Here is a 57671-nt window from a genome sequence, read left to right as displayed (position 1 = left end):
CGTCAGTATGGCCCCCATGTAGAACACGATTGCTGCGGGTGCAATGGTTTGGCGCATCTGCGTGACCGCGCGGATTGCCGCGGCAGGGGGGAGGGGCGCTGCCCCGCAGGTTCGAAAAGAAAAGGGGCGCTGCCCCTCATTGGGCCGCTGGCCCAATTCACCCCGGAGTATTTTGGGAAAGATGAAAGCGGGAGAAGGTTACTCGCGCAGCTCGTCGGGCGCGACGCCCCAAAGCTTTTTCTTCGGTGCCCAGCCGCTGTAGCCTCCGGCCGAGATTTCGCACCAGCTGGTTTCGCAGTCGCCGAGCCGCGCCACCACGCCCAGCTCAAAGGCGGCGGTGACTGGCGCGCGGGTGTCGGGGCGGGCGTGCACAGTCAGCATGTCTTCTTCCACCAGAACCGTGCGCACGCCGGACAAGAGCGCGTAATGCACCCAGCCGCCGGCGCCGTCGCGGTCCTGCACCCGGCGCCAGTGGCCGTATTCGGCGGTGATCTCCAGCGGCATGCCGCGGCGCTTGAAAACCCAGTCGATTTTGTGGCTGAGCGATGGGCCGCGGCGCACGTTGCCGGTGGCGGCCTTCATCGAGACATAGCGCGGCAGGGGCAGGTTGGTGACGGGGCCGCGGGACTCGGCCGCACAGACTGTGCCGGTCAGCACCGCAATCGCTGCCGCCGCTGCCAGATGGCGCATCGCCATTGCCGCTTTTCTCACTGCCTGCTCGCCTCTTCTTGTCCAGCCGGTTTGCGCCCAGCCTTTTGTTCCGGTCTGTCGCCCGTCTTGTTATGCCCCGCTGCACCGGGAAAATCTCCGGCCTGCGGGCAAGGGAATGCGGTTGGGTTCTTGTGCCTGTGCGCATCCTGCGCCACGATGCCATGGACGCGTAGGACATGAAAAGCCCAAGGGAGAGCACAAGTGCCAAGAGACCGATTGAGTGTTGTCGTTACGCGACGGTTGCCGGAACCTGTGGAAACCCGGCTGAGCGAGCTGTTCGATGTGCGCCTGCGCGAGGATGACACGCCGATGACCCGGAGCGAGCTGGCCGCGGCGCTGAAGGATGCCGACGTGCTGGTGCCGACGGTGACCGATACCATCGACGCAGGGCTGCTGGGCCAGGCCGGCGGCCGGCTGAAGCTGATCGCCAACTACGGTGCAGGCGTCGACCACATCGACGTGGCGACTGCCCGCCAGCGCGGCATCCTGGTTTCCAATACCCCCGGCGTGCTGACCGATGACACCGCTGACATGGCCATGGCGCTGATTATGGCAGTGGTGCGCCGGATGCCTGAAGGGCTGGCGGTGATGCAGAAAGGCGACTGGCAGGGCTGGGCACCCACTGCCTTCCTGGGCGGGCGGATTGCCGGGCGGCGGCTCGGCATTCTCGGCATGGGCCGGATCGGCCAGGCCGTGGCCAAGCGCGCCGCGGCCTTTGGCATGCAAATCCACTACCACAACCGCCGCCGCCTGCGCCCGGAGGTGGAGGAGAATCTGGAGGCCACCTACTGGGAGAGCCTCGATCAGATGGTGGCGCGGATGGATGTGATTTCGGTGAACTGCCCCTCAACGCCCTCCACCTTTCACCTGATGAACGCGCGGCGGCTGAAACTGATGAAACCCTCAGCGGTGATCGTCAACACGTCGCGCGGCGAGGTGATCGACGAGCATGCGCTGACCCGGATGCTGCGGTCGGATGAAATCGCGGGCGCCGGCCTCGATGTTTATGAGCACGGCACCGACATCAACCCGCGTCTGCGCGAGCTGCCCAATGTGGTTCTGCTGCCGCATATGGGGTCCGCCACGATCGAGGGCCGGATCGAGATGGGCGAAAAGGTGCTATTGAACATAAAAACGTTTGAAGACGGCCACCGCCCGCCGGATCAGGTGGTGCCGTCGATGCTGTAAGCGCGGCAGCCCGGCTGGAATTCTGAGGGAGGGATTTTCATGAAGTATCTGTTTCTGGCTGCTGCTGTCGCCGCGGCACCTGCCGCCGCACAGGAGGCCGCAGATGCGGTTGCCCCCGAGGCTGCAACCGCTGGCACCTTTGAGGCGATTTCCCCCGAAGTGGCCGCCGCGCTGGAGGCCAAGGCCAACGGCGAAGCGGTCGAATCTGATAACTGGATGGTGGCCGCGGCCAACCCCCATGCGGTCGAAGCGGGCGCGGCGGTGCTGCGCGCGGGCGGCACGGCGGCGGATGCAATGGTCGCAGTGCAGACCGTGCTGGGACTGGTGGAGCCGCAATCCTCCGGCCTTGGCGGCGGCGCCTTTCTGGTCTGGTATGACGCCGCGACGGGTGAGCTGACAACGCTGGACGGGCGCGAGACCGCGCCGCTGGCGGCCACACCGACCCTTTTTCAGGATGAAAACGGCGAGCCGCTGAAGTTCTTTGATGCGGTGGTTGGCGGGCGCTCTGTCGGCACCCCCGGCACGCCTGCGCTGCTGGAGGCGGCCCACCGCCGCTGGGGCCGCGCCAACTGGGTGTCGCTGTTTGAACCCGCGATCCGGCTGGCGGAGGAAGGCTTTGCTGTCTCGCCGCGGCTGGCCGCGCTGGTGGCGGGGGATGCTGAGCGGCTGGCCCGCGCCCCGGCAACAGCCGCCTATTTCCTGCCGGAGGGTGAGCCCATAGCCGAGGGTGCAACGCTTCTGAATCCCGACTATGCCGCCACCCTGCGGGCGCTGGCAGAGGATGGGGCGGGGGCGTTTTATTCCGGCACTATCGCGGCAGAGCTCGTGCGTGCCGTGACCACAGCCGAGGGCAATCCCGGGGTGCTGTCCGCCACCGATCTGGCGCTGTATCAGGTTAAGGAACGCCCGGCGGTCTGCGTGTCCTACCGCAATTTCGAGGCTTGCGGCATGGGGCCGCCATCCTCTGGCGCGCTGACCTTGGGGCAGATCCTGGGGATGCTGGGCAACTACGATCTGGCGGAACTGGGGGCTGACAGCGCGGAGGCCTGGCGGCTCATTGGCGATGCCTCGCGCCTCGCCTTTGCCGACCGGGGCCGCTACATGGCCGACAGCGATTATGTGCCGGTGCCGAGCAGCGGGCTGGTGGCGGCGGACTATCTTGCCAGCCGCGCCGAACTGCTGCAGAGCGGCGATGCGCTGCCCGAGGCGGCGCCGGGTTCGCCGGAGTTCGACCACGCCCTGATGCTGGCGGATGATGAATCGATTGAGCTGCCCTCGACCTCGCATATCTCCATCGCCGACCAGTATGGCAATGTCTTGTCGATGACCACGACGATCGAGAACGCCTTTGGCTCCCGGCTGATGGCGGGCGGGTTCCTGTTGAATAACGAACTCACGGATTTCTCCTTCCGCACCCACGCGGACGGCGTGCCCATTGCCAACCGGCTGGAGCCGGGCAAGCGGCCGCGGTCTTCAATGGCGCCGACGGTTGTGCTGAAAGACGGCAAACCGGTGCTGGCCATCGGCTCCCCCGGCGGCAGCCGCATCATCGGCTATGTGGCGAAGTCGATCATCGCCTGGGCCGACTGGGGCATGGACATCCAGGCGGCACTGGCACTGCCGCATCTGGTGAACCGCTTTGGCACCTATGACGTGGAGGCCGGCACCAGTGCAGAAGGTCTGGCGGAGGCACTGATGGAACTGGGGTATGAGGTTAACGCCCGCGATCTGACCTCCGGCCTGCATGCGATTGAGATCGGTGACGGGCTGAAAGGCGCGGCGGATCCGCGCCGCGAAGGCATTGCGCTGGGCGGTTGAAGCCTTTTCGCCCATCCGTCCCCTCGGACGGGCGTTGCCCTTGGCGTATGGAGATACCCCTACGGGGTTCTGGGTATTGCTTCCCCGTGAGACAGAGGCGTAGGTTAACAGGTGAATTGTTCCGGGGCGCCCCGCCCCGCTGCCAGGGGAGGCTGTCATGGTCCAAGCCGCATCATTGCCGCGCAACGAGGCCGGGATCGCCGCCGCCATTGATGCGCTGAGCCAGCAGTTCGGCGACCGGCTGCAGACCGGCCAGGCGATCTGCGAACAGCATGGCCACACCACCACCTGGATAACCAACCAGGCGCCCGACGCCGTGGTTTTCCCCTCTTCAACCCGGGAAGTCTCGGAAATCGTCGCGGTTTGCGCCGAATACGGCGTGCCGGTCATTCCCTTTGGGACCGGCACCTCGCTGGAGGGGCATGTGAACGCGCCCGCGGGCGGTATTTGCGTGGACATGATGCGGATGGACCAGATCCTGGCGGTGCACGCCGAAGATCTCGACGTAGTGGTGCAGCCGGGCGTCACCCGCGAGCAGCTGAACACCTATTTGCGCGATCAGGGCCTGTTCTTCCCCATAGACCCTGGTGCCAATGCCTCGCTCGGCGGCATGGCGGCGACGCGGGCCTCCGGCACCAACGCGGTGCGCTATGGCACGATGAAGGACAACGTGCTGGCGTTGGAGACGGTGATGGCCGACGGCAGCGTGATCCGCACCGCGCAGCGGGCCAAGAAATCCTCTGCCGGCTACGACCTTACCCGCCTTTTGGTGGGCAGCGAGGGCACTTTGGGCCTGATCACCGAACTCACCCTTAAACTGCAGGGCATCCCGGAGGCGATCCGCTCCGCCCGCTGTTCTTTCCGCAGTGTGGATGAGGCCTGCCGCGCGGTGATGATGACCATCCAGTACGGCATTCCCGTTGCCCGCATTGAACTGCTGGACGAGATGAGCGTGCGCGCTGCCAACGCCTATTCAGGCCTCGACCTGCCGGAAACACCGCTGCTCCTTTTGGAATTCCATGGTTCCGAGGCAGGCGTGGTGGAGCAATCCGATATGTTCGCCTCCATCGCCGAAGAATTCGGCGGCATTGACATCACCGCCACCTCGACCCCGGAGGAGCGCAGCAAGCTGTGGCAGGCGCGCCACGACATGTACTGGGCCAGCCTGCAGCTGCGCCCCGGCGCCAAAGGGCTGTCCACCGACGTCTGCGTGCCGATCTCGCGGCTGGCGGAATGCGTCAGTGCAGCACGCAAAAAAGCCGAGGGCATGGGTCTTCTGGCGCCAATGGTCGGCCATGTGGGCGACGGCAACTTCCACGCGCTGCTGCTGATCGACATGGACAGCGATGCAGAGCGGCAGAAGGCGGATGAGTACATCGGCTGGCTCAATGAAATGGCGATCGAAATGGACGGCACCTGCACCGGCGAGCACGGCATCGGCCAAGGCAAACGCCCCTATCTGCAGCAGGAGCTTGGCGAGGCGACCCGCTACATGGCAGCCATCAAGGCAGCGCTGGACCCGGAGAACATCCTGAACCCCGGGAAGATCGTGGAGATGTGAGCTGCAGGCGGTCCCGTGCAGGGATGGCGTGGGAAATTGAGCATTTATTCCAAAGAAGAAGCACAGTCCGTCTCTTCATCTTTCTAAAAATACTCACTGCGCGGCAGCTGCGGCAACGCGAAAGGCCTAAGGTGTTGCGCAGCCTGCGTACGCCCCTGTCACCGCATCTTAAACCGCTTATGCCAAACTCTCCGGTGATCGCGGTCACCCGCCGGGCCTGACACCCCCGGCACCAAGGAACAGGGCCCATTGGCACGGGCACGCACAGACGACGTTTCGCGTGCGGGAGGAACCCTCCCGTCCCGCCTCCGCCCCTTGGCGGCGCCGCCACTCCTTAACGCCGATCCGCAGCACCCAGGAAACAGGCAGACAATATCACCGGAACGGACGGCAGTCTGGCCAGGTTCAACCTGACCGGGTTCGGGCTGCGTTTTTTCGCGTCAGTGCCGCAATGCCGCCGGAATTGGCCATTACCCGGATATCAACAATTATTAACCTTTCGATGAGGACCTTATGAGCGTCAAGCAATTGGCAGGGTTTGCAGCTGTTTGCGGGCTGGTTTTCCTGGGCGTTGACTATGAACAGCAAACCCGCCGGGCAGGGTTGGGATTCGGAGAACTGGGCGTGTCAGGCTACGCCGCCACATTCGAAGACCGCTATCTGGGCTTTCAGGCAGACCGCCGTGCGGCGGAACTGGAAGAGGACCGCCGCCGCCGCTGGCAGCAGGGCGGCAAACCCTATCTGCCGGAGGCACCCGCCGGCATGGAGCGCTTTAGCCTGCCGGAGCGGCCGGATATGTTCACGGCGGACATGGCAGCGCCCGAAGACGGGGCAGATCCGCTGGCAGAGCTGAACCAGGCGCTGGACGGCGCCCGCCAGCAGAACTGGGCCAACGATCTTCATCCTTACAGCTGGGGCTACAGCAAGGACGGCGAAGTGGTCGTTGTCAGCGTCCGGCTGCGCGGCAAGCTGAACCCGAACACCTTGCAGGGGATGGTCGCCTCCTCGATGAGCAGCATGATCCTGCCCGAAGATCCCTATGCGGTGATCGGCGGCGTTGCCTTTGGCCGCGACGGGGGCTTTCGCAGGGGCAGCCGCAAGCTGCGTGACTTCAAGGGGATCGTCGGTCTGGGCGAACGGGCCACGATTCAGGTCTGGGCCGATGCCTCGGATCAGACTGTCCGGTCGGTATTGTCAGCGATTGATTATGACGGGCTGAACAGCCTGCTGCTGCAGCCGGTGCCCACGGTCGGCAATGACGTGACGGTGCCGCCTGCCGCCGAACCCGAACTGGCCGAAGCAATCACCCGGCTGCGCGGTGAGATGCGCAGAATTGAATCCCGGGCGGCGCAGCTCAAGATGGAGAACATCGACCCCGGCAAACTGGTGGCCGGGGCGCTGACAGGCACCATGGGGTCCCTGGATGTGACCAGCGGCGGCGTGCCGGATGTTGCAGGAACGCTCGAAACCGTCTTCCGCGCCCGCCTGACACAGCTCATGGCTGAGGCCGGGGCGGCCAAGGGCGGTGCTGTCTTCCAGCAGGCAGAGCAAGCGTCCGCGCAGGATGCTGCAGAAGATGCAGAGCGCACAGGCGGCCTGGGCAAACTGGCAGGCCTGACCAGCACTCTGCTCGGCGTCTTCAAGGGCAGCGGCAATCAGGCAGGCAGCCCGGATCCGGCGGCGCAGGATACCGGCGGCACGCAGCAGGTTAAGGTCAGCAAAGGGCTGGCGGGCGACACCAGCCAGGGCAGCGGCTGCATCCGGCGCGGCACCACTCTGACCTGCGATTGATCCTTGCAGAGAGGCCAGGAAGGCAGCCTTGCACCCGCCTGCGCCTCTCTTCGTTTTTATGCCGGAAAAACGCCGCAATCCTATGCCTGACTGAACCCAAGCCGAAACCAGCGGACCGCAAGCGGAGATCGGAAATGGTACTGAAGAAAGCGATGGGCATTCTGGTGTTCAGCATCCAGGGGGTGGTCGGATATGACTACTACATGCAGACACGCGATGCAGGGCTGAACTGGGGCGACCTCAGCGCCACCGATTATGGCACCATCGTTCAAAACCGCATCGCCCGCGCCCAGGCAGCCAGGGAACGCACCAGCCGCGGCGGGCTGGAAGGCGGGCAACCCGTTCTGAGCGCGGCGGCCGGCGGTGGCGTGACCGGGCCCGCCAGCGGCGAGCAAGTGGCCCAGGCCAAGACCGGCCAGGCTGCCGCGGAGCCGCAGCCCGTCTGCGTCCGCCGCGGCAATGTCGTGGAGTGTTAGACAGGGCAGGAACAGCATCCAATCAGAGCGACAGGGGGCCTCGGCCCCCTTTTGCTTGCGCAGAAAAACGCCATTTCCGGCACTGCTGCCCGTAGAATCCGGTATGCTGTGGCGCGCAAGGTCGGTTTTGGATGTTTTTGCGTCGGCCTGATTTTGCGCGGATTTGCCTGCGCGGGCATAACCACTCCCAAGAATCTCATAAAGCTGGAGAGCGGGAGAATGAAAACCCAAGTCAAAGCACTTGTTGTTGGCGGCGGCGCCGTCGGCACCTCGATTGCCTATCACCTGGCCAAAGCCGGCTGGGAAGACGTCATGCTGATCGAGCGTGACGAGCTGACCTCCGGCTCCACCTGGCACGCAGCCGGCCTGCTGCCGCTGTTCAACATGTCCTATGCGACCACCCACATCCACAAGTACTCGGTCGATTTCTACAAGACCCTGGAAGAGGAAACCGGCCTGAACGCCGGCTTCGCCGTGGTGGGCAACCTGCGCATGGCGCAGACCCAGGAGCGCATGGACGAATACATGCTCTATGCCTCCACCGCAGAAACCTGCGATGTGGACTATGAATGGCTGACTCCGGATCAGATCAAGGAGCGCTGGCCGCTGATCGAAACCGGCGACCTGAAGGGCGCGATCTACCACACCGAGGACGGCTACATTAACCCGGCCGACGTGACCCAGGCGATGGCCAAGGGCGCCCGTCAGCGCGGTGTCGAAATCCACCGCAAGCTGCAGGCCGACGCCTTCCACTGGACCGGCACCCACTGGGAGGTCACCTGCACCAAGATGGTCGAGAAGGGCGGCAACCTGGTCCCCTCCGACGAACAGGTCGTGATCACTGCCGAGCACGTCGTGACCGCATCCGGCAACCACGCGCAGCGCACCGCCAAGATGCTGGGCATCAAGATGCCGGCGATCCCGGTTGAGCACACCTTCATCGTCATGGACAAAGACCCCGAGCTGGTCAAATGGCGTGAAGCCGGCAACCCGGAGCACCCCGTTGTGCGCGACGCCGACAATGAATCCTATGCCCGCGAAGAGCGCGGCGGCTGGATCCTGGGCATCTACGAGCGCGGCGCCCCTGCACAGTTCGAGCACGGCGTGCCGGACAGCTTCCGCGCCGACCTGTTCCCGCTGGATCTGGACCGCATCGCCGAGCAGTACATGGCGATGGCAGAGCGGGTTCCGTCCTGTGCTGAATCCGGCCTCAAGGATGACTTCAACGGCCCGATCTGCTACACCCCCGACGGCAACCCGCTGGTCGGCCCGGCGCCGGGCCTGCGCAACATGTGGCTGGCGGAAGGCTTCTCCTTCGGCATCACCGCTGCAGGCGGCACCGGCTACTACCTGGCGCAGATGATGGTAGACGGCGAGGCCGAGATCGACATGGCGTCGCTCGACCCGAAACGCTACTCCTCCAACTGGATGACCACCGAGTTCGCGGCCCGCAAGAACGAAGAGTGCTATGAGCACGTCTACATCCTGCACCACCCGGACGAAGAGCGCGCAGCCTGCCGTCCGCTGCGGACCGCACCGGCATACGACCGCCAGAAAGCCCGCGGCGCACAGTTCGGCTGGGTCAACGGCTGGGAACGCCCGAATTATTTCGGCCCGCTGGATGCGCCGGAAAACTTCGACCACGACGCCCGCTCCTTCCGCCGCGGCGGCTGGTGGCAGCACGCTGTGGACGAAGCCAAGGCAATCCGCGAAGGCGTTGGCCTGATCGACGCAACCGCCTTTACCAAGCACGTTGTCAAAGGCCCCGGCGCCACTCAGTTCCTGGATTGGTTCACCTGCAACAAACTGCCCAAGGTCGGCCGCATCAACCTGACCTACGCGCTGACCGTTGCCGGCACCACCCGGACCGAATACACCATCGTCCGCAATGGCGAGAACAACTACTATCTGGTCTCCGCCGGTGCATGGACCGAGTATGACGCGGACTTCCTGCGCAAGGCCGCCGAAGACAAGATGGAAGAGTTCGGCTACATTGAGATCCAGGATGTCACCACCCAGTGGGGCGTTTTCGCCATCGCAGGCCCCAAGTCCCGCGACGTGCTGAAAGAGGTGATCAACGACGCAGATCCCGAAACCGCACTGTCCAACAAGCGTTTCCCCTGGCTGTCGGCCAAGCAGATCGAACTGGGCATGTGCCCGGTGAATGCGATCCGCGTTGCCTACACCGGTGAACTGGGCTGGGAACTGCATCACCCGATCGAGATGCAGAACTACCTGTTCGATCTGCTGGAGAAGGCGGGCGAGAAGCACGGCATGAAGCTGGTCGGCGCCCGCGCGCAGAACTGGCTGCGCCAGGAGAAATCCTACCGCGCCTTCGGCAACGAACTGGGCCGCGACGCGACCCCGCTCGAAGCCGATCTGCCGCGCTTTGTCGATCTGGAGAAGGACTTCCACGGCAAGGACAAACTGGTCGAGACCGGCGTCCGCGTGAAGTGCTGCACCCTGCTGATCGACGGTCCGTCGGACGCTGATCCTTGGGGCCATGAGGCACTTTACGCTGAAGACGGCACAACCCGCGTTGGCCGCCTGACCTCCGGCGGCTACTCGGTGGCTTTCGAGAAGTCGATTGGCATGGGCTATGTGAAGCCCGACGTCGCGGTGGAAGGCACCAAGCTGAAGGTTAAGATGCAGGACAAATTGTGGGATGCAGTTGTGACTTGCGACAGCCCCTACGATCCGAAAAACGAGACCATCCGTCAGAACGGCTAAGGTTTGACGGAAAAGATAAGGAAGCCCCGGCCGATGTGCCGGGGCTTTTTGTTGGGGGCAGGCGGTCTACGGGAAAGAGCGGCTTTGAGCCCATTAGACCGATCTTGCGCGATGCGGCGGATGGCCGATGCCGCCGGAACAGCCCGTCCTACCCGTCCCGTCCCGGTTCGTTCGGATCGCTGGAGAACAGTGCAATCTTGTTGCCCTGCGGATCGCGCAGGTAGCCGACATAGAAGCGGGGGCCGTAGGCGGCGCGGAACCCTGGCGGCCCTTCATCCGATCCGCCTGCGGCAAGCGCGGCGGCGTGAAGGCCGCGCACCTGCTGTTGATTGCGGGCCTGGAAGGCCACCATCGAACCGTTTCCAGCCGAGGCCGGGCGCCCGTCGAAGGTTGGCTTGACATAGAAGTCGGGCGGAACGGGCGACTGGCCCGCTGCAATGGGCAGAGTGTAACTCAATCCCTCAGGCCCTTCCTCCAGCTCGTAGCCAAGGGCCGGCAAGAGTGTGGAATAGAACCGTTTAGCCTGTGCAATGTCGTCAGCGCCGACGGTGACATAGGCAATCATGCTGCGCGTTCCCTTCCGGAAGTCTGGCCCTTCAAAAGGTTGTAAACCGGCACGGGTTCCGGCTCAATATAGTGTGCGCATTCCGGTCCCTAATACTGGCCACGGGGCAAATGCAGCGCAAGCTTACTGCACCTTGCGGACAGCATTTTATTTGCCGCACCCGACCGGTTCCTGTTGACGGTGCTTGCACGCCCCGCCAGTGTCCCGGGCCGGAGACACAAATACAGGGCATGCAGGCACATGAGCGGCGAATGGAACGACTATGCGGACGGATGGGACGGCAATAGCGATGTCCGCCATTATGCCACCCGGGCTTTTGCGGCGCTTGACGCCTCTGCTGGCATCACCAGCGGCAGTTGGCGGGGCAAACGGGTATTGGACTTCGGCTGCGGCACCGGGCTGTTGAGCGAAAAGCTGGCACCGCATGTGCGGGAAGTGGTGGCCGTCGACACCTCAGACCGGATGATCGCGGTGCTGCAGGATAAGGCGCTGCCCAATGTCACGGCGCTGCACGCGGACATTCTGGACGGCAGCGCAGCTGAGGCCGGGGACCGGCTCAGCGGCTTTGACCTGATCTGCGCCTCCTCCGTCTGCAGTTTCCTGCCGGACTACAACGGTGCGGTGGCGGTGCTGGCGGAGCTGCTGAACCGCGGGGGGATGTTCGTGCAGTGGGATTGGCTGGCCGAAGACGAAGGCGGCTCCGGGCTAACGGAGCAGCAGGTAAGAGGCGCGCTCCGGGATGCGGGTCTTGGGTCAATCCGGGTTGAACAAGCGTTCGCAATGGACGCCGGGGGCCAGGCGATGCCGGTGCTTATGGGAACGGGCGTCCGCGCTGCGGATTGAGCTTGCGGCCCTGGCGCCATTCACCACTGAGCACCGGGCAATGCGTGCCAACCCCTCCCGCCCGTCGCAAAACCTGAATGGATGGGTCAGTCTTCCGCTGTCTCTGCCAGCTCCATATGACCCCAGCCGCGCGACAGAACCCTGCGCAGGATCGGCTCGAAGAACTCCAGGGGTTTGGTGGGATACTCCGGGTCAAAGGCGCATTGATCGTACTTTTCGCAGAAATACCGGCAGTCCTCCCAATGGGGGCTGTCGCGGTATTTGTCCCGCGCGTTGCGGTCGCCGCCAAAGTGGTGGTTGTAGTAGAAGCCCTGAAACACGCAGTGGTACTTGAGAATCCAGTAGGTCTTCTCGCTGACATAGGGCTTCATCATCGCCGCCGACAGCTCACCATGGTTGTAGGGGGACAGGATGTCGCCGGTGTCATGCACCAGCGCTGCCACAATGATCTCGTCCTCGGCGCCGTCTTCCCAGGCACGTGTCGCGGCCTGCAGCGAATGCTGGTAGCGGTTCACCGGGTAGGGGGTCCAGTCCTCGTCCAGCGAGCGGATGGCGTCGAGGATGCGGTCAGGCAGGGCGGCGTTATATGCCTCTTCGTATTTCTCCACCGCGGCCCAGTCGGCGGCGGTGGCGTCTTCAAAACTGGTCCAGGTTGGCTTGTGGCTTTTGTCCAGCATGGCGTGTGTCCCTTGGTTGATCTGCTGGCAGGGTAGCGGGTCCTGTGTGAGCAGGAAAACGAATTGATTTGCTCAGGCTGAGTGGAAATAGTGATCAGCATGCAGATGAGCGCGTTCAAAACATTTCTGGCAATCGAGGCAGAGGGCAGCTTCCATGGCGCGGCGCGGGCCTTGAACGTCACCCAAACCGCGGTCAGTGCCCGGATCAAGGCGCTGGAGGCCGCGCTGGGCGCGGAGCTGTTCGAGCGCGGCCCCGGCGGCACACGGCTGAGCACGGCGGGACGGCAATTTATGCCATATGCCGAGCAGATGATGCGCACGTGGGAGTTCGTTTCTGGCGACCTGAAGGCGAGCCTGGCGGGGCAGGTGCCGCTGCGGCTGGGGGCGCAGCTGTCGGTTTGGGACCCTCTGCTGGTCGATGTGGCGGTCTGGCTGGAGAAGGAGCAGGGCACGGTGCCCTTCACCCTGAACTATGACCACGCAATGAACATGGGCGAGGCCGTGGCGCGCCGCCTGCTGGACCTGGCGATTGTGAATGAGGTGCCGGCGGGCACGCGGCTGGCGGCAGAGGAGTTGCCGCCGGAGCGGCTGGTGCTGGTGGCGGACCGCCCCCTGCGGCTGGGGCGGGATGCGCTGCCCCTGTTCATCAGCCTTGAATTTGGTACGGAATACGACGCGCAGCTGCAAGAGGTGCTGCCCGCCCGCAGCCGCCAGCACATCGTGCTGGGCAATGCACTAATGGGGCTGCGCTATCTGAGAAAGCGCGGCGGCATGGGGTATTTCCCCGCCTATATGGCGGCAGAGGCGCTGGCGGCGAGGGCCTTGCACGCGGTGCAGGACGCGCCGGAGATCCTTCTTGGCTGCCGCGCGCTTTATCTGCCCGACAACCCGGCGCTGGAACATATCCGCCAGGTGATCCGCGGCCTGAAGAACGTGCGCGGCGGCTAGGAGAGAAAATTCCGGCGCAGGATTTTCCATGGAAAACACGTGTTTTCCGGGCTGAATTCCGCGCCGGAATTCAGTTTGAGGGTTTTTCCGCAACCAGCGCAAGGTTGTTGGCGGGCATCTCCACCGCCTGAATCAGGTCCAACCCGGCAGCATGCAGCCAGCGGGTGACCTCAGCATCATCCTTGTAGCCCGTCTCCGGATCATGGGCAGTGATGGCGGTGTGGAAGGCGCGGTCGCCTTCGCTGATGAGGTCTCCTGCGCGCGTGAAGGGGCCGTAGATCACAAATCGCCCACCGGGGGCGAGGGCAGCGGCAGCTTCTCCGATCAGGGTGCGGGCCTCGCTTTCGCTGATCAGATGCAGCAGGTTCACCAGCACGATGAGGTCCTGGCGCGCGTGGTCCGCGCACCAGCCGGGGGCGGTGGCGTCCAGGGCGATGGGCGGTGCGATATTGGTAAGGGCTGCCTCATCGGCATAGGCTTGGATACTGGCGCGGCGGGCGGCGTCCACCTCTGTTGGCTGCCAGTGCAGGCCGGGCAGGCGGGCAGCGTATTCAATCACATGCTGGCCGGTGCCGCTGGCCAGTTCCAGGGCGCGGCCCTGCGGCGGGGCCGCATCCGCCAGCAGATCGCAGATGGCGCTGCTGTTGCGGGCGGCAGAGGGGGCGAACAGCTTGCCGCCTTGCGGTTCCGCGACAGAGGCCGCGCCGGGAACTGAGCGTACTGGCATCAGCGCAGCCGCGCGGGCGACAGGGCGGCGACCATGGCGGCGTCCAGAACCGGTTCGCGGCCTGCCACCAAATCGGCAATCAGCTGCGAGGCGGCGGGCGCGGTCATGATGCCGTATCCGCCCTGACCGGCGCACCAGATGAAATCGGGCTGGTCCGGGTCCGGCCCCAGCACCAGCGTCCCGTCAGCCACAAAGCTGCGCAGCCCGGCAAAGTTGCTTTCGACCCGCGTCACCGGCTCTGTCACCATTTCCTCATAGCGGGCCAGCCCCTCGGCCAGCACCATGTCGTCGGCATAGGCGTCATGCGGCTCCACCGGGTCGGCATCGGCAGGGGAGACCAGCAGTTTGCCGGCATCGGGCTTGGCGTACCAGGTCTCACCTGCGCCCAGCAGCATCGGCCAGCCGCTGACGTCGTGGCCGCCGGGGGCGGGCAGCCGGGCCATCGAGCGGCGCTTGGGCTGCAGGCCGATGGCATCGACCCCGGCCAGCGCGGCGACCTGATCAGCCCAGGCGCCAGCCGCGTTGACCAGGTTACGCCCTTCGTACACGGTGCCGCCCGCGGTGACCTGCCAGCCGCCGCTGATGCGGGTGATCGCTGTGACCGGTGCCTTGGTCACGGTCTGCCCGCCCGCGGCGCGCAGGGACTTGGCGAAATCCTGCAGCATCCGTTCGGTGTCGATATCCTCTGCCGCGCCGCTGATGGCGGTGAAGCCGACGGCGTCCGGGTTCAGGATCGGCACCATGGCGCGGGCCTCGTCGAGTTCAAGCGTCGCCATGCCCAGTTCATCCACGTCGCGGGCAAAGAGATCGGCTTCCCCCTTGGCCCCGACCAGCATCAGCCCGCGCGGCGACAGGTAGCCGTTCTCGCGCAGGTGCGCGGCGCTGGCGCGGTTCAGGTCGATCGTGGGGCCGTGGCCGTAGTTTTCCTCAAACAGCGCGGCGGAACGGCCGGAGGAGTGATAGCCGAGCGCGTCCTCCATCTCGAACAGGGTGGTGCTGCCCAGTTGGGAAAGCCGGGCGGCGGCGCTGGTACCGGCCATGCCGCCGCCGATGACGATGAAATCCTGCATGGGTCTAGTCCTTGTTGTCGTCTTGTTCTTCCAGCCGGTCGGTGGCGGGCGCAGGGCGCGGGCTGAGCGCCTCGATTGCATGGTAGAGGTCTGCGTCCATCGGGAAGTCCAGCGCCGCCAGCGAGGGCTGCAGCTGCTCCGCATTGCGGGCGGAGATGATCGGCACCGGCGCGGACGCGTGGGCCGCGGCCCAGGCCGCCGCCAGGGTCGCGGGATGGGTGCCGCGCTGGGCGGCAAGTTCTGCCAGCGCGATGGCTGTCTCGTGCATTGCGGCGGGGCTGTAGCGGACGCTGTAGCCCTTATCCTCAGTGATACGGCCTGTGCCGCCAGCGGCGTATTTGCCGGTGAGCAGGCCGCCGCCAAGGGGCGAGTAAGGCACCGGGATAATGCCCTGGTCAGCGCACATCGGCAGAATCTCCACCTCTGCCTGGCGTTTCACCAGCGAATACATCGGCTGCAGGATGTCGATGGACGCGCCAGAGGCGAGCCCCGCCATCTGCGCCTTCATCACTTGCCAGGCGGCAAAGTTCGACAGCGCCGCATAGCGGATCACGCCTTCGTCCTTGAGCGCGGCAAAGCAGTCCATGGTTTCGCGCAGGTCGGTGTCCGGGTCGAAGCGGTGCAGGTAGAAAACATCGACCATGTCCAGATCCAGCCGGTGGCGGCTTTGATCCAGCTGGGCGCGCAGGTTAGCGGCGCCGGCGCCGCCTTCGTAGCCTGCCTTGGTGGCGATCAGCAGCTGATCGCGCTCTTCCCTGATCAGGCGGCCGAGGATCTGTTCCGAGCGGCCATCGGTATAGACCCAGGCGGTGTCGAAATGGGTGATGCCGGCAGCGCGGCAGGCGGCGTACATCTCTGCCGATTGTGTTTCATCGGCGCGGCCGCCGAACTGCATGCAACCGAAGGCAAAGCGGCTGGCGGGCGTGCCATCGGGGCTGGTAAGTGTCTTGCGCGGGGGCTGTGTCATGGCCGGAGAGTGGCACGCAAGGCCGGGCAGGCAAAGGGCAATTTCAGCGTCGGCTGACAAAATGCTTGGTCTGACCACCGGGCAGTGCAACTATTGGATGCAGTTCAAGAAAATAAACTGAAACGGGGGACGGACGATGACGACGCCCAATGCGCATCCGATGGCGACGGGACATATCCCTTCTTATGTCACCGCTGCGGACGGCAGCGATTTCCTGTTCAGCTTCATGGCGGTGTTCACCATCGTCTTGATCCTGCTGATCGGGGTTGCCTATTTCACCCTGCACGCGCTGCCGGAAAAGATGGCGCACAAAAGCAATCACCCGCAGTTCCAGCTGGTCGGTATCCTGGCGCTGCTGGCGCTGTTCACCCACAATAATATCTTCTGGGTAGCGGCGATCCTGATGGCGGGTTTCCAGATCCCGGATCTGGCGGCACCGCTGCGGTCCATTGCCGATGCGGTGCGCGGCCTGGGGCGGGAGCCTGAGGCGCCTGTTGTGCAGGCCGGAGAAACCCCGCCGCCGGACGAACCGGACGCGCCTGCGCCGGTGCAGGCGGAACCTGTGGCAGAGGGGCACTGAGCGATGATCGAGACACTGCTGTGCGCGCTGGTTACCATTCTGCCCGACTTCCTGTTCCGCCGTTTCGTGCAGGGCAAGCGGCTCGGCCAGGAGCTGACGCTGTTTTCCGTCTGGTATGAGCTGCGCTGGGGCCTGACGGCCTGTGTGATGCTGACCCTGATGGTGCTGACCACGCTGTTCTACTTTCACCCGGCGACTAAAACGGTGGCCTCCTACTTCCGTACTGTCACCATCCTGCCGCAGGTCGGCGGGCGGGTGGCCGAGGTCTATGTCGTTAACAATCAGGAGGTCGCTGCGGGCGACCCGATCCTGCGGCTGGAGGGGCTGTCGCAAAAGGCAGCGCTGGAATCCGCCCGTGCGGCGATTGCCCAGGTGGAGGCGTCACGCAAACTGGCCGATACCGATCTGGCCAAGGCCGATGCCGGTATCGCTCAGGCGCAGGCGGCGCTGGCGCAGGCGCGCGATGATCTGGAGCGAAACCAGACGCTGCGCGACCAGGGGTCAAGCGCGGTGCGGCTGACTGAAATCGAACGGCTGGAAAATCTGGTGGAGCAAAGGGCGGCCTCGGTGGAGGCGGCGCGTGCGCAAAAGGCCGCGGTTGAACAGCAGATCGAGGTGCTGATCCCGGCCCAGATGGCCAGCGCTGAGGCGCAGCTGCAACTGGCCCAGGCGGAGCTGGACAAGACGCTGGTGTCTGCCGGTGTCGATGGGCGGGTCGAACAGTTTGCGCTGCAGGTCGGCGACTATGTCAGCCCGGTGCTGCGACCGGCGGGCATTCTGGTGCCGTTGGCCTCTGGCAGGAACCGCTTCCAGGCCGGCTTCAACCAGATGGCAGCGCAAGTGATCAAGCCCGGCATGATCGCCGAGATCGGCTGCATGACCAAACCCTTCACGGTTATCCCGATGGTGGTGGTCGAGGTGCAGGACGTGATCGCCAGCGGCCAGCTGCGCCCCACGGATGAGCTGCGCGACCTGCAGAACATGCGCGCACCCGGTACCATCACCGTGTTCATGGAGCCGCTTTACGAAGGCACCGCCGAGGCGCTGCCGCCGGGCAGCAACTGCCTGGCCAATGTCTATACCAGCAATCACGAACGGCTGGAGCATGATGAGAGCATCGGCACCGCTGAGTGGGCTTTCCTGCATGTTGTGGACACCATCGGCGTGGTTCATGCAGCCGGCCTGCGGCTGCGGCTGCTGCTGATGCCGGTGACGACGCTGGTGCTGTCCGGGCACTAAGGCGGGGGAGCTGGAAAGAAAGAACAAGGCGGGCCCGCGGGTCCGCCTATTGCTGCAATCGGGTCGGGCTCAATCCGCGAAACAGAGTTTGTTGCCGTCGAGATCCCGCACATATGCGGAAAAACGCGGCCCGCGTTGCCCGGGTTCACCCTCGCATGTGCCGCCCAGCTCAAGAGCCTTGCTGTAGAGCCGGGTGACTTCGGCGGCAGATCCAAGGCTGAACCCCACCATGGTTCCGTTGCCGTTTGCAGCTGGTGCGCCGTCAAACGGCAGGGCTGCAGCAAAGGCAAAATCGTCCTTCAGCCAGTAGGTCATCCGTTCGCTTGGCCGGGCCTGGGTCAGTCCTGACTGCGCAAAAAGGGCGTCATAGAATGCAACCGACGCGTCCATGTTGTTGGTTCCAACAACGAAGTAATTCATCTTCAAAAGCTATCTCCTGTGTGCTTGGCGGATTTCGGGGCAACGGCCCGCCGCCGGGATCGGCCGGGAAATTCATGCCACCGGCCGGCTCGTGGGGCGGGGTGTACCGCACGGCAGTGACAAGGCGTGTCAGCAGGCTGCAGGAAGATCAGGGTGTAATGCGCGGCAGAAAAACTGGTACCGGCCCCTGCCCCCCGCACCGGCTGCAGAAACCTTTGCCCGCAGTGCTGCCGGTTAACTCAAAGACAGGTAGTTCGCGGCAATATCACCCTAGGGTTGATTTGGAGGCCGCATGCAAATTTCATGGATGAATCCGCAACAGTTCATGGGGCTGACTGCCCAAACCGGCACCGCATCCGCTGAGGTTGCCGGAGGCGTCGCTGTCAGAGAGATGACGCCTGAAGAAGCGGAAGCCAAACGCATGGAATCCCAAAGGGGCTGGGTCAAGGACCTGCACAGGCGTTCACAGGAAGGGGTCACGATTTCACCGGGCAGCAAGCCTGACGAGGTTAACTTGACCGCTGTGCGTTACTTGGAAAAAGCGTCTGAAATGAAGGCCGCATTGGCAAAACTGAAGAATGCCGAGGCGGGGCCGGATATCCGGGAAACCGCCCTGCAGGTGCTGGCGGGTGAGGCCCCGGCAGAGGACAGCATGGTCGGCTTTGTCGCGCAGCGCATTGCGCAAGGCGCTGCGGAGGGCGTCACCTTTGCCCTTAAATTCCATGCAGCTGATCTGAATACCGGCTCTTCCCACGATGCGGTCAGCCTGCAAAAGGAGCGAATTTTGCAGGTGCACACGGGCGATGGGGCTGATGCGCTGAGCCTGCGCGGGGATCGGGTGCATTTCGTGGAAACCGATAGAGACAGCGCCGTTTCGAGGTCGATCACCGGGAATGGCAAACATTACGCCTGGACGGAAACCAAGGCATACGCCAATGCTGATAGCCTGAGCATTGCCGGCCGCGATGTTGGATTTATCCACACGGGCGGCGGCGATGACGCCATCGCGATCCGCAGCGAGCTGCTGCAGGCGGTGGATGCAGGGGGCGGCAATGACGCGGTTTCCCTTGCGGCCTCATATGTCAGAAATATCGACGGCGGTGCCGGGGATGATCTGATGATGATCCGAGCAAGCCTTGTCAGCGGTGTCGAGGGCGGCGCAGGTAATGACCGGATTTCAGTCACAGCGGACCGGGCGGCCTTCCGGTCGGCCCCATACCGGGCTGGTGACCCGTCTGTCTCAGCCGCGCGGCGCACGGCGGCGCAACGGCTTGCGGATGCTGCCCGCCACACCGTCAACGTGGATGGCGGCACCGGCGATGATCAGATCCATCTGAAGGTCGCCAGCGAAATTGCGGTGTCCGGCGGGGCAGGGGATGATGTGTTTTTCATAGACGGCGGCACCGTGGCCCTGAAAGGTCCGGTGGACGGCCATGATACTGTCGACCTTGCCAATGGAGCGGAGGTGATGCTGGTTACCGACCCTTCGCTGGAGTATGAAGTGACGGCGGGCGAAAACAGCATGAAGATAACGTTTGAGAACGGGGCATCGGTCACCTTCCGCAACCTGGATCAAGCGGGTGCGATAGGGATTGGCTTACGCGACATCAGCATGCTGTATCCGGGGCTGACTTTGGACCAGAGGGTTTAGAACTTTCCGCAAAACGAAAAAGGCCCGCGTGCTGGCGGGCCTTTCCGTGTTCGGGGACTGTGCCGCTTACTGCGGGATGTCGCCTTCGATACCTTCGACATAGAAGTTCATGCCGGCCAGGGTGCCGTCATCGGCCACTTCGCCCTCAGCCAGCCAGTCAGAGCCGTCCTGCTTCTTCAGCGGGCCGGTGAACGGGTGGTAGGAGCCGTCGGCAATGGAGTCTTTGATTGCCAGCGCGGCCTCTTTCACGTCAGCCGGAACCGCGTCGGAGATCTCGCCGATGCCGACCATGCCGGCGCCGATGCCGTCCCAGGTGTCAACCGACTCCCATGTGCCGTCGATCACCGCCTTGGTGCGGGCGATGTAGTAGGGTGCCCAGTCGTCGATGATGGAGGACACGCGCGGTTTCGGCGCGTATTCCGACATGTCGGAGGCCTGGCCGAAGGTGATTACGTTGCCGGCCGCCTGTGCAGCCGCCTGCGGTGCGGTGGAGTCGGTGTGCTGCAGGATCACGTCCGCGCCCTGTTCGATCAGCACCTTGGCTGCATCCGCCTCTTTTGCCGGGTCGAACCAGGTGAAGGCCCAGACAATCTTGAACTGGACGTCAGGGTTCACCTTCTTGGCGTGGACGTAGGCAGAGTTGATGCCGCGGATCACTTCCGGGATCGGGTAGGAGCCGATGTAGCCGACGATGTTGCTTTCGGTCATGTGGCCCGCAATGGTGCCCTGCACCGCGCGGCCCTCATAGAAGCGGGCGGAATAGGTCGAGACGTTGCCGGCGCGCTTGTAGCCGGTGGCGTGCTCGAACTTCACGTCCGGGAACTTCTTGGCGACGTTGATGGTCGGGTCCATGTAGCCGAAGGAAGTGGTGAAGATCAGGTCAGCGCCTTCCAGGGCCATCTGGGTCATCACCCGTTCGGCATCCGGGCCTTCGGCTACGTTTTCCACATAGACGGTTTCGACCTGGTCGCCGAATTCGGCTTCAACCGCCTTGCGGCCCTGGTCGTGCTCATAGGTCCAGCCGCCGTCGCCGACGGGGCCCACGTAGACAAAGCCCACTTTGGTCTTGTCTTCGGCCCAGGCCGCGCCTGCGGCCAGGCCAAGCGCCACGGCGGCGCTGGTCAGGAGGTTGGTCAGTTTCATCAATAGCTCCCCAGTTTGGATTATTTGGCCCCGTGCCCGGGGCAGTTAAAAGCCCCCCGTCTAGCGGGAGGCGTGGAAGTTACGGCCAAGCGAGGCGGGTGCGCTGCTTTTGTCCGCCGAAAGGATAACAAGCACAAGGATCGTAATCAGATAGGGCGACATTGCCAGATACTCGACCGGGATGGCAACGCCTGCCGCCTGCAGATTGAGCTGCACCACGGTGACGCCGCCGAACAGGTAGGCACCCAACAGCGCGCGCCAGGGTTTCCAGCTGGCAAAAACCACCAGCGCCAGCGCAATCCAGCCAATGCCGGCGGTCATGCCCTCGGTCCATTGCGGCACGCGGATCAGGCTGATGTAGGCGCCGCCAAGCCCTGCGCAGGCGCCGCCGAACATGATCGCCAGCAGGCGGATCTTCAGCACCTTGTACCCCAGCGCATGGGCCGCGTCGTGGTTTTCGCCCACCGCGCGCAGCACCAGGCCGAGGCGGGAGTATTTCAGCACCCACCAGACCGCAGCGGTCAGGACGATGCCGAAGTAGAGGATGATGTCATGGCCGAACAGGATCGGGCCGGCGACGGGCAGGTCGCTGAGCACCGGAATGTGGATGTCACCCATCTGCGGTGGTTTCACACCGACATAGGATTGCCCCATCAGCGCCGACAGGCCCAGGCCGAACAGTGTCAGCGACAGGCCGGAGGCCACCTGGTTCGCCTGGGCAAACTGGGTGAGTATCGCAAACAGGATCGAAAGCGCGGCGCCTGCAATGGCGGCAGCAACGAAGCCCAGCAAGGGCGAGCCGCTTTCCACCGCGGTGGCAAAGCCGGCGATGGCGCCGACGATCATCATCCCCTCGACCCCGAGGTTCAGCACGCCGGCCTTTTCGACCACCAGTTCGCCGATGGCCGCCAGCAGCAGCGGGGTTGCCGCCACCATCAGCGAGGCGATGAGCAGGACCGGGTTGATTGCAGAAAGATCCATGTTACGCCACCTCCGGCTTGCCGATTGCGATGCGGAAATTGGTGAGCAAGTCGAAGGCCAGCAGGAAGAACAGAAGCATCCCCTGGAAGACCTGGATCGCCGCGGCGGGCAGCTGCAGATTCGACTGTGCAATGTCGCCGCCGATATAGGTCAACGCCATCAGCCCGCCCGCCAGCAGGATGCCGACCGGGTGCAGGCGGCCCAGGAAGGCCACAATGATCGCGGTAAAGCCATAACCCACGTTGAAATCGATGGAGACCTGGCCGGAGGGACCGGAGACCTCGAACAGGCCGGCCAGTCCGGCCAGCGCGCCGGACATGCCGAGGCAGAACAGAACCAGACGGGTGGGGTTCACGCCGGCGAATTTCGCGGCCCGCGGCGCCTCGCCGGTGAGGCGGATGTGGTAGCCGGTCATGTGGCGGTTCAACAGCACATAGGCAAAGATCACCGCAATCAGCGCCGCCACCACACCCCAGTGCATACCGGTGCCTGCGATCAGCTCTGCATTATGGGCGGCATCCCAGGACTGCAGGTTGCGGGACCCGGGGAAGCCGAAACCCTCAGGGTTCTTCAAAAGGCCCAGCGAGACCGAGGCGAGGAACTGTTCAGCCACATAGACCAGCATCAGCGAGACCAGGATTTCATTGGTGCCGAAGCGGGTCTTGAGGATTGCCGGGATCATCGCCCAGATCCAGCCGCCAAAGGCACCGGCGAGGACCATGAAGGGGAAGATCAGGAACGACTCTGACGGGTAGAAGGCAAGGCCCGCCCCGGCGCCAAAGATGGCGCCCATGATGTACTGGCCCTCGGCGCCGATGTTCCAGATGCCCGCGCGGAAGCCCAGCGACAGGCCGATAGCGATCAGAACCAGCGGCGCGCCCTTCACCAAGAGCTGCGGACGGTAGTAGAAGGAGAACTCGCCAAACAGCGGCTCCCAGAAAATGGTGCGGATCGCCTCTACCGGTGGTTTGCCAAGCACGGCAAACAAGAGCCCGCCAAAAAACATCGTCGCCAGCACTGCCACCAGCGGCGTGGCCATCGACCAGGCGCGCGACGGCTGCGGCCGTTTCTCAAGCCGGATCATTCAAGCGGCTCCCTGTTTCATCTTTCCAAAAAATACTCTCGCCGAAGGCGAAAACTCTGCGGGCGGTATCAGACATGCGCTACCTCCATACCGTGGGCGCCGCCCATCATCAGGCCGATCTCGTCCACCGTCAGGCCCGCGGCCTCGCGCGGGGCGCTGAGGCGGCCTTCGTTGAGCGCGGCGAAGCTGTCGGAGATTTCCATCAGCTCATCCAGATCCTGGCTGATGCAGACGATGGCGGCACCCTTTGCAGCCAGATCCAGCAGCGACTGGCGGATGGCGGCGGCAGCGGCGGCATCGACGCCCCAGGTCGGCTGGTTCACCACCAGCACCTCAGGCTTCTGCAGCACTTCGCGGCCGATCACGAATTTCTGCAGGTTGCCGCCGGACAGCGAGCGTGCCGCGTTGCCGGGACCCGGCGTGCGGACGTCGAACGCCTTGATGATGCGTTCGGCAAAATCCTTGGTTGCGCCCCAATCCAGAAATCCGTTCTTCTCCAGACCCTCGCGCACCGAACCGGTGAGCATGGCGTTCTCGGTCAGGCTCATGTCCGGCGCGGCGGCATGGCCGAGCCGCTCCTCGGGTGCGGCCAGCACGCCAAGCTTGCGCCGCGCGGTGGGGCCAAGGCGGCCGATCGGATCGCCGTGCAGCTTTACAGCGTCGGCGTCGGTCAGGGTTTCGCCCGACAGCACGCCCAGCAGTTCGTCCTGACCGTTGCCGGCCACGCCGCCGATACCGAGGATCTCGCCCTTGCGCACGGTCAGATGCACGTTTTTGAGCGCCGTGCCAAAGGCCGAAGGCGCCGGCACCGACAGGCCGGAGATGTGCATCGCGACTTCGCCGAACTCGCGGCTGCCGCGTTCCGGTGTCTGCAGGGTGCTGCCGACCATCATCTCTGCCATGTCGCGGGCCGAGGTGTCGGCAGGCGTGCATTCGCCGACGTTCTTGCCAAGCCGCAGGATGGTGGCGTGGTCGCAGAGGGTTCGGATCTCCTCCAGCTTGTGCGAGATATAGAGGATGGAGGTGCCCTCGGACTGCAGCTTCTGCAGGGTCTTGAACAGGATCTCCACTTCTTGCGGGGTCAGCACCGAGGTCGGCTCATCCATGATCAGCAGTTTCGGATCCTGCAGCAGGCAGCGGATGATCTCCACCCGCTGGCGCTCGCCGGCGGACAGGTCGCCGACAGTGCGGTAGGGGTCGAGCGGCAACCCGTAGGTTTCCGACACCTCGCGGATGCGGGCCGCCAGGTCGCGCATTTCCGGCGGGTTTTCCATGCCGAGCGCGATGTTCTCGGCCACGTTCAGCGCGTCAAACAGCGAGAAATGCTGGAACACCATGGCAATGCCGTCGGCGCGCGCCTGGCGCGGCTCGGCCGGCTCAAAGGGCTGGCCGCGCAACAGCATCTTGCCGCTGTCGGGCTTCACCAGGCCATAGATCATCTTGACCAGCGTCGATTTGCCGGCGCCGTTTTCGCCGAGCAGGGCGTGCACTTCGCCCTCGCCGATGTCAAAGGAAACGGAGTCGTTGGCCACAACCCCGGGGTAGGCCTTGGTCAGGCCCTGAAGGCTCAACAGTGGTACGGTCACGCGCTTGCGCCCTCTCTCAGTTCGTTTTCTGCACCTTGCCGCAGCAGCTGGGCCGCGACGCCGACCGCAATCATCTGCGGGTGTTTTCCAAGTTGCGGATCGCCAATCGGGCAGGTGATCCGCGCAATCTGCCCGGGGGCGTGGCCCAGGGCCGCAAGGCGCGTGCGGAACCGCGCCCATTTGGTTCTGGAGCCGATCAGCCCGGCAAAGGCAAAGCCGCGGCCTAACAGCGCGTGGCATAGCGCCAGATCCAGCGTATGGGAATAGGTCAGCACCAAATGCGCAGCGTTTTCAGGCGCATGCGGCACGAGGAGCACGGGATCGGCGGCCGGAACAGTGGTGACGCCGGAGGGTGTTTCGTCCGGGAACCTCTCCGGTGCGGTGTCCACCCAAGTGATTGCCATCTCCGGCACCGGCGCCAGTACATCCGCCAGCGCCCGGCCGACATGGCCTGCGCCCCAGATCCAGACCGGGCGGCTGGGGCGGTGCACCGGTTCAATCATCCAGCCGTCCACCAGCTGCGGTTCGGGGGGAACACCCTGGCTGCGGGCGGCGGCGAGGATGCGTTTCACCGCCATCGGCATCGGTGCAGGGGAAGCCGGGCGGACGATGGTTTCGGTGTCCAGCCCGTCCAGATCGGCGGCCTCGTACACTTCGCTCAGCAGGGTGACGGCGCCGCCGCAGCACTGGCCCAGATCCGGCCCCAGCGCGTGGGTGCTGAACCGCTTGGCTGCTGTCTGCTGGCGTGCCGCCTCTGCGGCTTCAAATTCCAGTGTGCCGCCGCCGATGGTGCCGCTCTGGCCGGTCTCCCAGACCAGCATGGCAGCACCCGGGTCACGCGGGGAGGATCCGCGGATGGCGGCGATCACCACCCGCACCACGCGGCCGTGTTCTGCAACCGCCTCGCGCAGGGCCTGGACATCAAACCCCATCGCGCACCCTCCGGATCGCGCGCCAGATTTCCTCTGCCGTGGCGGGGGCGTTCAGCGCCGGGTAGGCGGGCCCAAAGGCCGCGGCTGCATCGCTGAGGGCCAGCCAGGCAGAGATGCCCAGCATGAACGGCGGCTCGCCCACCGCCTTGGAACGGTAGATTGTGTCCTCGCGGTTTTGCCCGTCGAACAGCGCCACATTGAACACATCGGGCCGGTCGGAGCAGGCGGGGATCTTGTAGGTGGAAGGCGCATGGGTGCGCAGTCGTCCGGCGTCGTCCCAGACCAGCTCCTCAGTCGTGAGCCACCCTGCGCCCTGGACATAGCCGCCCTCGATCTGGCCGATGTCGATGCCGGGGTTCAGCGAGGCGCCGGCGTCATGCAGGATGTCGGCGCGCAGGATACGGTTTTCGCCGGTCAGGGCGTCCACCGCGACTTCGGTGACGGCAGCGCCATAGGAGAAATAGTAGAACGGGCGGCCCTGGCCCTTGATCCGGTCCCATTCGACCTTGGGCGTTTTGTAGAAACCGGTGGCGGACAGGCTGACGCGGCCCTGGTAGCAGAGCGCCGCCGCCTTGTCGAAACTCATCACATCCTGGCCGATGCGCACCTGGCCGTTTTCAAACACCACATCGCCGGGGCGGGCCTGATGCTGCAAAGCAAGATGCTCTGCCATGCGGTCGCGGATGGTGTCGCAGGCGGCTTTCACCGCCATGCCGTTGAGGTCGGACCCGGAGGAGGCGGCGGTGGCCGACGTATTGGGGACCTTGCCGGTGTCGGTGGCGGTGATCTTGATCCTCTCCGGCGGGATGCCGAAGCGGCTGGCGGCGACCTGCGCCACCTTCTGGAACAGGCCCTGGCCCATCTCGGTGCCGCCGTGGTTCAGGTGCACAGAGCCGTCCTGATAGACATGCACCAGGGCGCCGGCCTGATTGAGGTGGGTGAGGGTGAAGGAGATCCCGAACTTCACCGGCGAAAACGCAATACCCCGCTTCAGGTGGGGCTGGGTCTTGTTCCATTCGGCAATGGCCGCCTTGCGCGCCGTGTAGTCCGAGGACTTCAGCAGCTCAGCGGTCAATTCGTGCAGGACGAAATCCTCGACCGGCATGTGGTAGGGGGTGGTCTGCACGTCCCTGGGCGGCGGGCTGGTTTTGGCGGGTTTTGCTGGGGCGCCGCGGGAGGCGAGATCGGCGTCCTGGTCCAGCGGCTGGCCAGAGGTGTCCTGCGGCGCGCCCGAGGGGGCGTCCGGGCTTTGCATGGGCGCGTAGAAATTACGCTGCCGCAGCTCTGCCGGGTCGATCCCCAGATCATGCGCGATGTGGTCCATCACCCGCTCGATCCCGACCATGCCCTGCGGCCCGCCAAAGCCGCGGTAGGCGGTGGCGCTTTGCCGGTTGGTGCGCAAGCGGTGGCTTTCGATGCGGATGCTGGGGATCAAATAGGCGTTGTCGGCGTGCAGCATGGCACGGTCGGCGACCGGCAGCGACAGGTCCTGCGCCCAGCCGCAGTCCACCAGATGCAGGAATTCGACCCCCTGCAGCTGGCCGTCCTCATTGAAACCGGCGCGGTAGGAAATGCGGAAGGCGTGGCGCTTGCCGGTGATCACCATGTCGTCGTCGCGGTCATAGCGCATCTTGCAGGGCTTGCCGGTCAGCCGTGCGGCAACGGCGCAGGCAACGGCAAGTGCGTTGCCCTGGCTTTCCTTGCCGCCAAAGCCGCCGCCCATGCGGCGGGTCTCGACGCGCACGGCATGCATCGGCAGGCCGATGGCGTCGGCGACCTTGTGCTGGATCTCGGTCGGGTGCTGGGTGGAGGAGAAGACGTGCATGCCACCGTCCTCTTGCGGCCAGGCCATAGCCGCCTGGCCCTCGAGGTAGAAATGCTCCTGCCCGCCCAGTTCAAATGTGCCCTCGACCTTGCGCGGGGCGGCATTGATGGCAGCGGCGGCATCGCCCTTCTGATAGATGCGCGGGCCTTCCTCGAACCGGCTGTCGGCGGCCAGCGCCGCGTCGAGGGTCAGAAGCGCGGGTTCTTCCTGGTAATCCACCTGGCCCTTGCGGGCGGCGGTACGGGCGTTGCGGTGGCTGTCGGCCACCACCAGAAACACCGGTTGGCCGATATAGTTGACGGTGCCTGCCGCCAGCAGCGGCTCGTCATGGATTGAAGGGGAGACGTCATTGGAGAACGGCAGCCCCTTGGCTGTCAGCACTGCTGCGACGCCGGGGCTGTGCTGCACCTCGCTCAGGTGCATGCCGGTGATATGGCCGCGGGCAATCGGGGAGATGCCAAAGGCCAGATGCAGGGTGCCTGCGGGGGAGGGGATGTCATCCACATAGCGGGCGGTGCCGGTCACATGCAGTTCGGCGGCGTCATGGGGGAGGGGTTTGGAGACGCTCATGGTTTCACCTCCAGCACCGAGACCGCCTGTCCGTTCGTCTCGGCGAAATAGCGGCTAAGCATGTTGCGCGCGGTTTCCAGCCGGTAGGTGGCAGAGGCACGCATGTCGCTCATCGGGGTGAAGTCCTGATCGAAGGCCGCGGCGGCGGATTGGATCGTGGCCTCATTCCAAGGCTGGCCGGTTAGCGCAGCCTCGACATTTGCGGCCCGCTTGGGAATGCCCGCCATGCCGCCAAAGGCGATGCGGGCGGCGGTGACCTGGCCGTCAGCCACTGTCACGTTGAAGGCGCCGAGCACTGCGGAGATGTCCTGGTCGAAGCGCTTCGACAGCTTGTAGACCTTCAGCGTGTCGGGCTGGCGCGGGAAGCTGACAGCCTCGGCAAATTCGCCCGGGTCCCGGTCCTGTTTGCCGTAGTCGAGGAAGAATGCCTCCAGCGGCAGTTCGCGGCGGGTATTTCCCTTGCGCAGATGCAGGGTGGCGCCAAGCGCGATCAATGCGGGCGGGGTGTCGCCGATGGGGGAGCCGTTGGCGATATTGCCGCCGACAGTGGCGGCAGCGCGGATCTGCTGGGAGGCAAAACGGCGCAGCATTTCGGCAAAGGAGGGGTGCAGCGGTTGCAACGCTGCGCGCAGGGCATTCAAATCCGCCATGGCGCCGATGCGAACGGCGGCGTCTGTCACCTCAATGTCTTTGAGGTCGGCGCAACCGTCGAGAAAGATCATCTGCGGCAAGTGACGGAGCTGCTTTGTGACCCAGAGGCCGACATCGGTGGCGCCGGCGACCAGGGTGGTGTCCGGGCTGGCGGCATAAAGTTCTGCCAGATCATCCGCCGACTGCGGCATCAGCGGCTGGGTTCCGGGTTCGACCGGGCGGTCGCGGGTGATCCAATCCGGTACTGAGGCATCTTTGGCGGTCTCAGCCGCGCGGATGATCGGGGCGTAGCCGGTGCAGCGGCAGAGGTTGCCGGCCAGCTGATCGTCGAAATCGGTGGCGCCATTGGTATGGGCGGTGACCATCGACATAATGAAGCCGGGAGTGCAGAAACCGCATTGGCTGCCGTGCTGGTCCACCATCGCCTGCTGGACGGGGTGCAGGCTGCCGTCCGGGCCTGCGGCGCCCTCTACGGTGCGGACAGATTTTCCATTCAGTTGCGGCAGGAACAGGATGCAGGCGTTCAGCGCCTTGGCACCGCGCCCGTCGGTGACCATGACGGTGCAGGCGCCGCAATCGCCCTCGTTGCAGCCTTCTTTGGTGCCAGTAAGCCCTCTTTCGCAGCGCAGCCAGTCCAGTAAAGTTGTGGACGGATCTGCGTCCGGAATGCGGACTTCTTCACCGTTCAGACGAAAGGTGAGTGCCATCTTCCCGATACCGCCGCTTTACCCTGTTGACCCTGTGTGCCTTGCCCTCGATGCGGCGCAGAGGGCGGGGCAGGCTGTTTTTTGCTTACTGTCAACAGCCTAGGGAGCAGCCTGTCGTCAAGGCAAGGAAAACCGGTGCTGCGGTGCAGTATTTCGCGGCGCAAGAATGTTGCGGTGTTTGCGGGTATCGCGTTAATATTTATGCGTTTTATTTGCGTTTTTGCGGAGGCTTTGCGCGTCTGCGGCGAAAGAGTTTCAACAAAATGGATAAAATGCAGGGGTCACCGCACCGGTTTTGACGGGTGTTCCAAACGCAGATCACCCTTTCACCTCTCCGTCTCAATAAGATAGCGTGGCGCCATGACAAGCTCTCCCCGATTCATTCATCTGCGCACCCATACCGAATATTCGCTGCTGGAAGGCGCTGTGCGGCTGAAAAAGCTGCCGGATCTGTGCAAGAAGCACGGCATGCCCGCGATTGCGGTGACGGATACCAACAACCTGTTCTCGGCGCTGGAGTTTTCGGTGTCGGCGAGCGGTGCCGGGGTGCAGCCGATCATCGGCTGCCAGGTGGATCTGCGGTTCACGGAACCGGCACCAGGTGAGCGGCCCAAGCCGCCGGCGCCACTGGTGCTGCTGGCGCAGAGCGAGGCAGGATATGAGCATCTGATGAAGCTGAACTCCTGCCTGTATCTGCGGCAGGGGGGCGAGCTGCCGCATGTGACACTGGAGGAGCTGGAGGAAAACGCGGGCGACGTGATCTGCCTCAGCGGCGGGCCGGACGGGCCGGTGGGGCGGCTGCTGCAGATGGGCCTGCGCCCGGCGGCGGAAGCGCTGATGCAGCGGCTGAAGGCGATTTTCCCCGACCGGCTTTATGTCGAGCTGCAGCGCCATCCGGGTGAACACGGCCAGCCGGAGGCGGAGAAACAGACCGAGCGCGGCCATGTGGAAATGGCCTATGCCATGGACCTGCCGCTGGTCGCCACCAATGACGTCTATTTCCCCAGCACGGAAATGTTTGAGGCGCATGACGCGATGATCTGCATCGCCGAGGGCGCCTATGTCGATCAGGCAGAGCCGCGCCGCCGGCTGACTGCGCAGCATTACTTCAAGAGCCAGGAAGAGATGGTTGCGCTGTTTGCCGACCTGCCCGAAGCGATTGAAAACACGGTGGAGATCGCCAAACGCTGCGCCTTCATGGCGTACAGGCGCGATCCGATCCTGCCCAAGTTTGCCGATGACGAAGTGGCAGAGCTGCGCCGCATCGCCAATGAGGGCCTGCAGCAGCGTCTGGCGGTGATCCCGCATGCGGTGAGTGTCGAAGAATACCAGGAACGGCTCGATTTCGAGCTGGGCATCATCGAAGGCATGGGCTTCCCCGGCTACTTCCTGATCGTTGCCGACTTTATCCAATGGGCTAAGGACCATGACATCCCGGTGGGGCCGGGGCGGGGTTCAGGTGCGGGCTCGCTGGTGGCCTATGCGCTGACCATCACCGACCTTGACCCGCTGCGGTATTCGCTGCTGTTCGAGCGCTTCCTGAACCCGGAACGGGTGTCGATGCCCGACTTTGACATCGACTTCTGCATGGACCGCCGCGAGGAGGTCATCAAATACGTGCAGGAGAAATACGGCAGGGATAAAGTTGGGCAGATCATCACCTTTGGCGCGCTTCTGTCCAAAGCGGCGGTGCGCGACATGGGGCGGGTCTTGCAGATGCCCTATGGCCAGGTGGACCGGCTGTCCAAGCTGATCCCGGTCGAAGGCGTAAAGCCGATGTCGATCGTGGATGCGCTGAAGGAAGAGCCGCGCCTGAGCGAGGAGGCCCGCAACGAGCCGGTGGTGGACCGGCTCTTGACCTATGGCCAGCAGGTGGAAGGGCTTCTGCGCTCTGCCGGCACCCACGCGGCGGGCGTGGTGATCGGGGACCGGCCGCTGGACGCGCTGGTGCCGCTTTACCGCGATCCGAGATCGGATATGCCGGCCACCCAGTTCAACATGAAATGGGTGGAGCAGGCGGGCCTGGTGAAGTTCGACTTCCTTGGCCTCAAGACCCTGACGGTGATCCAGAACGCGATGGACCTGATCTTCCAGTCGGGGCGTGATCTGCATATCGCCGAGGACGGCACTCAGCTCTATGACCCGCCGGAGGGGGCGGAGAACCAGATCAACGCCATTCCGTTGGACGACAAGGTCACTTACGACCTCTATTCCCGGGCCAAGACGGTTGCGGTGTTCCAGGTGGAATCCACCGGCATGATGGATGCGCTGAAGCGCATGAAACCCACCTGTATCGAAGATATTGTGGCACTGGTGGCGCTGTACCGCCCCGGTCCGATGGAAAACATCCCCGTATACTGCGAGGTGAAGAACGGCCAGCGTGCAATCACCTCTGTCCACCCCTTGATCGACCATATCCTGGAAGAAACCCAGGGCATCATCGTCTATCAGGAGCAGGTGATGCAGATCGCCCAGGTGATGGCGAACTATACGCTTGGCGGTGCGGACCTTTTGCGCCGGGCGATGGGTAAGAAGATCAAGGAGGCGATGGACGCCGAGCGCCCGAAGTTCGAGAAGGGCGCGGCGGAGAACGGCGTCGACAAGAAGAAGGCCAGCGAGGTCTTCGACCTCTTGGAGAAATTCGCCAACTACGGCTTTAACAAGTCCCACGCCGCGGCCTATGCGGTGGTGTCGTATCAGACCGGCTGGCTGAAGGCGAACCACCCGGTGGAGTTCATGGCCGGGGTCATGAACTGCGATATCCACCTGACCGACAAGCTGGCGATCTATTTTGAAGAGGTGAAAAAGGGGCTGGGGCTGAAATACGTGCCGCCCTGCGTCAACCGTTCGCTGGCGACCTTCAACGTTGTGAACGGTGAGCTGGTCTATGCGCTGGGCGCGCTGAAGAACGTCGGCCTGGACGTCATGCGGCTGGTCACCGAGGCACGCAAGGAGGGCGGATATGAAAAGCCCTTTGTCAATGTGTTCGACTTTGCCCGCCGGGTTAACCTGAAGAAGGTCGGCAAGCGGCCGCTGGAGATGCTGGCGCGGGCGGGCGCGTTTGATCAGCTGGACCAGAACCGCCGCCGGGTGTTTGAGAGCCTGGGCGCGCTGGTCGACTATTCTGCCGCGGTGCACGACCAGAGGAATTCCAGCCAGGTGTCGCTGTTCGGCGAGGCGGGCGAGGACTTGCCGGAGCCGCGGCTGCCCTCAGTGCCGGACTGGCTGCCTGCTGAGCGCCTCAGCGAGGAATTCAAGGCGATCGGCTTTTACCTCTCCGGCCACCCGCTGGACGACTATATGCCGGCGCTGAAGCGGAAAAAGGTGATGACGCTGGACGAAGTGACAGCGAAGGCTGAGCGCGGCCCGTTCATGGCCAAGATGGGGGGGGTCGTGGCCGGGCGGCAGGAGCGCAAGTCGGCCCGCGGCAACCGCTTTGCCTTTGCCCAGTTGTCCGACCCCTCCGGCGCCTATGAGGTGACGCTGTTTTCCGATGTGCTGGAGAAGAGCCGCGAGTATCTGGAAACCGGGTCCAAGGTGGTGATCACTGCCGAGGCAACGATGGAGAGCGATCAGCTGAAACTGCTGGTGCGCTCGGTCGGGCCGGTGGACAGCGCCATCGCCGATGCCGGGCGCAGTTCCTTGCGGGTCTACCTGAGTGATGCTGCTGCCGTCGGCACCGTGGCGCAGGTGCTGGAGGACGCCAAGGCGGCGGCCCGCAATGCCGCGCGCGGGGAGGTCTATATGTACCTGCAGGACCCTGGTTTGCCCGGCGATGTGGAGATGGACCTGGGCCAGCCCTTCCCGATCAACCCGCAGATCAAGGGCGCGCTGAAGTCGCTCGACGGAGTGATGGATGTGGAGGAGATTTGAGCGGGTGCTCGTTCCTGTTCAACATCACCGACCAGGAGCAACGGCGCGGAGCGCCCCGGGCCTGCGGCAGCCCGTTCGGGCGGGCTGGCGCAATGGCCGGGTTGGATGCTTCGCCGGAGAGTGCCTACGGATTTATCCGGGATAAATCGCCCCGCATTTCCGTTGAGGCGCCATCCCAAGGGCTGATGCAGGCCGGTTCGCAGCCGGGCTCAGTAATGCGGCGGGCGTTCGTCGGCAAAGACCACGCCGCCGGTGCTGTCCTGTTCGCGGGTGGCTTCGCGCTGCATCAGCATGGCGACGCGGCGGGTCAGCACGTCGATTTCCTGCTGCTGGCGGGCGATCACGTCGCTCATCTCCTCCACGCTGCGGGTCAGATGGGCGATTTGCTCTTCCAGATGCTGCATGGGATGTCTCCTGGGTTCTGAAACGCCTGATATAGAAGATGGCTCTGAAAGCAAGGATTCGCCCGAACGGCAGGCTGGGCAGTGCCTGTATCGCGCAGTTGTTTTCTCGCCTGCGGCATTGCCTCCCGCGGCTCCTTCTTGCTGTTGCGGCCTGCTTCCGCTAGACCGCCGGGCGAGTGAAACCGCTACCCGTGAGGAGGCCTCAGATGGCCAAAGTGAAGAAACAGCCCCGCCCCAAGGCGCAGACGCCGAAAGGGTTCCGTGACTATTTCGGTGCGGAGGTGACCCAGCGCAGCGAGATGCTGCGGGCCATCGCGGGTGTGTATCATCATTACGGGTTCGAGGCGCTGGAATCCTCGGCGGTGGAAACCGTAGAAGCGCTGGGCAAATTCCTGCCCGACGTGGACCGCCCGAACGAGGGCGTGTTTGCCTGGCAGGAGACTGAGGACGACGGCAGTTCAAATTCCGGGGGCGACTGGATGGCGCTGCGCTATGACCTGACAGCGCCGCTGGCGCGGGTCTATGCCCAGCACCGCAACGACCTGCCGACCCCCTACCGCCGCTATGCGATGGGGCCGGTTTGGCGCAATGAAAAGCCGGGACCGGGCCGGTTCCGCCAGTTCTATCAGTGCGATGCGGATACCGTCGGCACCGCCTCGATGGCGGCGGATGCGGAGATCTGCGCGATGCTGTCCGACACGCTGGAAACCGTCGGCATTCCGCGCGGCGATTACCTGGTGCGGGTCAACAATCGGAAGGTTCTGAACGGCGTGCTGGAGGCGATGGGGCTGGGCGACGGCGATGCCAAGCGCGACGATGTGCTGCGGACTATCGACAAGTTCGACAAGGTCGGCGAGGCCGGCGTGCGCGATCTGCTGACCAAGGGACGGCTGGATGCCTCCGGCGCCTTTATCGACGGGGTCGGATTGTCGGACGATCAAGCGGCGCCTGTGCTGGCGTTCCTGACCTCCAAGGCGGCGGAAGCGGCTGGCACCATCGCCAACCTGCGCTCCGCTGTGGGCGACAGCAAGGTCGGCCAGGACGGTATTGCCGAGCTGGAGCAGATCGGCGAGCTGCTGGCCGCGGGCGGCTATGGCAAGGACCGGATTGAGATCGACCCCTCGGTCGTGCGCGGGCTTGGCTACTACACCGGGCCGGTGTTCGAGGCGGAGCTGACGTTTGAGATCCTCGACGAAAAGGGCCGCAAGCGGCAGTTCGGATCGGTCTCCGGCGGCGGGCGTTATGACGGCTTGGTCAAGCGCTTCACCGGACAGGAAGTGCCGGCGGTGGGCGTTTCGGTCGGCGTGGACCGGCTGCTGGCAGCGCTGCATGCCAAGGGGCGGCTTTCGGCGGAGGCCACCGGGCCGGTGGTCGTTACCGTGATGGACCGCGACCGGATGGCGGATTACCAGACCATGGTGGCGGAGCTGCGCAACGCGGGCATCCGGGCTGAAGTCTATCTGGGCAACCCCAAGAACTTCGGCAACCAGCTGAAGTACGCGGACAAGCGGAACTCGCCCGTGGCGGTGATCGAAGGCGGCGACGAGAAGGCCAATGGCGTGGTGCAGATCAAAGACCTGATCCTGGGTGCCAAGATCGCCGAAAGCGCGACGCTGGAAGAGTGGAAGGAACGCCCCAGCCAGTTCGAAGTGCCGCGCAGCGAGCTGGTCGCCAAGGTGCGTGAAATCCTGAACGGGCAGGGCTGATCATGACGCTCCGTTCTGATATTCAGGCGCGCGCCGCACAGCTGCGGGTCCGCTTCGAGGCCGCGGGTGCGCAGGTGGTCGACACGCCATTGCTGCAGCCGGCCGGCACATTGCTGGATTTGTACGGCGAGGACATCCGTGCCCGCGCCTATGTGACCACCGACGCCTTACGCGGCGAACAGATGCTGCGCCCGGACTTTACCGTGCCGGTGGTGGAGGCCCATATGCGCCACGGTGCCGAGCCTGCGCGCTATACCTACTCCGGCGAGGTGTTCCGGCGCCAGGAGATGGACCCGGACCGGCCGAACGAATACCTGCAGGTCGGGTATGAGGTGTTCGAGCGCGACGATGCCGCCGCCGCGGATGCTGAGGTTTTTTCGCTGTTTGCGTTGCAGGTGCGCGGGCTGCCGTTGCGCGCGGCAACCGGCGATATCGGCATTCTGATGGCGGCGGTGCAGGGGCTGAACACCACGGACAAGCGAAAGGCGGCGCTGATGCGCCACATCTGGCGGCCGCGCCGGTTCCGCTCCTTGCTGGACCGTTTTGCAGGCCGGACCCCGGTGCCGGAGAGCCGCAAGAGGCTGCTGTCGACCGAAGGCGATCTGACCGGCTCTGCGGCGGCGGTCGGCAAGCGCCGCGCGGCAGAGGTGCAGGCGCGGGTGGAGGCGCTGCGCGAGGACGCGAAGGCGCCGCCGATCTCGGAAAACGAGCTGCTGGCGCTGGAGGCGCTGATGGCGGTGCGCGAGACGGTGCCCTATGCCAGCGAGCAGATGCGTGACATTGCGGTGGATCTGCCGCAGATCAACCCGGCGCTGGACCGGCTGGATGCGCGCACTGCGGCGATGAAGGCCCGCGGCGTGGATGTCGAGAACCTCGATTTCGAAGCCTCCTATGGGCGCACATCGATGGAATACTACGACGGCTTTGTCTTTGGCTTCTATGCCGAAGCACGGCCAGATCTGCCGCCGGTGGCCAGCGGCGGGCGCTATGACGCGCTGACCCGTCAGCTGGGCGAGGGCGGGGAAATCCCGGCAGTGGGCGGTGTGCTGCGCCCGGATCTGATGCTGCAGCTTGAGGAGGCCCGCACATGACCCTGAAGCTGGGAGTGCCGTCCAAAGGGCGGCTGATGGAAAAGACCTTTGACTGGTTCGCCAAGCGCGGCGTGACGCTGTCGCGCACAGGGTCGGACCGGGAATATGCCGGTGCGGTTGAGGGCGTGTCGAATATGGAGCTGGTGCTGCTGTCCGCGGGGGAGATCCCGCGCGAGCTGGCGGCGGGGCGTATTCACCTGGGCGTCACGGGCACGGACCTGGTGCAGGAGAAGCTGCCGCGGTTCGAGCAGCAGGTTGAGGAGCTGGCAGAGCTGGGCTTTGGCCATGCGGATCTGGTACTGGCAGTGCCGCAATGCTGGATCGACGTGGACACGCTGGATGATCTGGACGCCGTGGCCTCGGCCTTTCGCGCCGTGCACGGGCACCGGCTGCGGATCGCCACCAAGTACCACCGGCTGGTGCGCGAGTTCCTGACCGATGCCGGAGTGGCAGATTACCAGCTGATCGACAGCCAGGGCGCAACCGAAGGCACGGTGAAGAACGAGACCGCTGAGATGGTGGCCGACATCACCTCCACCGGCGAGACGCTGCGCGCCAACCACCTGAAGCTGCTGGGCGACGGGCTGGTTCTGAAGTCGCAGGCGACGCTGTGGCGCAGCAGGGTGGCAAAATACGGCATCGATGAGAAGGCAGCGCTGAACACTCTGCTTGATTTGCTGGAACACCGGAAATAGGCGCCGGTCCGCCGGTTGCCTTCGGATTATGCACCCGGGCCACCTTTTTATGGGCGCCCGGGTTTCATTTCTGCCCGTCAGTCATAGCTGGGTTGGGATAAGCTCCAACTGAAAGGACAGTCTATGAAAATTCTGATGGTTTTGACGTCGCATGATCAGCTGGGGGACACCGGGGAAAAAACCGGTTTCTGGCTGGAGGAATTTGCCGCGCCTTACTATGTGCTGCGCGATGCTGGCGCCGAGGTCACCCTGGCCTCGCCAAAGGGCGGCCAGCCGCCGCTGGACCCGAAATCGGACGCCGATGATGCCCAGACTGATGCCACCCTCCGTTTCAAACAGGATGAGGCGGCGCAACAGGCGCTGGCTGCCACTGTGAAACTGGCGGATGTGGAGGCTGCGCGCTTTGATGCGGTGTTCTATCCCGGCGGCCATGGCCCGATGTGGGACCTGGCCGAAAGCGCGGACAGCCGCAAGCTGATCGAGGATTTCTCAGCAGCGGGCAAGCCGGTGGGCGCTGTCTGCCACGCACCTGCGGTGTTCCGTCACGTGCTGGACAAGAACGGCGCGCCGTTTGTGGAGGGGCGCCGGATTACCGGTTTCACCAACAGCGAAGAAGAGGCGGTGGGTCTGACGGATGTTGTGCCGTTCCTGCTGGAGGATGTGCTGAAGGAAAAGGGCGGCGATTTCCGCCGCGGCGATGACTGGGCGCCGCATGTCGAAGTCGACGGTACTCTGGTTACTGGCCAGAACCCGGCCTCTTCGGAGGACGCTGCCAAAGAACTGCTGGAGTTGCTGAAGTAACCCGGAGCGGTTCCGCAGGGCAGGCGGGGCGCCGTCTGCCCCTGCGGCCGTGGCCGGTTCGGGTGGTTCAGATCACGCCGATTTCCGCCAGAGCCTGAGAAAGTTCCGGCGGCAGCGGTTCTTCCCGGCCTTTGCTTTCGGTCAGGTCGGCAGGCGACTCCTCTGGCTTTAGGTAGCGCCAGCCCTGGAATGGGCGTTTGGGCGCGGTTTGGGTGCGGTGCAGTTCCGGGTCTAGCACGATGGCGCAGCGGCGGATGCCGTCTTCGCCTGTCACTTCATCCAGCCGCAGCACGCGCTGGCGGCATTGAATCAGACCCTTTATCACCCAAAAGATTGAGCCGCCGTTCAGGATCTCCGCCTCGCGCTTGGGCCACATGCGGGTGACGTGGCGGGGCAGGCCCTCGGGCAGTTCCCGGCGGCGCATCTCCTGCCAGGCCATCAGGCTTTCGACGCTTTCAGTGCCGACCGAAAGCTTCACGAGATTCACGCACTTATCCACAGTTTCCCCACAGAGTCGTCCAGAGCTTTGACAGTATATAGTAGTTTACGGATCGCTGACTTCAAGGTATTGTGTTCATCCACGCTTTTGCTGCAAGAAAGCCTTAACAAAAAACGGATTCGCAACGGTGCCTGCACAGAGCTGCCGATGCGGAGCCGTTTGTCACGAAGACCGAACGACTCAAAGGACCGACACATGAGCCGCTTTGCCGCCCCCATTGCCGAGCAGATCTGGGATATGAAGTACCGTTTCAAGCAGGCCGATGGCACGCCGATCGACGTGACCGTTGAGGACACATGGCGCCGCATCGCGCGGGACCTGGCGCGGGCGGAAAAAAAGCCGGATGTGTGGGAAGAGAAGTTCTTTGGCGCGCTGGAGGACTTCAAATACCTGCCCGCAGGCCGCATCACCGCGGGCGCTGGCACCGCGCGCCAGGTGACCCTGTTCAATTGTTTTGTGATGGGCACAGTGCCGGACAGCATGTCAGGGATTTTCGACATGCTGAAAGAAGCGGCGCTGACCATGCAGCAGGGCGGCGGCATCGGTTACGACTTTTCCACCATCCGGCCGCGCGGCGCCGATGTGAAGGGCGTAGCGGCGGATGCCTCCGGCCCGCTCAGCTTTATGGATGTGTGGGACGCGATGTGCCGCACCATCATGTCCGCAGGTTCCCGCCGGGGCGCGATGATGGCCACCATGCGCTGCGACCACCCCGATATCGAGCAGTTCATCACCGCCAAATCCGACTCTGCCCGCCTGCGCATGTTCAACATGTCTGTGCTGGTCACCGATGATTTCATGGACGCGGTGAAATCAGACGGCTCATGGGAGCTGCAGTTCGATGGTAAGATCTATCACACCGTCGAGGCGCGCGACCTGTGGAACAAGATCATGCAGGCGACCTATGACTATGCCGAACCGGGCGTGATCTTCATCGACCGCATCAACAAGGCGAACAACCTCAACTACATTGAGAACATCTGCGCCACCAACCCCTGCGGCGAGCAACCGCTGCCGCCCTACGGCGCCTGCCTCCTGGGCTCTATCAACATGGCGCGTCTTGTGGCCAGCCCGTTTGAGAAAGACGCGCATCTGGATCAGGCAGCAATGCAGGAACTGGTCGCCACCGCTGTCCGCATGATGGACAACGTGGTGGATGTCTCCAAGTTTCCGCTGGACGCGCAAGCGGAAGAGGCCAAGAACAAGCGCCGGATCGGCCTGGGCGTCACCGGCCTGGCTGATGCTCTGCTGATGCTGGGGCTGGAATACGGCACCGACGAGGCGGCGCGTCAGACCGACGAATGGCTGCATGCGATCGCCCGCGCCGCCTATCTGGCGTCGGTGGACCTGGCCAAGGAAAAAGGCGCATTCCCGCTGTTTGATGCTGAGAAATACCTGAACTCCGGCAACATGCTGAACATGGACGACGACGTGCGCGACGCGATCCGTGAGCACGGCATCCGCAACGCGCTGCTGACCTCCATCGCGCCGACCGGCACCATTTCGCTTTATGCAGGCAACGTGTCCTCGGGCATCGAGCCGGTGTTTGCCTATGCCTACACCCGCAAGGTGCTGCAGAAGGATGGTTCGCGCACCGAAGAGGAAGTGGTCGACTACGCGGTGCAGATGTACCGCGAGAAGTTCGGCGCCGACGCCAAGCTGCCTGACTATTTCGTCAACGCCCAGACACTCTCGCCCGCGGCCCACGTCAAAATGCAGGCGGCGGCGCAGAAGTGGATCGACTCGTCGATCTCCAAGACCATCAATTGCCCGGAAGACATCTCCTTTGACGATTTCAAGGACGTCTACATGCAGGCCTGGGACCAGGGCTGCAAGGGCTGCACCACCTACCGCCCCAACGACGTGACTGGATCAGTCCTGTCGGTGAGCGAGAGCGCCGACACTGCGCCGGGCGAGACCGCCAAGGCGCCGCATGAGAGCGACGTGGACGAAAACGGAGCTGAAGTCGTCTATATGTCCGAGCCGCTGGACCGCCCGCAGTCGCTGGAGGGCCATACCTACAAGCTGAAGTGGCCGGACAGCGAGCACGCGATCTACCTGACCATCAACGACATCATCATCAACGGCCACCGCCGCCCGTTCGAGGTGTTCATCAACTCCAAGAACATGGAACATTACGCCTGGACGCTGGCACTGACCCGGATGATCTCGGCCGTGTTCCGCCGCGGCGGCGACGTGTCCTTTGTGGTCGAAGAGCTGAAAGCGGTATTCGACCCGCGCGGCGGCGCCTGGGTGCAGGGTAAATACATTCCTTCGATCCTGGCGGCGATCGGCGGCGTGATCGAAACCCACATGGTCAAAACCGGTTTCCTGGAAGGCGAGGGCATGGGCTTGAAGTCTGACCCGCAAGCGCAGGTAGTGAACCTGAACGCACCGCGTGGCAAGGCCTGTCCGAGCTGCGGCCAGTTCGACATGCAAATGGTCGAAGGCTGTATGACCTGCCGCAGCTGCGGCCATTCCAAGTGCGGTTGAGGCCTTGGGCCTTTAGAGTTGTCGGACCCAAGAAATAATTGCCATTGATTGGGGTTTTCTGCCATTCTGACACGAGGTTAATTGCCACCGGCCAATCTTCGGCCGGTGGTTTTGTTTTAAAACAATGGCTTATGTGATCTCTGCCTTCTGCACGCTGAAGGGATCCTTTTCCCCTCCAAAGATCAGCACCGCCTGTTGACTGAAATGGCCGTATTGAGCAGGACTGAAGCTCAAACCTGGCCAGGTTCTTTCTTTCAATTCCCCGACCGCACAGTGTGCAATCGGGGGCCAGACGGCGCGGTGTGCCGGGAAAGGGCCAGCTATGTCCAAGATCAAGTTCATCGAAGCAGAGTTCCACAATGCCGACAAAGACCGGCGGGCCATACGGCAGCGCCTGGAACGATTCCTGAAAACGCGCCGCGCCCTCGAGCGCGGCATCGTGCCTCCGGACCCTGAGGATCGTGATGACCGCCTTCGGTGGGAAAACGAATTGATGCAGGTTGGTCTCGGGCGCGAAGGTCAGGACCGCGTGGACCGCCGGGTAAGCAGGCTGGTGGAACGGCGGGCTGCGGCCGCAGGCCTCTCCCACCTCAAACTCGACGACCGGAGAGCCTTGGAGGTTCTGCGCAACGGTGTGGAGCTGATCCGGATCCGGACAGAGCACCAGGCGGATGAAATCGCCGCCGGGATTCATACCGGCATGCCCTGGATGGCGCCTGCGACCGATCTCCTTTGGAAGTCGATGCGGCGCTCAGTCCGCAATGGAGATGCAGGCTTCCGCCTGCCTCCGGTGCTGCTGGACGGTCCTCCGGGGATTGGAAAGAGCATGTGGGCCCGTCAGCTGAGCACCGCACTTGGCGTGCCCCGCTGTGGTGTGGAGGCGACGGCAGAGCAGGCGTCGTTCGGTATCGTGGGCTCTCAACGCGGCTGGTCCAACGCGCAGCCGGGGCGTCCTTTGATGACGATCCTGAAGCACCTGATAGCGAACCCGGTTGTCGTTGTGGATGAAGTGGAAAAGGCCGGGGTTGCAACTTCCACCAAAGGAAACAGCTTCGGCCTGACCGAGGGGCTGCTGTCCCTCCTGGAGCCATCTTCCGCGGCTTCCTGGCAATGCCCATACTACCAGGTGGGTTTCGACATGTCCTGGATCAGCTGGGTGCTGACCTCCAACACTTTGGTCACTTTGCCGTCGCCGTTGCTGAGCCGCCTGGAGGTTATTCGCCTCCCGCCGGCTTCAGTAACCGAACTAGCCGCATTTGCCCGCCGTGAGGGCTGCCGGCGTGGATTGACGCAAGACTCTGTTGAGGCTGTGGCCGAAGCTTTGGAAATTGCAGGACGCGGTACGGAGCTGAACTTACGGCATGTAATCCGGATGCTGACCAAGGGTGAAGTGATGGAGGCGTTTGGGGTCCGGCATTGAAGGTGCTGGACAAAGAAATTTTTTAGATCGCCTTGTGATCAGTCCTGTGAGTGCTGATCAGGATGCCTTGAAGGAGGCTGGGGGCGGTTTGACGCTTGCGGTCATTGGGTCTGCAAGATACGAAGTTCTCCGATTGAATTCCAAGATGCAGAAGCACGGCACGATTGATGAACGATACTCCTTTCCGAAAGATGCTTAGCTCCTTTCTGACCCGGACAGCTCAGGCGCGTGGCGTGGATAAGGATGAGTATATTGAGGGAAACCGACACGAGTATCGGGAACGATTGAATAAGGCCTGGCATCTTGCAGGAAAGAACCCGAACCAGCGCGCAGCTCTTCGGCGTGCAATCGACGAGCGAGTCCGCCGAGAATTTCCTTCCAATACAACGGGATTAGAAATTCCAAAAGACGTTCAGCTACTTTTCCTTAGGAAGCGTCGAGACTCAGTCGTCCTGGATAATCTTTATCCTGGCCGCCAAAGAGAGAACGGGTGGTTAGAACTTTCAAAACGTGACAAAGAGAATATTGAAACAATAAACCTTAGGCGGTTTTCTTTTTTAGAAGATCCCATATCAACCATGGAAGGCTTGCAAAAAATTTGCAAAGCCGAAGCAAGTGCAGCTGCTGCGACAATCAATTTTCAGGATAAGTTCTGCAAAGACATCACTCCCTTTATGATCCTGCGACTGATGTGGGATGACATGCTTGGCGTGTTTGACGGCGGGTATATGGATCTGCCGCTACAGAAGGTTCTGCATGCTGTTGGAATAACCCAAGGTATGGATATAGATTTGATTGGGCTCCGAGACTTGAGCGATGTCTGGGCTTTTCCACTGGAGCGACGCCGAGAAACGGGTTCAACAAGCAGTGAACGACGTTTCGCTGAATTGCAGAAATCGGAGAAGGTCGCCGACAGGCTTTGCGAAGCTATCGACAGTTGGCTTGGCAAAGTTGACCCTCCTGAGTGCCTTACTGACGCTGGTTGGGTTGGTATTCAGAGCATCCTTGCGGAAATGTTAAACAATGCCGAAAGGCATAGCGATGGCACCAGGGGTGACGGGCGCTGGAATGTAAGCGGCTTCTTGGCGCGGCGCACCGATGATGATTCGGGTGAAACACGGCTTCATGCGTATCTGGGGATTGTGAATCTTGGTGATACGTTTGCCCAAAGTCTTGATCGTGCTTCTTCAGACCTCAAAGAAAAACTGGAGAGTTTTATCCAAACGCTCTCTGATAACGGCGCCAAGCAGTCACGCGACACGTTGCTGACCTTGGCCGCACTCCAAGATGGTATCACCTGCGATCCTGAAAAATGGGAGAAAGATCAAGGGGGTGTAGGATTGCCGCAGATGCTGGACGTTGTCAGCGCTCTTGGTCAGACACTTTCTACCGAACATGCTCCCAAGTTAACGATTTTGTCAGGTAACTCGTGTATTTTGCTTCGCTCACCCTATCTTAAAGGCGAGAGGGACGCTGTCGATGCACCTAGAACCTTGTGGTTCAACGAAAGTAACGATAGGACGCACCCGCCGGACCCAAGTTTCGTGTATGATGTCCCCGTGGGGTTTCCCGGTACAATAATCAGCATGGGTTTCGTGATCGACCCCGCAAACTATGAAAGTGCTCATGATGGAGGCGATGATGACTGAAATAAAGTTTTCTGAACTGACCGCTGAGGGTAAGGTACGCAACCTTGTGGGCCACGAACGCGGTGAGGACGCCCGAGATAGGTGGACACTCGACAAGCTGGATCAAGACGACGAGTCGATTGATGTCTTGATCCCTGCGGAACTCCTGACGCTTTCGAGTTCGTTCTTCCAAGGAATGTTTGCTCAATCAGTAAAGAGATTGGGGCGTGAAGGTTTCTTGGACCATTACCGCTTTCATGCTTCACCCATCGTAATGCAGCAAGTGAAAGACGGTATCCGCGATTCACTGATGAAACGCAGCGCTCTGGGGTAAAATGTCGGCCGAATCAAGCACGGGCACGTTCGATCCGCGAACGTGGGCCCTTGTAATTGCGTCTTTTTCGCTGTTATTTAGCTTGTTCAACTTTTTTTGGACAAACAAAATACGAAAAGACTCTGAGGAGAGAGATAAAAACATTCGCGAAGCAACAGTGCAGCGCGAGCAGTTTTGTGAACACCTGCAAAGGCCAATTAACCGTGTCTTGGAGGACTTGGAAGCACTAAGCGAACGATTCACAACGATTGCTTCCGCGGGCCGAATAGGCGACGTGGACGATGTTGCCGAAATAAATACTGAGTTTACCGCTTCACATTCACGTCTTCGCATGAGTCTACGGAAAGCTGATCAAAGTCAGTTTGCGAATGGGAGCGATTGGGACGGCCTCACTTTAGAAGAGTTTGAAACCGCGGCGGGCAAACTTAACGCAGCCTATAACACGACCTTGTCCGACGCAGAAAAATGCGCTTCGCTCAAGGATGTTGCAGAACACATAGATCAGATGTGCTCGACTGTCCGGGGCCGTTTGGAAGAAGAGATTTCTATCCGACTGCTGTAGCTACAAAATTTAGACATGATCCGACGGGCGCCTCTGCTTTCTGTGCTGAGAATGGGTTGGGGCTTGTCTGATGGGCCAGAAGTTTTAACCATCTTGTCCTTGGTTGTGTGTAGCATTTCGCAGAAGGTGGGCATAGGCGTTATGCCGCAGCAATACCTTCCTGAATGCTGCCGCAGCTCGTTGCATTTGGACAAGCAGGCATCCAGATCCACCTGCAACTGCTCCACCGTGCCCAAGATCTTCTTCCGGAAGGCGATGTCGCAGAACTCGTCCTTGATGGTCCGGTAAACGCGATTGCAGATGCCATTGCTTTGCAGGCTGTTCTCCTTGGTCCTGGAGTGGTCTTGAGGCCTGGTGACAGGCTGCTGGATTGCCGAGGAAATGACCTCGACAAAAGCTGGGCTCTTCCCGGAGTTTCTGTGCTTGTTTGCTCATCGGCCTACCAGCAACAGGAAGGTCGGGCTCAGTTCGGCCGTCACTCAGATTCCGGCTCCAGCAAGGATCTATTGAACATGACCTGCCCCCCGCGGGTCCCTCGCTCATGACGAGAGTCTGCGGGTTTGATTTTGGTAGTCGTCGGTTTCGGGCTTGGCAAGCGCGGCAGGCGCGGAGCCCTCAAATTGCTCAAGCGCCTGCCGCGCTTGCTTTGGCGTTCTGTTCCCCAACGAAGAGTGCGGCCTGACGTTGTTGTAATCGTAGCGCCACAGCGCCAGCTTGCGGCGGGCATCGTCCAGGGTATCGAACAGCTCTTCATTGAGAAGCTCGTCCCGCAGGCTTCCGTTGAATGACTCGATGAAGGCATTCTGCTGCGGTTTTCCGGGATCGATGTAATGCCAATCCACGCCGTTCCTGTCGGCCCATCTCAGGATTGCCCGGCTGGTGAATTCCGTGCCGTTATCACTGACAACGCAAACAGGTTTTCCGTAGATCCGGACGAGCGCGTCCAGCTCCCGGGCAACGCGCTCACCCGAAATGCTGGTGTCCGCGGCCAGGCACAGGTTTTCCCGGCAGCAGTCATCGTTTACGGCCAGGATGCGGAACTTCCGCGACGCGCCGAAGCTGTCTGCCAGGAAATCCAGGGACCAGCGCTGGTTGGGCTGTGTGGCTTCGGGCATCGGCGTTCGCGAGCCCCGGGCACGCTTGCGGCCCCGCCGCCGTTTCACCGCAAGGCCTTCTTCCCGGTAGAGGCGGTAGAGTTTTTTGTGGTTCATGATCATGCCTTTTCGCTCAAGCAGCACGCCGATCCGCCGGTAGCCGAACCGGCGGCGTTTGCCAGCGATCTCCTTCATCTCCTGGCGGATCTCGGGATGGTCGAGCGGGCGTTCGCGCCGGACCGTCTTGGGGTCGACACCGACAAGCCGACAGGCCCTGCGCTGCGAGATGTCATGATCCCGCATTGCATTGAGCGCTGCCTCTCGCCGCTCTTTCGGTGTCGTCAGCTTTTTCCCAGCAGGTCTTTCAAAACCACGTTGTCGAGCATCGTGTCCGCCAGCAGCCGCTTCAGCTTGGCGTTCTCATCTTCCAGGGCCTTCAGCCGCGCGGCCTCCGACACCTCCATGCCGCCATATTTGGACTTCAGTTTGTAAAAGGTCGCCGGGCTCAGGCCGTGCCGACGGCACACCTCCGCTGTCGGCATCCCGGCTTCCTGCTCTTTGATCATCCCGATGATTTGCGCCTCAGTGAAACGGCTCTTACGCATTCGTCTGCTCCTACATAGGTTGGGCAGACTCTACTTCATGGTGAGGGATTTTGCGGGGGGCAGGTCAAACAGCCTTGGCATGTAGCGAGTGACGTGCTCCACTGAAAACGCGGGCTTTAAGGAGGGCACGTCAGGGGGTTGCACCGCGTACCTTCAACCGTGTCCCCGCTAAGAATTAGTAAACTGGGTCGTGGCGGCCAATAGGGTTCTTCGTTTGGTGAAAGTTGATAGAAATGGGGTGTTTTCCACATTTCTCTGCCCCGCCGCCGTTCGGGTTTTCATGCGTTTAAGCTATCTTGGTATTCGGAAGCTTGCGTGAAAGCGAACACAGAATGACGAAAAATGTCCTTAATGAAGCTGTGCCCATGGCGTTCCTAGCAGATATATCCGCGGTCTCCTTTGAGAGATCTCCTTGTTCATTGCTGTTTCGGTTCAAAACATGTGATGGCGTGACTGTCGTCTTGACACTCTCTGATATTGCTGCTGCTCTCGCTGCAGTTGAGGCAGAGGGTTGTATCCCCAATCTGCCTCCCGGATGGATGAGCAGAGCAACAAACGCATATGGTATCAAGATTTAAGTTAAGTCCAGGCGATTGCATGACCTATGAAATCGAGACACACACGGTGGAGGAAGTCACAGGCTCTGCGCCTCCTTGGTACAATTCAGGCATGAGCCGCGATCATCGCAGAATTTTCGGTGTCTGCCCGCATTGCAACAACCCGGTCCAACTTGTTGGTCTTTATCGCTCACACGATGTTCGACGGCCACACGGAAAACATGTGGGAAAGCCAGTTAGAGGCCTTGCAGGTTTTAATGCCGAAAGCCAAAGGAGGTGCCCGCACCTGACAGAAAACCAGCGCAGTGAAGGTCGGATGCTGCCTGCCTCAGATTTCGATGATACCCTGCTGGCCATCGTGCGGTCAGAGTACGATCGGATTGTCTTGTTGCTGGGTGACTTTCTGGGCATCGGAATTAGGCGACCTTTGGCGAAGCGTATGCTGTGCGCCTGGGTGGAGGCAGAAGGGTATCGGTTTTCTCGGGTCCATTTACGGAACCTCCCATGGATGATCCCGTATGGTGTAGAGGCAATCAATCTGTATGGACAAATCATCCAATCAGCAGAAATAAGGGATGCGATTGCCGAAGCAATTCCGGGTGCCAGTTTCGATAAAAAACACGTACTAACCAGGTCAACCGGAGCGGGCTGGTTCGACCTGCGCATGCAATGCCTCCATCATGGCTATCAGGAAAGCGATACAGGAGAAATGCGCGAGTTTCTTAGAGTTCGTATTCAGGACTTCAGCAGTACAAATAGCGCCCTTGAAGCTCCGATCATCTGGAATAAAGTACGCTATTTCGATCCTGACAGGTTCGAGAAACTAATGGCCTCCAATTCTGAGAACACCTACCGAGACCGGTACCTTTTGGAAGCGGCAGCAGAAATTTTGGGGGGACCAGATGCTTAAGAAAGAGTGCCAAGAGGACAGTTCTGATTTCGTAGTTTTGGCGAAAGCAGGGGCGGGCCCTGTTTGCATCCCGACTAGGGAAATATTGCAATGCGTTGAAGTGCTCTGTTCCAGCGGGTGGCTGCCTGCGATTGACGAGAACTGGTGGGGGCACGTCCTCCCCCCCTCTTCAAGAATTCCGGCTGATTGCATTTCTGTCGACGGGTAAGTGGAGTCTAACCTGTCCCAAATGTCGTCCGTCGTACTGTTGATTGCGATGGTGAAGCGCACCGAAATCGAGATCATCACGGGTGGACGGCGCATCGGCGGAACATTGAGCCCGTCCGCTTATCCCTCCAGCTACATCTAACAGGCTGCTGAACAATGATTTTACGCAGCCTCCCTCGTCGAGCTGAGCCATGCTTTATACAGTCCGCATCCTTCAGCTCAATGTGAAAGTCACCGTAAGAGCCGTTTCGGCGTTGATGGGTGTGGCGGAGGGAGTTTTTCAGCTGCCTGTTCTCATGATCGTTGTCAAACCCTTGTTTCATAGCCGCTTCTTCCGGCAGGGCCGGTCAAGGCGTGATGTGGATGCGCAGGGTCGGAGACCTGCTCAGCCAGATCCCGGTGAACGAAGAGATCGGGAGCATCACCGCCGACGGCGCCTACGACACTCGAAAATGCCATGACGCCATCGCCGACCGCGGCGCTCATGCCGTCATCCCGCCCCGCAAGAACGCCAAGCCATGGAAGACCATTACCGCTGGAGCCGTGGCTCGCGACGAGGCTCTGCGAGCATCGAAGTATCTGGGCCGCGCTCTGTGGCGACGTTGGAGTGGATACCACCGCCGGAGCCGCGTCGAGACAAAGATGCATTGCGTGAAACTGCTGGGCCAGCGGCTAATGGCACGGGACTTCGACCGCCAGGTCGCAGAACTCCAGGTCCGGATCGCCGTTCTGAACGGCTACACCGCGCTCAGCATACCAATCACAGAACCTGCGGGATAAGTCTGTCCGGGGAAAGGGGAACCTTGGCAATCACCTGTTTTGTGCAACAGAGCCAAGTCCAACTACTTGGGGGAGGAATGAAGCGCTGAAAGAAAAATATGAGAATCCAGCTAGTTGACTGAAAATTTACGGATTGATTTTGTTCTCGTTATAGGTGAGTGGTACTCAAGGAATTGTTAACCGCTTCGTGTCGGGGGCGACATCTTCGACAGTGTGCGGTAGAAAAGGAATAGACTATGAACGCCGAAGTCCCCTCCCAGCAGATTGACCCTGAAGTTGCCGGCAAGATCGCCTTGCTGCGGGCGCATGTGCGCGAAAGCTTTGGTAAGGTGGTGATGGGCATGATGGCCCTGCCGCGCTACCGTCACCAATCGCTGGCGGATTTGCAGCACCTAGTGCTGGAGCCGCTGATCCGCGACCGCATTGCTATCGCCTATCCCAAGGCAGAAGATGTGGCGGAGAAGGGTGACATTGCGGGCATGGCGCTCTGGGCCAGTGTGTCGGAAGAGGTAGATGCCAAGATCCGTGAACAGATCAAGTCGGGTACCTGGCCGGTGCGGCTGAAGGCGGAAGAGTGGAACAGCGGCCAGATCAACTGGCTGTTGGATGTGATTGCTGCGGATCAGCAGGCGGCTGTTTCGGTGCTGCGCAACTTCAAACAGGTGATCAAGGAGGGCGACTTGCGCCTGCATCCGGTGATCGCCAAGTTGGTGGATGCAGAGGCTCTGAATAAGCTTGGTGCATCTAGGAGCGAATAACTCAGAGGCCCCACTGTGTCTTTCTTTCTTTGGATTGAAGACTTTGAACTAGTGCCGCTTCAACAGGATCGGACTACGGCTGCTTCTCTGAATGCAACAAAATGGGGGGGGAGGTGTATGCCTTATCTTCTGAAAGTTCACACATATAAGAATAATCATGTTTTTTGGGAGGATGTTTGGTCAACTGATCGTCAGCCTGAATGGTACGCAACTATTGGAACAAATCACGGGGAAGCTCCAAACGCTATTGCACGAATCCCATACAGAATGGTGCGGGGGCAAACGAAACATTCCAATGAGGTGTACGACTTAATGCCCGGGCGCTGGAGCTCTGATCTTTTTTTAAGTCAGAGGGTTAGGTCCGTTATTGAGTCGATGGGGGGCGAGGGAAATCATTTTCTCCCAGTGGATCTTTTTCTTCCTGACGGCTCGGCTGTTTCTGAGAGCTATTATTTGTTTGTCGCTGATAAGTTGGTGGACGGTATTGATGTTGATCACTCTAATGTGACGCCTAAGATAATTATGGGGCAGTTTGCGTACTACACATGTAAGGGGGATCCAAAAATAACCTGGAAGCCCGAAGCAGTGTCAGACATGCCCATCTGGGTCGACCGGTACTTGCCGGGGCGAATATTCATTTCAGACGACTTGGCATCAGTTTTTTCAAACTTAAGCTTTCGAGAGTTTGATTTGATATCCTAATACCTAATTCTTAACTGCAAATTTGCGAAAGACTTGGCTGTGGCAGATTTTGATAGAAACTATGGCAGTGATGTTCAGGCTGCTTATAATAAAGTTTTGGACGTTGTTGCGGGTGGGGATACTTTTGAAGGGAGCTTTGCACGGCATCATATCGTGCCAGTGGATGTCGCCAACAGCTCTAGGTTTATTAGAGAAGTCTATGGTATCAGTTTATACCAGCAGCGCTTTAATACGCTTGAGAATGTGATCATACTTCCGACAAAAGGTGCGGATGCTGCAGGTCTTGGAATGTCCCAACACTTAGGTGGGCATAGCAAATACCGTGAGGCAATTGCGCGCGTCCATGAGGAAATGTTTCAAGAGTTTGATTTTAGACTGAAAAATGGTGACGGCCTCGCGGCGGATTTAAAGGCTGAATATGTAAAATTGCATGACCGCTTCGAGTTCATGCTGAAGTCTGGAATGATTGCAAAGTTTCCAGATGGCGGAAACGGAGGCCCCATTCGGCCGGCTTATGCGATTTATGGAGAGGACGTTTTTCTTGATCCGTCTGAAACTGGTTGGGAGAATATCAATAATCGCATTTATGGTAACATGTCTTGGGAGGAAGTTAAAAGTTCTAAAATTTTCGAATTGAGCGATGAGGATTTCGCTTCTTTGAAGGCCGACCTTGAACGCAAGGAAGTGTTTAACCCTGTGTCGCGTGGGGTTGGTGAGAACATACGGTCCTCTTTGGAGCGAGCATTGTTGCAAGACGATGATGGTGCGCAAAGGTATTTGGAAAAGTCTGGTGGTGGCGATATTGAGGAACATATCGATGCCTTGAATAGGCAGGACTCCTTCAGCTTGCTAAAGACTGGCGAACGTCTAGACCCTAGAGTTGACCGTATTCTTAAGGCCCTTGGGCTGGATAATCCAAGCCCGGCTGCCGTTGTTGCAATCGCCAGTTCACTGGTTTTGCTTTCAACTGACTTTGCAGAAGCTAAAGCCGCTCAATATACAAATGGCGCAACGAATGACGCAGAGGCGACAGAAGCCGTTCTCGAAGAAATTTCAAATTCCGTTACGTCGTTGACCCGTGAGGATCTTTCTGGAGCCATGCTCCAGGTGGCGATCGAGGCAGAACAAAGGCTTAGGGTACTTTGGTCCGGTGGTAGCGAAGGTGCCGGTCTTGTAGCTACCGGTTTCTTCTTGGGAGCCGTTGAAGGCATTGTCGATGCTTTCAAAGCGGCGATCATTTTGTCCGAAGAGTCCTCAAGCCGGGACCGAAGCTTGGAGTCTATCGAGCGTGTTGAAGAAGAATTGGAGAAAGCAAAAAGACGGTTGGATGCCGCAATTGACGGTGTTGATGCGGAGTTAGGAAATTCAGGAAAGGAAGGGCTGGCGGTAACAGGGGATGTTGTTGCGAAGGCCAGCAAAGATGATGAGGTCGTGCAGTTTGGCGTTGGGATGGATGTTAGTGCTATCCATTCCGAAGGTGGCAATGATGTACTCCTTCACTTTGGTGCTGGAGTTTTGCATGGGGGCGAGGGAAGTGACTTTCTTGTAGGCGTGCAACCCTATGTCATTGAAGCAGGCCAATCCTCCAATCCTGCAGACCCAAACTCTGAAAAGGCTCTTAGTGATATAGTACTGCAGCTGGATGGTGGCGTCGGTGATGATTGGCTCGTAACTGTCTTTGGCGAACGTGCTGTCACCATCGGCGGCAACGGGCGGGACTGGATCTTCAACACTTCCTTTGGCGGTGTGGTGATCGGGGATACGATTGATGGCCTCAGCCCGGACGGCAGCGACCTGGAAGGACCCGAGAACAGCGACAATATCTGGTGGTGGCCGAATACCACTATGATTGATCCGGGGCCAAATGATGTGCTCAAGTTCTTTGGCATACCTCTGGTCGGCGGCACTAACGATTTGTCCATGCTCTCCCCCGCGGTAGGCGTCCTGGGTGCAGTGGCCAGCGGAGTCGGTCTCGCTTTTACCAACAGCACTCTCTATTTCGATTATTTCCTGCCGTTCCTGCAGTACATGCGCATTGAAGATAAAGAGGGGAACGGCACCCTCTATGTCATGAACATTCTGCCGTTCTTCGGCGGGGAGAATATTCACCGCCCGTGGGGGGAGGACGGACCGTCGCTGCAAAGCGCGATGATGTTTGAGAATTTCGAAGCCAAGGCGACGATGTGGAGCGCCGGCTTCCGAGAAGGTGGAGAGGAAGGGCTCGAGAGCGCAGGCAATATCATCAATGCCGTCTTTACCGGCGCCGGTTTCAATCCGGACGCAGCAGGCGACATGGGGATGCTGTTCAAGAACGCAAACCCCTATCTGGCCATTTTTGCGATGCTCCCGGGCTTTCCTGGGGGGATCAACCGCTACCTGCCAATGATTGAAAACCTTCTGACCTATGCAGGGGCAATGCAGCTTTGGGCAAAGGCTTTCCAGTGGTCAGAAGGCGAGGACCCGTTGATTCTGGATCTGGATGGCGATGGGATTGAAACGGTTTCCCGGGAAAGCTCTGGGGTGTTCTTTGACACCGACGGGGATTTCTTCGCCGAGCAGGTGGGCTGGGTTGCGCCGGACGATGGCTTCCTGGTGCTGGACGCCAATGGCAACGGCCGGATTGATGACATTGATGAGATGTTTGGCGGAGTCGGCCTGTCCGGCTTTGATGAACTCGCCACGCATGACGAAAACGCGGACGGTGTGATTGACGCGTCGGACAGCATCTATTCAGAATTGCGTGTCTGGCAGGACCTCAATCAGGACGCGCACACCACTGCGGATGAGCTTTCGAGCCTTTCGGATCTGGGGATCACATCGATTTCGGTGCAGGGCACTGACCTTGGTGTCACCACGCCGCAGCGGAATCAGTTGCTGCGCGAGGGGACTTACACCCGTGCCGATGGTTCCACGGGAGATCTGTTTGACGCGATCCTCTCTGCGGATCAGGTTAATACCATTTACCGGGGTGAACGTGGCACCGCGTCCTGGGTCTCTGATGGTATTGTGAAGTCACGTGGATTTGGTCAGGTGGTGAATTTCGACATCGCTATGTCGAATGATTTCACTTTGGCTGGACTGGTGGCTCAGGCTGCCAGTCAGATGACAAATCCCGATTTGGGGGAATTGGTTGATCTGGCTGGCGAGGCATTGGGGCAGTGGGCGCTTACCCTGCCACTGACGCGGGAGTTGGCGCCTGTTCTGCTTGATGATGCCGGCGGGCTGGTAGATTGCGCAATCTGGACGGAAGATGACAGCGGCGGCTACTGGGCACTGGCCAATGGCGGTGATGTCTTGTCTTCTGAGGGGGCAGTGATTGCCAGGCCGCAGTTGCCGGACGTTCTGGCTCAGGCCAGCGCGGCGGGTACGCAATGGCAGCTGGAGCAGGTGTTCTCTCCTTCGGACCGTACCGAGGCTTTGGAACACCGCAACGCCGCCCCCTATTTGGTGGAGATCGTCGACGGGCGTGCGGTGGTGCTTGATTATGGCATCGAGACCGGCGGCGTTTGGCAGCTTGCCAGCGGGGTGCCGGTGACAGGTGCCGACGGGTCCGCCATTGCGGAACCCACTCTGGACGACATTCTGGCGATGAACGCCGCTGACGGCCGGGAATGGCGGGTTGAAGAGCTGGGCCACCAGCCGCTTGCGGCCATTGAAGTGCCCGCGGTTGGGATCAACTTCGTGGACGGTATCGCGGTCGACTACACCGTGCAGGTCACGGATGCAGACGGCAGCTTCTATGTCTGGGCCCGTAATCTGGATCGGGCGCTGGAGCTGCAGGCCAAGACAGGCAGTGCGGCTGAATTCAACTTGCGCAATTTTGAGGTCGATTTCGGCACGATCGATCAGGTTGGCAGCACAGATGACAGCGCTTTCCGCATCGAAGTTCTGACGCCAGCGCAATTCCACTTGGCAATGCTCCTGGCCGGAATCGAATTCCAGCCAGAAATGCTGAATGCCGCAATCAACTCGAGCACGGGTCAGCTCAGCTATACGATCAGCCCGGAGCAGGACACCGGCGCGGCCGGACCGGATGGGTATGTGTCCGGCATCAAAGCCATGCTGGAACTGTTGGGCCCCGTGGCTGAGCAGTACGTTTACACCAGCCGTGCGTTCGCGGTCCGGATGGCCTTGCAGACCGGCCTGGCGGATTTCACGGCAGGTATCGAATATGATGCAGCGCTCGACCGTTATCAGGCCACTACGGCACATGAAATGACGCCGATGTTTGAGGCCATCTTTGCGGCTGCACCAGCCGGTTTTGATGAGGCCCGTGCTTACCTGCAGGGATGGAACGAAATCCTGTTACAGATTTATCCTGACTACGTGCCGTCAGGGGATGGGAACCTCGCAGGCGGCAGTGTGCGGATGGAGCAGCCCTTCATTCTGCAGATGCTTTTGCCCGCATTTGAGGCCTCTGGTCTGAGCATGGACTTGGCTGCGGTAATGGATTCGCTGTCATTTGACGAAACCCGGCTTCGCAGTCACGAGTCAGCCGACTCGAATGTGGCAGGCACATCAGGTGCCGATTACTTCTACATGAGTGACGGCAATCAGGTTTACACTGGCGGCAATGGCAGGGACTTTTATTTTGCCGGAGCAAACAACGGCGAAGACATCATTGAAGACCGGGACGATGGTGACTTGGATGCGCTCCACCTAACCGGGATCTTGCCTGATCAGGTTGCACTGACACGCGAAGGCATGGACCTGGTGATCACGGTAGAAGGGCGTGATGACAGTGTCCGCATTACCGACCAGTTTCTCGGAGAATTGAATCCAATCATCGGCAACCGCCGCCAGGACAGTGGTGTTGAGACAATTGTCTTTGCTGATGGCACAGTCTGGAATCGATTCCGGATGGCGATGGAGGTCAGTAATCCTACGGATGAAGATCAGGTCATCATCGGGTCTGGGGCCAGCGATGTGCTCAATGGCGGCCGCGGCAACGACGTGATGCGCGGCGGTGCCGGAGGCGACTATTACTTTTTCGGTCTTGGCGATGGTCAGGACGTCATCGGCGAGGAGGTTGATTTCAACTCGTCGATTTCTCAGGCCAAGTTCGGTCCGTTGCAGGGCGGCCTCGATTTCCTGTTCTTCGACGAGGGTATCAGCGAAAAAAACGTGCGTTTCCTGCGGACAGGAAACAGCAATGACCTGGAAATCCGCCTGTTGGATGACGACGGCCAGGAAACCGGCGACACGCTGATAATTGAGAAGCAGTTTGCCGGAATTAGTCTCAACCTTGGCCTGCTGGGGCAGTTTGACCCGCAGCTTGGAGTCGACTTTGTTGGCCCCTATCAGATTGAGAAGTTTGTCTTTGCCGAAGGCGCTTCACTAGATTTCGAGCAGGTTGTAAGCCGGGTTCTGGGAAGTGCGGGTACTGATGGCGACGATGTCATCTATGGTTTCCTGCCTGATAACGTTCTGGATGGCAAGGGCGGCGATGATGCCCTTTATGGCCTGGCTGGGGCGGATACCTATGTGTTCGGGCGGGGTTACGGGCATGATGTTATTGAAGATCTCGATCCGAGCGGGAAAATTCTTGGCGGTGGAGAAGGCGATCGTTTAGCCTTCAAGGACGATCTGCGCTGGAGCGATTTCACCTTCGAACGCGATGGAGACAGCGATACGCTAACATTGCGGATTACAGAAACTGGAGATGCAGTCACTCTGACAGACTATCTGAAAATGGAACCTTTCTCAGGTTTCATCAATGTGATCGAGGACATTGAGTTTGGTGATGGCACCGTCTGGACTTACGACCAGTTAACCCAGCACTACGTTAGCATCGCGAAAACAGATGGCGACGATACAGTAGACGGGTTTATTTTGGCGGAAGTCCTAGATGGCGGTGCGGGCGATGACCTGTTGCGCGGCCAGAGCGGAAGCGACACTTATGTTTTTGCGCAGGGATACGGCAACGACACGGTCCATGATACAGGAGGCGCGGACCGGATCCAGTTCCAGGGGCTCTCCACTACCGATATCGCAGTCAGCCGCAGCCAGCTTGACCTTATCATCACTATTCAGGCAACTGGCGAGAAGCTTGTTTTGCGTAACCAGTATGTGCGTACGAACATACAGAGCCAAGCGGTCGAGGAGCTCATTTTTATTGACCGGACGGTCAAATTCACTGATCTCAACCCGGAAGATGTTGACCTTGCTGGTAGTGCAGGCAGTGACTTGCTGGAAGGTTCCAACTTCTCGGAACGTCTTGACGGGCTTGGCGGGGACGACACTCTAGTTGGGAATGACGGTGGCGACATCTATCATTTCGATGCGGGCTATGGTGCGGATCTGATTATTGACCGCCAAGTACAGGCGAGCTGGGAAGATCATCGGTTCGTGCCGCAGACTGTAGACGACATAGTCCAATTCGGCCCGGCAATTACCCGAGACAACGTTGTGTTCACCAAGGATGGCGATGACCTGCTGATCTCGATTCAGGGCCGCCCGGACACTTTGCGAATTCAGGATCAGTTTAAGGATCTGATCAATGGAGTGGAGCGGTTCCAGTTTGATGACGGATCAGAAATGTCCATCATTGATGTCGAAGAGCTGTTGCAAATTGTCGGCGGCAACCGCGGCGACAATCTGATTGAGGGGATTGCTGATCAGCCAAACACGCTGGACGGGTTGCAAGGGGATGACACCCTGCGAGGCGGTGCCGCCAACGACGATTACGCGTTTGGCATTGGCTACGACTTTGACCGGATCGAGGAAACCGCGGATGCAGACGGGGTCATCGACAAGGTTGTCTTTGGCGAGGCAGTTGTTGCGGACAATCTGATACTCCACCGCGAAGGTACCGACCTTCTGATTGACCTGGGCAACGGGCATGACGTTCTTACCATCGTTGACGGGCTGGGCACCCACACGGTGGAACGTTTCGAGTTTGCCGACGGGACAGTCTGGACAGCCGAAATGTTGCGGGACCGGCTGCTGGAGGGCAGCGACCGGGATGAAGCTCTGACTGGTTTTGACAACCGGGCGGATGTTCTGGATGGCAAGGGCGGTTCCGACGCTTTGGCCGGCGGTACCGGTGATGATACTTACCGGTTCGGCTACGGCTCGGGTCACGACAGTGCCAGAGACACTGGCGGAGTGG

44 protein-coding genes and 1 pseudogene (2 of these 45 running past the window's edge) are annotated in these 57671 nt (G+C 61.4%); 27 read left to right on the top strand and 18 right to left on the bottom strand.

The genetic code is table 11. The annotated features are described in order from the left end of the window. Window positions 1-57 carry the beginning of a hypothetical protein gene (locus AC5STB_RS04830; RefSeq protein WP_495441842.1) on the bottom strand. The gene continues 96 nt to the left of window position 1, outside the view, so 57 of the gene's 153 nt are visible here — the first part of the coding sequence; the start codon lies at window positions 55-57; its stop codon lies beyond the left edge, outside the window. A gap of 141 nt (window positions 58-198) precedes the next feature. Beyond that, window positions 199-696, bottom strand: coding sequence for an SH3 domain-containing protein (locus AC5STB_RS04825; RefSeq protein ID WP_495444558.1), 498 nt, complete (start codon window positions 694-696; stop codon window positions 199-201). 216 nt (window positions 697-912) lie between these two features. On the opposite strand from AC5STB_RS04825, the gene AC5STB_RS04820 reads away from it, so the two are divergent. The 6 genes from AC5STB_RS04820 to AC5STB_RS04795 all read left to right on the top strand — a co-directional run bounded on the left by AC5STB_RS04820 (window position 913) and on the right by AC5STB_RS04795 (window position 10275). Continuing rightward, a complete protein-coding gene (locus AC5STB_RS04820; RefSeq protein WP_495441841.1) occupies window positions 913-1899 on the top strand; it encodes a 2-hydroxyacid dehydrogenase in 987 nt (328 codons plus the stop codon). Window positions 1900-1938: 39 nt separating this feature from the next. Beyond that, complete coding sequence (gene ggt / locus AC5STB_RS04815; RefSeq protein WP_495441840.1) at window positions 1939-3717, top strand: gamma-glutamyltransferase; 1779 nt, start codon at window positions 1939-1941, stop codon at window positions 3715-3717. A gap of 157 nt (window positions 3718-3874) precedes the next feature. Beyond that, complete coding sequence (locus AC5STB_RS04810) at window positions 3875-5278, top strand: FAD-binding oxidoreductase (protein ID WP_495441839.1); 1404 nt, start codon at window positions 3875-3877, stop codon at window positions 5276-5278. 513 nt (window positions 5279-5791) lie between these two features. Beyond that, window positions 5792-7069 (top strand): hypothetical protein, encoded by a 1278-nt coding sequence (locus tag AC5STB_RS04805; protein ID WP_495441838.1) that lies wholly within the window; start codon window positions 5792-5794, stop codon window positions 7067-7069. A gap of 134 nt (window positions 7070-7203) precedes the next feature. Continuing rightward, window positions 7204-7545 (top strand): hypothetical protein, encoded by a 342-nt coding sequence (locus AC5STB_RS04800; RefSeq protein WP_495441837.1) that lies wholly within the window; start codon window positions 7204-7206, stop codon window positions 7543-7545. Window positions 7546-7764: 219 nt separating this feature from the next. Beyond that, the gene (locus tag AC5STB_RS04795) at window positions 7765-10275 is read left to right on the top strand and encodes a GcvT family protein (protein ID WP_495441836.1); all 2511 of its coding nucleotides are present in this window, start codon (window positions 7765-7767) and stop codon (window positions 10273-10275) included. Window positions 10276-10423: 148 nt separating this feature from the next. Here AC5STB_RS04795 and AC5STB_RS04790 read toward each other — a convergent pair whose 3' ends face one another. Then, a complete protein-coding gene (locus AC5STB_RS04790; protein WP_495441835.1) occupies window positions 10424-10840 on the bottom strand; it encodes a VOC family protein in 417 nt (138 codons plus the stop codon). Window positions 10841-11080: 240 nt separating this feature from the next. Between AC5STB_RS04790 and AC5STB_RS04785 the strand changes: the two genes are divergently transcribed. After that, entirely contained in the window at window positions 11081-11683 is a 603-nt protein-coding gene (locus AC5STB_RS04785; protein ID WP_495441834.1) for a class I SAM-dependent DNA methyltransferase, read from the top strand. Window positions 11684-11769: 86 nt separating this feature from the next. Here the strand turns inward: AC5STB_RS04785 and AC5STB_RS04780 are convergent, their stop codons facing one another. Further along, entirely contained in the window at window positions 11770-12360 is a 591-nt protein-coding gene (locus AC5STB_RS04780) for an HD domain-containing protein (RefSeq protein ID WP_495441833.1), read from the bottom strand. Between the two features lie 105 nt (window positions 12361-12465). Between AC5STB_RS04780 and AC5STB_RS04775 the strand changes: the two genes are divergently transcribed. Beyond that, window positions 12466-13308 carry a LysR family transcriptional regulator gene (locus AC5STB_RS04775; RefSeq protein WP_495441832.1) on the top strand — a complete coding sequence of 281 codons (843 nt, stop codon included), beginning with the start codon at window positions 12466-12468 and terminating at the stop codon, window positions 13306-13308. A gap of 70 nt (window positions 13309-13378) precedes the next feature. Here AC5STB_RS04775 and AC5STB_RS04770 read toward each other — a convergent pair whose 3' ends face one another. From AC5STB_RS04770 to AC5STB_RS04760, 3 genes are read right to left on the bottom strand one after another with little or no spacing between them, the layout of a single operon-like run. Next, a complete protein-coding gene (locus AC5STB_RS04770; protein WP_495441831.1) occupies window positions 13379-14035 on the bottom strand; it encodes a DUF938 domain-containing protein in 657 nt (218 codons plus the stop codon). Then, window positions 14035-15105 (bottom strand): NAD(P)/FAD-dependent oxidoreductase, encoded by a 1071-nt coding sequence (locus AC5STB_RS04765; protein WP_495441830.1) that lies wholly within the window; start codon window positions 15103-15105, stop codon window positions 14035-14037. Before AC5STB_RS04765 ends, AC5STB_RS04770 begins: the two co-directional genes overlap by 1 nt. 4 nt (window positions 15106-15109) lie before the next feature. Beyond that, a complete protein-coding gene (locus tag AC5STB_RS04760) occupies window positions 15110-16072 on the bottom strand; it encodes an aldo/keto reductase (protein ID WP_495441829.1) in 963 nt (320 codons plus the stop codon). Window positions 16073-16208: 136 nt separating this feature from the next. On the opposite strand from AC5STB_RS04760, the gene AC5STB_RS04755 reads away from it, so the two are divergent. Further along, on the top strand, window positions 16209-16652 hold the full coding sequence (locus AC5STB_RS04755; protein ID WP_495441828.1) for a hypothetical protein: 444 nt from the start codon (window positions 16209-16211) through the stop codon (window positions 16650-16652). A gap of 3 nt (window positions 16653-16655) precedes the next feature. Then, the gene (locus tag AC5STB_RS04750) at window positions 16656-17891 is read left to right on the top strand and encodes an HlyD family secretion protein (RefSeq protein WP_495441827.1); all 1236 of its coding nucleotides are present in this window, start codon (window positions 16656-16658) and stop codon (window positions 17889-17891) included. Between the two features lie 69 nt (window positions 17892-17960). On the opposite strand, the gene AC5STB_RS04745 is transcribed toward AC5STB_RS04750, so the two are convergent. Further along, complete coding sequence (locus AC5STB_RS04745; protein ID WP_495441826.1) at window positions 17961-18311, bottom strand: VOC family protein; 351 nt, start codon at window positions 18309-18311, stop codon at window positions 17961-17963. 550 nt (window positions 18312-18861) lie between these two features. On the opposite strand from AC5STB_RS04745, the gene AC5STB_RS04740 reads away from it, so the two are divergent. Continuing rightward, entirely contained in the window at window positions 18862-19962 is a 1101-nt protein-coding gene (locus tag AC5STB_RS04740; protein ID WP_495441825.1) for a hypothetical protein, read from the top strand. Between the two features lie 66 nt (window positions 19963-20028). Here AC5STB_RS04740 and AC5STB_RS04735 read toward each other — a convergent pair whose 3' ends face one another. From AC5STB_RS04735 to AC5STB_RS04705, 7 genes are all read right to left on the bottom strand, one after another. Next, the gene (locus AC5STB_RS04735; RefSeq protein WP_495441824.1) at window positions 20029-21105 is read right to left on the bottom strand and encodes a BMP family ABC transporter substrate-binding protein; all 1077 of its coding nucleotides are present in this window, start codon (window positions 21103-21105) and stop codon (window positions 20029-20031) included. A 60-nt stretch (window positions 21106-21165) separates the two neighbouring features. Next, window positions 21166-22086, bottom strand: a complete 921-nt coding sequence (locus AC5STB_RS04730) for an ABC transporter permease (RefSeq protein WP_495441823.1) — start codon at window positions 22084-22086, stop codon at window positions 21166-21168. A 1-nt stretch (window position 22087) separates the two neighbouring features. Further along, a complete protein-coding gene (locus AC5STB_RS04725) occupies window positions 22088-23170 on the bottom strand; it encodes an ABC transporter permease (protein WP_495441822.1) in 1083 nt (360 codons plus the stop codon). A gap of 68 nt (window positions 23171-23238) precedes the next feature. Beyond that, window positions 23239-24756, bottom strand: coding sequence for an ABC transporter ATP-binding protein (locus tag AC5STB_RS04720; protein ID WP_495441821.1), 1518 nt, complete (start codon window positions 24754-24756; stop codon window positions 23239-23241). Further along, window positions 24753-25688, bottom strand: a complete 936-nt coding sequence (gene xdhC, locus AC5STB_RS04715) for a xanthine dehydrogenase accessory protein XdhC (RefSeq protein ID WP_495441820.1) — start codon at window positions 25686-25688, stop codon at window positions 24753-24755. The genes AC5STB_RS04720 and xdhC overlap by 4 nt, the downstream gene beginning before the upstream one ends. Then, window positions 25678-28083: a xanthine dehydrogenase molybdopterin binding subunit gene (gene xdhB, locus AC5STB_RS04710; protein ID WP_495441818.1), complete on the bottom strand. Its 2406-nt coding sequence runs from the start codon at window positions 28081-28083 to the stop codon at window positions 25678-25680. Before xdhB ends, xdhC begins: the two co-directional genes overlap by 11 nt. Beyond that, window positions 28080-29441: a xanthine dehydrogenase small subunit gene (locus AC5STB_RS04705; RefSeq protein WP_495441817.1), complete on the bottom strand. Its 1362-nt coding sequence runs from the start codon at window positions 29439-29441 to the stop codon at window positions 28080-28082. The genes xdhB and AC5STB_RS04705 overlap by 4 nt, the downstream gene beginning before the upstream one ends. Window positions 29442-29801: 360 nt before the next feature. Between AC5STB_RS04705 and dnaE the strand changes: the two genes are divergently transcribed. Further along, complete coding sequence (gene dnaE, locus AC5STB_RS04700; protein ID WP_495441815.1) at window positions 29802-33314, top strand: DNA polymerase III subunit alpha; 3513 nt, start codon at window positions 29802-29804, stop codon at window positions 33312-33314. Between the two features lie 209 nt (window positions 33315-33523). On the opposite strand, the gene AC5STB_RS04695 is transcribed toward dnaE, so the two are convergent. Beyond that, the gene (locus AC5STB_RS04695; protein WP_495441814.1) at window positions 33524-33718 is read right to left on the bottom strand and encodes a SlyX family protein; all 195 of its coding nucleotides are present in this window, start codon (window positions 33716-33718) and stop codon (window positions 33524-33526) included. 206 nt (window positions 33719-33924) lie between these two features. Between AC5STB_RS04695 and hisS the strand changes: the two genes are divergently transcribed. The 4 genes from hisS (at window position 33925) to AC5STB_RS04675 (ending at window position 38011) form a co-directional block, all read left to right on the top strand. Further along, window positions 33925-35424: a histidine--tRNA ligase gene (gene hisS / locus AC5STB_RS04690; RefSeq protein WP_495441813.1), complete on the top strand. Its 1500-nt coding sequence runs from the start codon at window positions 33925-33927 to the stop codon at window positions 35422-35424. 2 nt (window positions 35425-35426) lie between these two features. Continuing rightward, window positions 35427-36515: an ATP phosphoribosyltransferase regulatory subunit gene (locus tag AC5STB_RS04685; RefSeq protein ID WP_495441812.1), complete on the top strand. Its 1089-nt coding sequence runs from the start codon at window positions 35427-35429 to the stop codon at window positions 36513-36515. Next, the gene (gene hisG / locus AC5STB_RS04680; RefSeq protein ID WP_495441811.1) at window positions 36512-37210 is read left to right on the top strand and encodes an ATP phosphoribosyltransferase; all 699 of its coding nucleotides are present in this window, start codon (window positions 36512-36514) and stop codon (window positions 37208-37210) included. Before AC5STB_RS04685 ends, hisG begins: the two co-directional genes overlap by 4 nt. 123 nt (window positions 37211-37333) lie before the next feature. Continuing rightward, window positions 37334-38011 (top strand): type 1 glutamine amidotransferase domain-containing protein, encoded by a 678-nt coding sequence (locus AC5STB_RS04675; RefSeq protein ID WP_495441810.1) that lies wholly within the window; start codon window positions 37334-37336, stop codon window positions 38009-38011. Window positions 38012-38078: 67 nt separating this feature from the next. On the opposite strand, the gene AC5STB_RS04670 is transcribed toward AC5STB_RS04675, so the two are convergent. Next, window positions 38079-38510 carry a DUF1489 family protein gene (locus AC5STB_RS04670; RefSeq protein ID WP_495441809.1) on the bottom strand — a complete coding sequence of 144 codons (432 nt, stop codon included), beginning with the start codon at window positions 38508-38510 and terminating at the stop codon, window positions 38079-38081. Window positions 38511-38705: 195 nt separating this feature from the next. Here AC5STB_RS04670 and AC5STB_RS04665 point away from each other — a divergent pair, with 195 nt between their 5' ends. From AC5STB_RS04665 to AC5STB_RS04640, 6 genes are all read left to right on the top strand, one after another. Continuing rightward, window positions 38706-41003 (top strand): adenosylcobalamin-dependent ribonucleoside-diphosphate reductase, encoded by a 2298-nt coding sequence (locus AC5STB_RS04665; protein WP_495441808.1) that lies wholly within the window; start codon window positions 38706-38708, stop codon window positions 41001-41003. A gap of 322 nt (window positions 41004-41325) precedes the next feature. Next, on the top strand, window positions 41326-42423 hold the full coding sequence (locus tag AC5STB_RS04660; protein ID WP_495441807.1) for an AAA family ATPase: 1098 nt from the start codon (window positions 41326-41328) through the stop codon (window positions 42421-42423). A gap of 167 nt (window positions 42424-42590) precedes the next feature. Next, a complete protein-coding gene (locus tag AC5STB_RS04655; RefSeq protein WP_495441806.1) occupies window positions 42591-44072 on the top strand; it encodes a hypothetical protein in 1482 nt (493 codons plus the stop codon). Further along, complete coding sequence (locus tag AC5STB_RS04650; protein ID WP_495441805.1) at window positions 44065-44385, top strand: hypothetical protein; 321 nt, start codon at window positions 44065-44067, stop codon at window positions 44383-44385. The genes AC5STB_RS04655 and AC5STB_RS04650 overlap by 8 nt, the downstream gene beginning before the upstream one ends. 1 nt (window position 44386) lies before the next feature. Then, window positions 44387-44947: a hypothetical protein gene (locus AC5STB_RS04645; RefSeq protein ID WP_495441804.1), complete on the top strand. Its 561-nt coding sequence runs from the start codon at window positions 44387-44389 to the stop codon at window positions 44945-44947. A gap of 164 nt (window positions 44948-45111) precedes the next feature. Further along, on the top strand, window positions 45112-45492 hold the full coding sequence (locus AC5STB_RS04640; RefSeq protein WP_495441803.1) for a hypothetical protein: 381 nt from the start codon (window positions 45112-45114) through the stop codon (window positions 45490-45492). Here AC5STB_RS04640 and AC5STB_RS04635 read toward each other — a convergent pair. Next, window positions 45487-46646, bottom strand: a protein-coding gene (locus AC5STB_RS04635; protein WP_495441156.1) for an IS3 family transposase whose coding sequence is annotated in 2 segments (ribosomal slippage) — window positions 45487-46388 and window positions 46388-46646 — 1161 coding nt in all. Because the reading frame shifts where the segments join, the coding sequence is not laid out codon by codon here. The genes AC5STB_RS04640 and AC5STB_RS04635 overlap by 6 nt on opposite strands. A gap of 597 nt (window positions 46647-47243) precedes the next feature. Here AC5STB_RS04635 and AC5STB_RS04630 point away from each other — a divergent pair. The 5 genes and pseudogenes from AC5STB_RS04630 to AC5STB_RS04610 all read left to right on the top strand — a co-directional run. Beyond that, window positions 47244-48113, top strand: a complete 870-nt coding sequence (locus AC5STB_RS04630) for a hypothetical protein (RefSeq protein WP_495441802.1) — start codon at window positions 47244-47246, stop codon at window positions 48111-48113. A 585-nt stretch (window positions 48114-48698) separates the two neighbouring features. Next, a pseudogene (locus tag AC5STB_RS04625) lies at window positions 48699-49100 on the top strand (IS5 family transposase); the annotation flags it as partial. Window positions 49101-49336: 236 nt separating this feature from the next. Next, a complete protein-coding gene (locus tag AC5STB_RS04620) occupies window positions 49337-49858 on the top strand; it encodes a toxin-activating lysine-acyltransferase (protein WP_495441801.1) in 522 nt (173 codons plus the stop codon). Between the two features lie 117 nt (window positions 49859-49975). Then, complete coding sequence (locus tag AC5STB_RS04615; RefSeq protein ID WP_495441800.1) at window positions 49976-50560, top strand: imm11 family protein; 585 nt, start codon at window positions 49976-49978, stop codon at window positions 50558-50560. A gap of 39 nt (window positions 50561-50599) precedes the next feature. Further along, on the top strand, window positions 50600-57671 hold the beginning of the coding sequence (locus tag AC5STB_RS04610; protein WP_495441799.1) for a tandem-95 repeat protein. 19235 nt of this gene lie beyond the right edge of the window; 7072 of the gene's 26307 nt are visible here — the first part of the coding sequence; its start codon is at window positions 50600-50602; its stop codon lies beyond the right edge, outside the window.

This window comes from Leisingera sp. CC-HEC093, assembly GCF_059429195.1.
This window is presented reverse-complemented; position numbering and strand designations above follow the sequence as displayed.

Coding starts and splice junctions, on each gene's coding strand:
- AC5STB_RS04825 (WP_495444558.1), bottom strand. CDS start 696: ATGGCGATGCGCCATCTGGCAGCGGCGGCAGCGATTGCGGTGCTGACC.
- ggt (WP_495441840.1), top strand. CDS start 1,939: ATGAAGTATCTGTTTCTGGCTGCTGCTGTCGCCGCGGCACCTGCCGCC.
- AC5STB_RS04810 (WP_495441839.1), top strand. CDS start 3,875: ATGGTCCAAGCCGCATCATTGCCGCGCAACGAGGCCGGGATCGCCGCC.
- AC5STB_RS04805 (WP_495441838.1), top strand. CDS start 5,792: ATGAGCGTCAAGCAATTGGCAGGGTTTGCAGCTGTTTGCGGGCTGGTT.
- AC5STB_RS04800 (WP_495441837.1), top strand. CDS start 7,204: ATGGTACTGAAGAAAGCGATGGGCATTCTGGTGTTCAGCATCCAGGGG.
- AC5STB_RS04795 (WP_495441836.1), top strand. CDS start 7,765: ATGAAAACCCAAGTCAAAGCACTTGTTGTTGGCGGCGGCGCCGTCGGC.
- AC5STB_RS04790 (WP_495441835.1), bottom strand. CDS start 10,840: ATGATTGCCTATGTCACCGTCGGCGCTGACGACATTGCACAGGCTAAA.
- AC5STB_RS04785 (WP_495441834.1), top strand. CDS start 11,081: ATGAGCGGCGAATGGAACGACTATGCGGACGGATGGGACGGCAATAGC.
- AC5STB_RS04780 (WP_495441833.1), bottom strand. CDS start 12,360: ATGCTGGACAAAAGCCACAAGCCAACCTGGACCAGTTTTGAAGACGCC.
- AC5STB_RS04775 (WP_495441832.1), top strand. CDS start 12,466: ATGAGCGCGTTCAAAACATTTCTGGCAATCGAGGCAGAGGGCAGCTTC.
- AC5STB_RS04770 (WP_495441831.1), bottom strand. CDS start 14,035: ATGCCAGTACGCTCAGTTCCCGGCGCGGCCTCTGTCGCGGAACCGCAA.
- AC5STB_RS04765 (WP_495441830.1), bottom strand. CDS start 15,105: ATGCAGGATTTCATCGTCATCGGCGGCGGCATGGCCGGTACCAGCGCC.
- AC5STB_RS04760 (WP_495441829.1), bottom strand. CDS start 16,072: ATGACACAGCCCCCGCGCAAGACACTTACCAGCCCCGATGGCACGCCC.
- AC5STB_RS04755 (WP_495441828.1), top strand. CDS start 16,209: ATGACGACGCCCAATGCGCATCCGATGGCGACGGGACATATCCCTTCT.
- AC5STB_RS04750 (WP_495441827.1), top strand. CDS start 16,656: ATGATCGAGACACTGCTGTGCGCGCTGGTTACCATTCTGCCCGACTTC.
- AC5STB_RS04745 (WP_495441826.1), bottom strand. CDS start 18,311: ATGAATTACTTCGTTGTTGGAACCAACAACATGGACGCGTCGGTTGCA.
- AC5STB_RS04740 (WP_495441825.1), top strand. CDS start 18,862: ATGAAGGCCGCATTGGCAAAACTGAAGAATGCCGAGGCGGGGCCGGAT.
- AC5STB_RS04735 (WP_495441824.1), bottom strand. CDS start 21,105: ATGAAACTGACCAACCTCCTGACCAGCGCCGCCGTGGCGCTTGGCCTG.
- AC5STB_RS04730 (WP_495441823.1), bottom strand. CDS start 22,086: ATGGATCTTTCTGCAATCAACCCGGTCCTGCTCATCGCCTCGCTGATG.
- AC5STB_RS04725 (WP_495441822.1), bottom strand. CDS start 23,170: ATGATCCGGCTTGAGAAACGGCCGCAGCCGTCGCGCGCCTGGTCGATG.
- xdhC (WP_495441820.1), bottom strand. CDS start 25,688: ATGGGGTTTGATGTCCAGGCCCTGCGCGAGGCGGTTGCAGAACACGGC.
- xdhB (WP_495441818.1), bottom strand. CDS start 28,083: ATGAGCGTCTCCAAACCCCTCCCCCATGACGCCGCCGAACTGCATGTG.
- AC5STB_RS04705 (WP_495441817.1), bottom strand. CDS start 29,441: ATGGCACTCACCTTTCGTCTGAACGGTGAAGAAGTCCGCATTCCGGAC.
- dnaE (WP_495441815.1), top strand. CDS start 29,802: ATGACAAGCTCTCCCCGATTCATTCATCTGCGCACCCATACCGAATAT.
- AC5STB_RS04695 (WP_495441814.1), bottom strand. CDS start 33,718: ATGCAGCATCTGGAAGAGCAAATCGCCCATCTGACCCGCAGCGTGGAG.
- hisS (WP_495441813.1), top strand. CDS start 33,925: ATGGCCAAAGTGAAGAAACAGCCCCGCCCCAAGGCGCAGACGCCGAAA.
- AC5STB_RS04685 (WP_495441812.1), top strand. CDS start 35,427: ATGACGCTCCGTTCTGATATTCAGGCGCGCGCCGCACAGCTGCGGGTC.
- hisG (WP_495441811.1), top strand. CDS start 36,512: ATGACCCTGAAGCTGGGAGTGCCGTCCAAAGGGCGGCTGATGGAAAAG.
- AC5STB_RS04675 (WP_495441810.1), top strand. CDS start 37,334: ATGAAAATTCTGATGGTTTTGACGTCGCATGATCAGCTGGGGGACACC.
- AC5STB_RS04665 (WP_495441808.1), top strand. CDS start 38,706: ATGAGCCGCTTTGCCGCCCCCATTGCCGAGCAGATCTGGGATATGAAG.
- AC5STB_RS04660 (WP_495441807.1), top strand. CDS start 41,326: ATGTCCAAGATCAAGTTCATCGAAGCAGAGTTCCACAATGCCGACAAA.
- AC5STB_RS04655 (WP_495441806.1), top strand. CDS start 42,591: ATGAACGATACTCCTTTCCGAAAGATGCTTAGCTCCTTTCTGACCCGG.
- AC5STB_RS04650 (WP_495441805.1), top strand. CDS start 44,065: ATGACTGAAATAAAGTTTTCTGAACTGACCGCTGAGGGTAAGGTACGC.
- AC5STB_RS04645 (WP_495441804.1), top strand. CDS start 44,387: ATGTCGGCCGAATCAAGCACGGGCACGTTCGATCCGCGAACGTGGGCC.
- AC5STB_RS04640 (WP_495441803.1), top strand. CDS start 45,112: ATGCTGCCGCAGCTCGTTGCATTTGGACAAGCAGGCATCCAGATCCAC.
- AC5STB_RS04630 (WP_495441802.1), top strand. CDS start 47,244: ATGACCTATGAAATCGAGACACACACGGTGGAGGAAGTCACAGGCTCT.
- AC5STB_RS04620 (WP_495441801.1), top strand. CDS start 49,337: ATGAACGCCGAAGTCCCCTCCCAGCAGATTGACCCTGAAGTTGCCGGC.
- AC5STB_RS04615 (WP_495441800.1), top strand. CDS start 49,976: ATGCCTTATCTTCTGAAAGTTCACACATATAAGAATAATCATGTTTTT.